This is a genomic window from Vibrio sp. 10N.286.51.B11, from assembly GCF_041469245.1.
Classification (GTDB): domain Bacteria; phylum Pseudomonadota; class Gammaproteobacteria; order Enterobacterales; family Vibrionaceae; genus Vibrio; species Vibrio crassostreae_C.
Window position 1 is genome coordinate 453,814 of record NZ_JBFRKI010000007.1, and the last position, 57,671, is coordinate 511,484.

Consider the following 57,671-nt stretch of genomic DNA (forward strand, 5'->3'; position numbering starts at 1 on the left):
AATTAACGGCTAGCTCTCATCCTTATTCGGCGGTTCTTGCTAGGCTAAAGACGTCGCTACTATTAAGGTTGAGCTGTGAATCAATACGCTGTTATCTGTTTGGACAATAATCCGGTTAGCATTGAAAGAATACGTTCGGAGCTGGCTCCGTTGGCTTCTGTATTCGATATTTATACTGCCGAGAACATAGAAGACGCACATCACGCATTAGAAGATATTCATGATCACAACCAAACCGTTGCCTTGGTGATCACTCATCATCATTCTGAATTTAATGGCGTGCAATTCCTGATTGAACTTCAACAGCTGCCCCATAGTAATACCGCAAGAACGATATTAGTCAGCGCTTCGTCAGACATTCAATCCATTTTAACCGCTGTGAATGAAGGTAGGCTCAACCACTGTTTAACCAAACCGGTTCAAGATCAGGTTCTGTTCAAATCAGCGCAAAAAGAGCTGACCTCTTTTGTTATCCAATACGACTCAGAAAACCTGCTCTCTTACAGCGATGCATTGGATCAACAACGCTTACTCAGAGCGCACATTGAGCAAAAGATTCACTCTTTCCAATCGGGTTTCATTCACGACTACCACCAGCTTTCTGATAATGCCCTTGCAGAACGTGTCGTCAGTGCCTTACAAGATGTGTTTTCAAAAGATGACAAAACTAAGGCCATTCGTGACTATTCCCCCGAGCATCTACTCACTGTGGAAGGCGAAGACAATCGCTTTTTATGGCTGATCATTGAGGGTGAAGCAGCTCTTTATAAGAAAGATGAACTTGGGCAACAGCGGGAAGTGGTACGTCACTCCAAAGGGAACATTGTTGGCGGGATGTCATTTGTAACAGGCGAGCCTTCGTTTTCTACGGCGATCACCCTAACGCAGACTCGCGTTATCAAACTGGATAAAGATAGCTTTGCTCAGGTGATGCATTCAAACAATACCCTGCTGCCTTTATTTACCAATCTATTGCTCCGTCATTTTAATCGACGTTTGCAACGCAGCATCACCAATAAGATCAAACTGCAGCAGACACTAGAATCATTAGAGTCTGCACATCAACAACTGATCGAGAAAGAGAAAATGGCGATGCTCGGGCAGCTAGTCGCGGGAGTCGCACATGAGCTGAATAACCCGATTGCTGCCATATTAAGAAGCATCGAAACTCTGTCAGACCATCTCGACCAAATATTGGCAAACCTATCCGTTCCAGAGTCCAATAAAGGGACTGACGTACTGGCACATTCAAAGTTAGCTAAGCCACTATCAACAGCCCAAGAAAGACAGCTCGTAAAGCATCTTACGTCGACGATTAATGACCGTGCTTTAGCAAAAAAAGCCGTGAGACTAAACCTAAGCCAAGACTCTACGGTTCTAAACACATTAAAGGCGTCCCCTGTCGCAGGCAAAGAGCTGCTCAATGACTTAGAGCATTACCATTATGTTGGAAACTCTATCCGCTCAATTCAAGTGTGCAGCAAGCGTATTGCCGATATGGTCAAAAGCTTAAAAAGCTATGCTAGAGAAGATGAAGAAGTTCGCCACTACACAGATATCCACGAAGGGCTTGAAGATACCTTAGTGATCTTCGAAAACAGGCTTAAACACCACCAACTCGAAAAGCATTACGATACCGACTTACCGCCTTTATTGTGCCAGTCGCTCTCGCTGCAACAAGTGTGGACCAACCTTATCTCCAATGCGCTCGATGCCCTATCTGAACGAGGAAAAGTGACCATCACCACTTCTCAACAGACAAAAGGCGACGACGCGTTTCTTGTGGTGCAAATCTCCGATACTGGCCACGGCATTGCCAAAGAAGACATCAACACCATTTTCAACCCAAATTTCACGACTAAAAAAGAAGGCAACTTTGGTTTAGGGATTGGGTTATCCATTTCTCAACAAATCGTTTCGGCTCATCAAGGGTTTATTTTGGTGGAGTCAGAGGTAGGCAGCCATACAAACATGCAAGTGTGGCTTCCATTCAAACAAGAAGGAGCACCTCATGAATAAGTACCTAATTTTATGTGTCGATGATGAACCTGAAGTTCTCAATAGTGTCCTTCAGGACTTGGCGATATTTGAAGAGAACTTTCTGGTTGAAGGTGCAGAGTCGGTCGGTGAAGCCAAGCAAGTAATCAAAGAAATGGGACAAGATGGTATTAAGCTCGCGTTAATCTTGTGCGACCACATCATGCCAGAAAAGACCGGCATCGATTTTCTGATCGAACTCAATCAACACGACGCTACTAAACCAACACGTAAGCTGCTGCTCACAGGGCAAGCAGGGCTGGAAGATACCGTCACGGCCATTAACAACGCTGCACTTGATTTCTATATTTCAAAACCTTGGCAAGGCGATCAACTGAGAGACACGATTACTCAACAATTGACTGACTATGTCATTGCCAACGACAAGCAATTGCTAAACTGGACTTCCATCTTAGATACCGAGCGCATACTGACTTCAATGGCGGATAAACGCACCAGTTTTGGTGAATAGCACTGATTGGTTAATGGATACTGAGAATAGCGTCATCCGATATAAAAACCTTCCAAATGTATACAAATTTTGGATAATTCGCTCGTCTATTTTTCTCATTCGCCATAAACATGAGATCTCCGTTACATACTGATCCTTAATTTGCTTGTTTTTTAACTAAATGAGTAAGGTTTTACATTTTAAAGGATTACTTTTCCGTGAGTTAGATTAAACTGTCTCAATGTTTATGGTTTGCCGATTTGTCTCAAACCAAAGGAATTAACACTAATATAGGTTTACGGTCGTTATGCGCAAAATTCTACTTACTACCGCTATGCTATTGGCTTCTGGTCAAGCACTAGCTGTTGATGAACAACCACAGGTAATGAGCAACTTTAACTATGATTACTTTGAAGCACGTATCGGTGCTAGCCCAGTAACATTTGGTGGTGCGTTCAGTAAGTCCATTCACCCGAACGCTCACGCTATAGCACGTATCGATTCAGAATTTGAAAGCGATTACGACTCAGCTGTAGGTCTTGGTTTCCACGCTCCATTAAACAACTGGGCAGACCTAACAGGTGAAATGCTAGCTCGTATCGTTCAACCTGAGAACTCAAGCTCTACTGATATCGGTATGGAAATCAACATTGGTGTTCGCCAATGGCTTGGTCCACAACTAGAAGTTGGTGGTAAAGGTGGTTACGTTTCTATCGATGACAACGATGATTGGACAGGTTCTGTTTACGCGCGTTTCCACTCTACAGAGCTTTTCTCTCTAGGCGCTGAAGCTCGTATTAACGACTTCTACGGTGACCAACTTATGTTCACTGCTCGCTTCAAGTACTAATACTTAAAGCCAAGCTAGCTCTTAACGAGCACTTAGCCTTTTGATACTTAGTCTTTTAAGAAATCCGACTAAGACAGAAACAAAAAAACCGAGGACATTCCTCGGTTTTTTTTATTGACAGTAATCTTAAGCATATAAGGCAAACTTCTTTAGTGGCAGCTCTTCAGTAATTGCTGCTTGCGTGGCTCTTGTAATAGTTTCCAGTGAATACCATCAATTGCACCCGCAAATTTCCAAAGTAGTTTTAGGTCAACATCGTTTCCGTACGCTTCGCGAACCTTATTAAACACTTCAGGCGCGCCCAACTGCATAAACATTGAAACATCATCCACACCCGCCTTTTTAACCATGCGCTCTAACGTAAGCTGCATGTTTGGTAGATCTCTTAATCTACGGCTAGCTGATGACTTCTTGAAGCTACGCTGCTGAATTGAATTATCGATTGAAGTACGAATAATACTATCCAATTCAGGATGTTCACAGGTAAACAGATCCGTAATGTCGTAATAGTTTACGGTTGCTGTTGTCTGCTTCTTTACATGACGATACTTTTCACAATCAAGATCGGTCAGTTTTTTATCTAATGATTTTCCACCTCTAATGAATAAACAACCTTCACTCAATAAAGCGAACATAGCGTCATTTTGAAAGAGGCCAATACCTCCGAACATAGAACGTTTTTGATGTTCACCAAATTGATTCACGTAATTAATAAATGCTGTCTCGGTCATATCCGTTGATCCTTAATCAAATTACCCCGATTAGGTTGATCACCAGACAAGCAGCTTGTTATGCGAAAATTTTAAATCTATTTTGTTATTCTATAGGTGAATATTATGGTTTCGTTTTTCACCTTTAAATAAATCATACTTCGAAAAGAAAAATAAGTCTGGACTTAGTTCACATCAATCAATTGAGTATTCCGGTTTTTCATGATTGACTTCACAGTAAACTATCAAACCATGCTTGAATTTGGACACCTAGTGATACACCGGTTCAAATTATTAAAGGTTATGTAGACGGGTGAGTATTGCCTCGCAGCATCGTGGCTTGTAAAATGGCAGGACAGACCTGTTTTTACTTTTTATATGAATCATTTATCGTTTTTCTGGCTACCTCAAAATAAGACTCTTCTCTTAAAGGGTCTAGAATCAGAGTTTGCCCAACTTGTTGGACATTCTATCTCAGCGGGAAAAATAACACTTCCTCCTATCCCTAACGTTGTACTGAAGATTCAATCGCTTTGTACCCTTGAATCAACTGGGATTGCTGACGTTGCCGAATGCTTACTCGAAGACCCAGGCCTCGCGGCTATTGTCATTCGTGTGGCTAACTCTGTCGTCTTTAACCGACGTAATATTACTTGTGTTGATATTATGACGGCGGTGTCGCGCCTTGGCATATTAAGAGTACGTGACATCGTGACGGCTCAGGCTATTGAGCAACTCAAACACTCAGTCAACCTCAGTAAAGAATGTAATAAGGTATTGGTTCAGAGCGCTTCTGTATCAAAAGAGCTGGGCGCTACTATGGTGCTTGTTACCAACAGCTTCAAAGAGCTCTCCCCTACTGAATACCGTTACCTTGAGCATGAAAAATCGCTGCTTGTTGGATTACTGGCTGATATTGGTTTGTTCTGTTTGGTTAGCGAATACCACCTCTACCTCGAAAATGGCAATTACCTAGATCACGACATCGCTCTACAAATCTTCCAAGGCCAATGTTCTGCTACCAGTAAATTGGTGCTTAACCGTTGGGGCTTCGACAGCGACTTTATTGATGTGTGCAGCAATACCATCAATAACCACGAACAGCGTGAAGTCTCTTACTTAGATATCGCTCGAATCGCTAACCACCTGCTGATGTTCAGAAACAAGGATGAGAACATCGATGATCACGAAGTTGAACTTAACGTGACAGGTGCAGAGGTGCTTTATAAATTAAGCAACTTGAGCAAGCATGATTTTAATGCAAAGCTAAGCGACGTGATCAATACTAGCGGCTTCTAAGTCACTGTTAAATTACAAGTAAGTGTAATATGAAGTAAATGCAATGGGGAAAGCATGTTTACAGGGATGATCTTTATATTTGCGCCACTCGTCGTGGGGTATCTTTTTGCAATTTCGAACGCTCAGACATTAGAATTTATCAACCGCTCAACATCGCGGTTGATCTACGTGATTCTGGCGTTAATGGGACTAAGCTTAGCCGCCCTCGATAACCTAGGCAGTAACCTGCAGACAATCCTTCTATATACCGTCACTTTCTTTGTCTGCTTAAGCGTATGTAACCTAATGGCACTGCCCGCTATTGATAAGTTATTGCCACTCAAAACCGACAGTAGCAAGAAGAAGCTTCCCCTCTCTTCTATGGCGATGGAATCTGCAAAACTCATCTTAGTGGTAGGTTCAGGGCTAATCGCTGGCTTAGTGCTGCCTATTGGCCTTGATTGGGTTGATACCGCAAGCGAATGGATTCTGTTTGTTCTTCTATTCTTTATCGGCATTCAGCTGCGTAATAGCGGACTCACACTTCGTCAGATCTTACTCAACAAGCACGGTATGGTTATCGCAATCACCATTATCATCACCTCAATGTTAGGTGGTGTAATCGCGGCTTACATCCTAGATATCCCTCTGTTCAAAGCCTTGGCAATGTCTTCTGGATTTGGTTGGTACTCTCTGGCTGGTATCTTAATGGGTGACGCCTTTGGTCCTGTCTATGGTGGCGCTTCTTTCATGCTTGAGCTGTTAAGAGAGTTAGTTGCCTTGGTACTGATTCCAGTGCTAATTCGCAGCTACCCATGCACTTCCATTGGTTATGCTGGTGCGACTGCGATGGACTTCACCTTACCGGTCATTCAAACAACAGGCGGCGTTAGATGTGTGCCTATCGCTATCGTCAGTGGCTTTATCCTCAGTTTGCTTGTTCCGATATTGATGTTGTTCTTTGTATCTCTTGCTAACTAGATCGCAGGAATAGCGTTTGTTTTAGATTAGAATGCAACTCGAATACCAATGCCCAGACACCGATACAGTTACCGAAATAAAAAGACACTAAGTGTCATTGCTCAACAAATAACGATCACGGTAACCTGTAACGACAAAGTTATAAAAAGAATAAACTTACAAAAGGAACCACTATGAAACGCCTTTGCGTCGCATTACTGCTAGCTTCAACTTCTACTTTCTCTTTTGCAGCAGATTCAATGTCTGAGACAAACCAGTGCCAAGCAAAAAAATATGATGCGTACATCGACGCTTCTTTGAATTGGTATGCCGACCTTGCTGCATTAACCTCTGAGCAATATCCAGAGCTAACAGAAGTGAGTGAGTGGTTCCTAGAAGGTCGTAAGCACCACTTTGAGCTGAATCGTGCTGCGGTTAACTACTACCTTGTGAACGATTCAAGCAAAGTGGCAACAGAGCAGCCTGTAGAAGGCTGGTTGCAACTTGAGCAACACGACATTAAAACGCTATCAACACGTGATGATGAGCTTGGTAAAATCGCGAAAACAACGTTCGATGACCGCCAATCAACGCCTCACGCTCAAAACTACGAACTACGTTCTGCCTTTGCAGAGCTGCTTAGTCACCCTAAGCAAATCGACTCAGCGCTACAGCGTTACAACCAGTCGATCAGTAAACTTGAAGCGATTAAGTGTAAATAACCCCGCATTTAATATGCTTTTTTGAGAAGTTGGATTTCATAATTAAGACGGGACATTGTTCCCGTTTTCGTTTAGATTGTCCCGCTCGCGTCAATATTAGAAAAATAACTCGCTTGCTATGGTTACGGAACAAAAAACAGCAGATGTTAGCTTCGACAGTCTTCTACGTATCTTCACGGTACCTGAAGGCCCAGATTCAACACTCACTCAAATTGAAGACAAACTTTCACGAAACCTGAATCAATTCTTACGTGAACATATTGTGGCTGAAGAAAAGCCGTTGCGTGAAATTGAGAAAGATTTTTCAAATGCTCATATCCCAGAGCAGCCTGAGTTTGTTTCTGAACATACTGAGCATCTCCTCGATTCTCTTGTGTCTCATTCGGTTCACACGTCTTCGCCAAGTTTTATTGGCCACATGACCTCTGCGTTGCCGTACTTCCTGATGCCGCTTTCAAAAATCATGATTGCGTTGAATCAGAATCTAGTAAAAATCGAGACCTCAAAAGCGTTCACTCCCCTAGAACGTCAAGTTCTGGGCATGTTACATCGCCTGATTTATCAAGATAGTGACCAGTTTTATTCTCGTTGGATGCACAGCGCAAACCACTCTTTAGGTGCGTTTTGTTCTGGCGGTACCATCGCGAACATTACAGCGCTCTGGGTTGCACGTAACAACGCACTAAAAGCGCAAGGTTCGTTCAAAGGTGTAGAAAAAGAAGGCCTGTTTAAAGCCATGAAGCACTACGACTACGAAGGCCTTGCCATCTTAGTCTCTGAACGTGGCCACTACTCTCTGAAAAAAGCCGCGGATGTCCTTGGTATTGGTCAAGAAGGTCTAGTGTCTGTTAAAACAGATAACGACAACCGTATTTGTACTGATGATTTAAGACTCAAGATCGAGCAGCTCAAGCAGAACAAGATCAAACCTTTCGCCGTCATTGGTGTGGCTGGTACAACCGAAACCGGTAATATCGACCCGCTAAGAGACATTGCTGAGGTGTGTGCCGAATCCGATTGTCATTTCCACGTTGATGCAGCTTGGGGCGGTGCGACTCTGATGTCTAACAATCATCGTCACCTACTTGATGGTATTGAACTGGCGGATTCAGTCACGATTGATGCGCATAAACAGCTTTATATCCCTATGGGTGCGGGTATGGTTCTGTTTAAGAAGCCAGATGCGATGACTGCGATTGAACATCATGCTCAATACATTCTTCGTAAAGGCTCAAAAGATTTAGGCAGCCATACGTTAGAAGGTTCTCGTTCAGGTATGGCAATGCTGGTTTACGCCGCAATGCACATCATTAGCCGCCCAGGTTATGAACTGCTGATCGACCAAAGCATCAACAAAGCGCGCTACTTTGCCGACCTAATTAAAGATCAGAGCGACTTCGAGCTGGTTTCAGAACCTGAGCTTTGCCTACTGACTTATCGCTATGTCCCTGAGTCAGTCAAAGCGGCACTGCTTAAAGCTGAGCCTGAACATCGTGTCGAACTGAATGAGTTGCTCAATGAGCTGACTAAGTTTATTCAGAAGAAGCAGCGTGAAACAGGTAAGTCTTTCGTGTCACGTACACGCTTAAACCCTGAAGCATGGGTACATCAGCCAATCATCGTTTTCCGCGTGGTATTAGCAAACCCACTAACAGGCAATGACATTCTTTCGTCAGTGCTTGAAGAACAGCGTGAGATCTCTAAACTAGCACCAAACTTGATGGGCAAAATCAACAAACTGGTTACGCAAATCAACGCATAGTCATTCAATTTTAGTTGCATCAAATTGAAAATTTCTTTCTTTTTGATGTAACTAAGCTGTCAGTTCATACCCATTTTGCATTCTTTTTGCTCAAACTCTCTTCCAATTCTGTAGTTTTCTAAAATTTTGTTGAGGTTTGTCATATTCTTAAGCATTCATGCCCTGTTTTTGTATTAGTAAATAGTATGTTGGGTTTATACTGACTCTATGGTGCTAGTTAGCTTGATATCTATTTGACGCAGCAGTATTTACGAAACCGAATATACATCGGCTTTGTGTTTACTGATATTTGCTTCAGCCATACCCCCTGGTAAAAGATATTAACTAGCAAGTTGTTCTCTATACCCTTGTGAACACTATGAATACATTAGAAAAAATACAAAAAAACCTGGAAAATTTCAGCAAGTCTGAGCGCAAGGTAGCCGAAGTAATTATGGCTTCCCCTCAAACTGCAATTCATTCTAGCATTGCTACCTTAGCTAAAATGGCTGACGTGAGTGAGCCTACAGTTAACCGCTTCTGTCGTCGATTAGACACAAAGGGCTTCCCTGACTTCAAACTTCACCTAGCTCAAAGCTTGGCAAACGGTACACCTTACGTGAACCGTAATGTTGAAGAAGATGATGGTCCAGATGCTTATACGCATAAGATTTTCGAATCAACTATGGCTTGTCTAGACGTTGCTAAAAACAGTCTAGACGCGATGCAAGTAAACCGTGCTGTTGACTTGCTGACTCAAGCAAAACGCATTTCGTTCTTCGGATTGGGTGCCTCTTCTGCTGTCGCCAAAGATGCTCAAAACAAGTTTATTCGTTTTAATATCCCAATCACATGTTTCGAAGACATCGTGATGCAACGAATGAGCTGCATTAACTGCAGTGATAACGACGTTATTGTTCTTATCTCTCATACTGGCCGCACTAAAAGCCAAGTTGAGATTGCAAACTTAGCGCGTGAAAACGGTGCGACAGTTATTGCTATCACAGCAAAAGATTCTCCACTGGATAAAGCGAGCTCGTTGTCTATTTCTCTGGATGTTCCAGAAGACACTGACGTTTACATGCCAATGGCAAGTCGCGTTGTTCAGATGACGGTTATCGATGTGCTAGCGACAGGCTTTACGCTACGTCGTGGTTCTGGTTTCAGAGAGAACCTAAAGCGCGTCAAAGAGTCACTTCGTGATTCACGTTACGAGAAGTACTCTCAGTTCTAATCTGCTTAGTCATGAACTGAAAACAGATGACCAGAGAACAAGTTGAATTAAAAAAACGGAGCCTAGAGCTCCGTTTTTATTTGTCTGTATAAAATGACTTATACAACGAACAAGTTTAAGACCGTTAGATAGTCCAACTATTGCCCTTCTCAACCACGCTGTTTTCGGACGCATAAGAATTGATAATGGTAAAGCTCGACTCGACAGCTGGCTCTTGCCCAATTTGATTCATTGAAGCTCCCTCATGATGCCCTTCTCTACAACTGCACTTCTCGCATACTTGCTTCAAAATATGCACGAGCCTCTCTTGGTTAAGCGGCAAAGGGTTTCCTTTAATCGCCACTGATTTGAGCGCGTCGGCAGACACCTCATCAAACTGGGCTTCACAGACACCAAATTCCAACAAGTTGGGTAACTTAAGCGTATCAAGCACTTCCGATAACCAAGAAATTGCCTCCTCTTCTATTGCTTCTACGTTACCTGTTACTATCTGAGCGATTCGCTGATAACGCGCTAGGATGTCGCTTCTTTGCTGCTCTTTTGCAACGGCTATGTTCTCCAACATCACAAACGGCGCTAAACGCGCGGTAATCACACTATGAGGCGCAGAAATCTTACCTCCTAGTGCGGAGGCTAAACCATGGGCTGCGCCAAGCTTGGCATTAGTTATCGCCATACCACCGAGCATAGAAGCGAAAGCAAGATCAGAACGCGCTTGAGGCTCATCATAAACACACGCTTTAACCACAGAACCACTCAACTTACGCAGCCCTTCTTCACAAATCATATCGGTTAACGGATTCGGTTCACCACACACGTAGGCTTCCATTAGATGAGTAAAGGCATCCATCGCACCTCGCCCAGATAGATATAGATTGGTTCCATGAGTTAGGGTTGGGTCGACAATCGCAACGTCGGCCAGCATGTCTGGGCTTCTCAGGCTGATTTTCACTTGGTCTTGGCCTGATTTCAGCACCGCGTTTTTAGTGACCTCGGCGCCGGTACTCGCTGTGGTTGGAATTGCGATAAACGGAAGTGGTTTGGTTTTAAGAGGAACATTACGCCCGACCACTTCAACATAGTCATATAAATTGCCTTGATTAGGTAAAACCGCAGCCAACGCTTTGCCCATATCGATGGCGCTACCGCCCCCCATGGCGACAACCATATCTGGCTTAAATCGACGAGCAGAAATAGCCGCCTCTTCAACCATTTTGATATTAGGTTCACCGGAAACGGCAATGTGCTGATAACGCATACTCTGCGCATCAAGATAGTCAGTAACAATTGAAGTGCGCTCTAATGTATTGCCTGTAACCAATAGCACGCTGTAGCCATATTGATTAAAGAGAGACAATGAAGCGGAAAGTGCTCCATCACCAAAGATGATCTTTGTAGATGTCATAAATTGAAACATGGTGCCTCCTGCGCCTATGACCGAACAAAACTGCGAACTCTTGGTTATTGGAATTTAGCCTTTATATAGTGCATCAGTATTAAGATGCCTCGTTCTGTATGCGCTTTTTTTGACGAGGTGCAACTTGTCGCATTAAAGATGGATTAATGTCGTATTCTTAGGGGTAATTCACACTCTTAAATTAAGGGTAATCAATCTGAATACCCATCAGAAATCAGCATGGATCCTTTTTGTGACCATTATTTGCTCTGATAGACAAAACCTATTGTATTAAGAGGTAATTCCATCTTTATTTCCCCATGGCATTGAGGCATAGTTGGTTTTATGAAATTTTGAGTGGCATTCACTAAAGAATAGTTAACATAATCGAGTTAACGAGCCTCATCCCGTATTTAGGAGAAATTAAATGTTTGTAGTTATTTTTGGTCGCCCTGCTTGCCCATTCTGTGTTCGTGCAAAAGAGCATGCTGAAACTCTTAAAGCTAAACGCGATGACTTCAACTACCGTTACGTTGACATCCACGCTGAAGGTATCAGCAAAGCTGATCTAGAGAAGACTGTTGGTAAACCTGTCGATACAGTTCCACAAATCTTCATCGACCAAGACCACATCGGCGGCTGCACAGAATTTGAAGCATACGCAAAAGAAAACCTAGGTCTTTTCGACTAAGCTAGGATTTCTCAAACGAGAATCAGGGCTAAAGCCTTAAACAGCTGACCCATTTAGGCGTTAGACTGTACGATTTATAGAAAGCCCGCTCACTGTAGCGGGCTTTTTTATGACCAGTTTTCATACGGAATAAGAATAAGGTCAAAATCAAGTAAATTAACAAAATATTGCTTATAATTTATTTATATTTAGATACAATTCACCTCTCAAACTTACCCTGTGTTCCACGCCAATTATTGAGCGACCACCGTGAATATCGACGTTGTTTTTCTGTTAGAACAAAACCCCATTCTCCTCATCTTTGTTGTTTTATCGATTGGATTAGCCATTGGTAAAATTCGTTTCGGTAGCCTCCAACTTGGTAATTCAATCGGTGTTTTGATTACTTCCCTTATCATGGGACATCTTGGCTTTTCTTTTAACGCAGATGCGCTCACCATTGGTTTCATGCTGTTCATCTACTGTGTTGGCATTGAAGCTGGACCAAACTTCTTCGGTATCTTCTTTAGAGACGGTAAGCACTACCTCATTCTGAGCCTTGTGGTACTTTCTACCGCAATTGCCCTAACCTATTTCAGTAGTCATTACCTTGGCCTAGGCTTTGGTTTATCTGCAGGCATGATGGCAGGTGCCTTAACAGCAACGCCGATATTGGTAGGTGCTCAAGATGCTCTGAATTCTGGGCTTGCAGAATTACCAAGAAACATGGACTTGAGCCTGATTATCGAAAACCTTTCAGTCGGTTACGCGATGGCTTACTTGGTTGGCTTAATCAGTATGATTATGTTTGCTCGCTTGATTCCAAAACTTCAAAAAGTGAACCTACACGACTCGGCAGAGCAAATCGCCCAAGAACGTGGGTTAGGCGCTTCAGGTCAGCGTAAGGTTTACTTGCCCATTATTCGTGCTTATCGAGTGGGACCAGAGCTCATCTCTTGGACTGACGGTAAGAATCTGCGTGAACTGGGCATCTATCGCCAAACAGGCTGTTACATCGAGCGTATTCGACGTAATGGTATTCTTGCCCATCCAGATGGTGATGCAATTCTGCAAGAAGGCGATGAGATCGCATTGGTTGGTTTCCCAGATAGCCACGCTCGTCTAGACCCAAGCTTCCGTAACGGTAAAGAAGTTTTCGACCGTAACCTTCTCGATCTGCGTATCGTGGAAGAAGAGATCGTCGTTAAGAGTGACAGTATCGCAGGTAAGCGCCTATCAGACTTAAACCTGTCTGAATACGGCTGTTTCCTTAACCGCGTAGTACGTGCTCAGATTGAAATGCCGATGGACTTAAACATCGTGCTTTCTAAAGGTGACGTCCTACAGGTGAGTGGTGAAAAGAGTCGAGTGCACGGCCTAGCTGAGAAAATTGGTTTCATCTCAATCCACAGCCAAATGGCGGATTTGATGGCCTTCTGTAGCTTCTTCATTTTGGGTATTTTGTTTGGTTTGATCACCATGACATTCGGTCAGGTATCGTTTGGGCTAGGTAACGCGGTTGGCCTGCTTCTATCGGGCATCATGCTTGGTTTCCTACGAGCGAACCACCCTACTTTCGGTTATGTGCCTCAAGGTGCTCTGAACATGGTCAAAGACCTCGGTTTGATGTTCTTTATGGTCGGTATCGGCTTGAGCGCCGGTGGTAAGATATTTGAGCACTTAACCCAAGTTGGCCCACAGGTAATAGGTATTGCCCTAGTAGTGAGTGTGCTGCCAGTATTCTTCGCTTACTTGGTTGGCGCTTACGTATTGAAGATGAACCGAGCTTTGTTGTTCGGTGCAATCATTGGCGCGCGAACTTGCGCTCCAGCGATGGACATCGTAAATGACCACGCTCGCTCAACGATTCCGGCTCTGGGTTATGCGGGTACTTATGCGATAGCCAATATATTGATGACCTTAGCAGGTACTTTCATCATCATAATTAGCTAGCATCTGCTGCATTAAAAGCAGCCAAGCTTAGATATTTCGAATGCACTAATTCACTTTGGGTTAGTGCATTTTTTATAACCTGTTTTAAGCGGTTCAAGCCTTCTTCCCCACTCCTGCTCTTAACTCTCTTCATCCCTTATTTCTACTCTTGTCCCCCTTCGAATCGCGGTAGCCGTATCCGCTCTTAAATCTCTTCGCATCCCGCCACTCGAATCCCATATCTGCTCTTAATCTCTTGAACCAAATAGCAGACAAAAAAATAGGCGCTCAATGAGCGCCTATTTCGTTTAGATTCGATAACTTGAATTAGATGTCAGCTACATCAAATTCAACAGCTGGGTTAACGTCAGCTTCGTAATCAACACCTTCAACACCGAAACCAAATAGCTTCAAGAACTCTTCTTTGTACTCTACGTAGTCAGTCAGTTCTTTTAGGTTCTCAGTTGTGATTTGAGGCCATAGGTTACGACAGTGATCTTGAATGTCTTCGCGAAGCTCAAGGTCATCTAGACGTAGACGGTTCACTTCATCCACTTCTGGCGCGCTGCCGTCTTCTTTGTATAGACGTTGGCTGAACATACGGAAGATCTGTTCCATACAACCTTCGTGAATACCTTCTTCACGCATCTTCTTGAACACCATAGCGATGTAAAGAGGCATTACAGGGATTGCAGAACTTGCTTGAGTCACTACAGACTTAAGAACAGCAACGTTTGCAGTACCGCCAGTTTGGCCTAGCTTCTCGTTCAGCGCTGTCGCTGCACGGTCTAGATCCATCTTAGCTTTACCTAGTGCGCCATCCCAGTAGATTGGCCACGTTAGTTCAGTACCGATGTAGCTGTAAGCAACCGTCTTACAACCGTCCGCTAGAACACCAGCTTCAGAAAGAGCATTGATCCAAAGTTCCCAATCTTCACCGCCCATTACAGTAACAGTGTCTTTGATCTCTTCTTCAGTTGCAGGCTCTACGCTTGCTTCGATGATTGTGTCTTTGTTCGTATCAACCGCAGTTGACGTGTACGTTTCACCGATAGGCTTTAGAGATGAACGAATTACTTCGCCAGTCTCTGGCATTTTACGCACTGGAGACGCCAGTGAGTATACAACCATATCGATTTGGCCTAGATCTTCTTTGATCAGGTCAATTGTTTTCTGTTTCGCCTCGTTAGAGAAAGCATCGCCGTTCAGGCTTTTTGAATATAGGCCTTCTTCTTTAGCAAACTTGTCGAACGCTGCTGAGTTGTAGAAACCAGCTGTGCCAGGCTTTTTCTCAGTACCGGCTTTCTCAAAGAAAACACCGATAGTTGAAGCGCCGCCACCAAATGCAGCCGCAATACGTGAAGACAAGCCGTAGCCACTTGAAGAGCCAACAACTAGTACACGTTTAGGTGCGTTTGCGATTGGGCCTTGAGCTTTTGTGTAAGCAATTTGTTCTTTTACATTAGCTTCACAACCGACTGGATGTGTTGTAGTACAGATGAATCCGCGAATTCGAGGTTTGATGATCATATTCAACTTCCTTAAAAAATCAGGTTAAGGATAAAAGTTTCGTACGCAAATGGCATCTAATTTCTGTAAAAATGTGGCGAAAATGCAAGTGGTTGGAGCACTCAGTGAATATTTGCTGACTAAGTCACCATTTGTTAACGCCTCTATTGCAACTTCTACGACAAAAACAAAAAAAGGCACCTAATAAGGTGCCTTTTGTCATTTCTTTATCTAAGCAACGCTATTTAGCTTAGGTTTTAACTCTTTTCGCGTCAAAGTTTCACTGTAATCATGACTGAAGTGGTCAACTTGAATCGCTGCGTAGCGAAGTTTGTCTGCTGCAATGATTTGGTCAACTTCGTCTTGAGTAAGAACATCTGCCGCCAGTGCTTGAGCAAGTTTATCTTGCAATAGACCTTTACGAGCCACTTTGCCCTCTTTCACTGCTTTGAAGATCTTACGTTCGAGAGGCTTGATGCTGTACATCGCATTGAACGCATTCTCCATTAGGCCAACACTATCCTCTTCTTCTTTGCCTATGTAGCAAAGGTGAGTTAGACGTTCACGGTGTGCACCCGGAGTCATCAAGCTTTCTGCCAGTTGTACCGTTAGATTATCACTTGGTTTTTCAAAGTGGTTACCGACAGGGAAAACTAGACCTTTAAGTACTTTACCTACCATCTTGTTCGGGAAGTTTCTGTACGCTTCTTGTAGCGATTTAGCCGCGTTATGGAAACAGTGTTGAACCGCGTAGTGTACGTAGTCTAGGTCAGCTTGTTGACGACCTTCATCTTCATACTTCTTAAGCGCTGCAGACGCCATGTATAGGTAACTTAGACCATCACCTAGACGTGCAGAGATAAGCTCTTTACGTTTCAGTTCGCCACCTAGTGTAAGCATTGCGAAATCCGCACTCACTGCAAGCGCACGGCTCAAGCGAGTTAAGTCTTGGTAGTAAGGCTTCGTTGGACCGCTCATATCCGCTTTAATGAACTTAGAGCCTGTCAATGCCGCACCGAACGCACCAAACGTGTTCTTAGTTGCGTGAGAGATATGCTTGAACAACAAGTTATCGAAATCCTTCGCACCTTGCTTCTCATCTGGGTTTGCTGCCGCTTCCATTTCGCTTAGCACGTATGGGTGACAACGTGTCGCACCTTGACCGAAGATCATCAGGTTGCGAGTTAAGATGTTCGCACCTTCTACTGTGATAGCAACTGGAATACCTAGGTAAGGCGCAGCTAAGTAGTTCATTGGACCATCTTGAATTGCACGACCAGAGTGGATATCCATTGAATCATTCAGGATAGTACGCGCCATTTCTGTCATGTGATATTTCGCGATAGCCGTAACGATACCCGGCTTCTCTTTCATATCGAGTGAAGTAGTTGTTAGTGTACGAGTCGCTTCTAGTAGATACGTTAAGCCACCAATACGACCTAAACTCTCTGCAACTCCTTCAAACTTACCAATCGACATACCGAACTGCTTACGAACATAAGCGTATGCGCCGGTCGTTTTCGCCGTTAGGTGGCCCATCGCCGTGCCAAGTGCGGGTAATGAGATACCACGACCTGCAGACAGACATTCCACCAGCATACGCCAGCCTTTACCTGCGTAATCGGCACCACCGATTAACCATTCCATAGGAATAAATACATCGTGACCGCGTGTTGGACCATTCATAAACGCAAGACCAAGTGGGTCATGACGCTCACCAATCACAACACCTTCGTGGTCAGCCGGGATTAGCGCACAAGTGATGCCAATGTCTTCTTTGTCACCCAGTAGCTTTTCTGGATCGTGCAGTTTGAAAGCCAGACCAAGTACCGTCGCCACTGGTGCTAGTGTAATGTAGCGTTTGTTCCAGTTAAGCTTGATACCTAGCGTCTCTTTACCTTCGTGCATGCCCATGCACACAGTACCGACATCAGGGATACCACCCGCATCAGAACCCGCTTCTGGGCCTGTTAGTGCGAAACATGGGATATCTGTACCGTCAGCAAGACGAGGTAGCCAGTAGTCTTTTTGGTCTTGAGTGCCGTAGTGAGACAGCAGCTCACCAGGACCAAGAGAGTTTGGAACCATTACTGAAACCGCAGTACTGATACTGCGAGTCGCAATCTTAGTTACGATAGTTGAGTTAGCGTGTGCTGAGAATTCACGACCGCCATACTCTTTCGCAATAATTAGCGAAAAGAAACGCTCTTTGCGTAAGAAGTTCCACACCTCTTCAGGAAGGTCTCGATCTTCTTTTACAATTTGGTGGTCATCAAGCATAGCGAGCAAGGTTTCAAGCTCATTATCCATGAACGATTGCTCTTCTGCTGTCAGCTGAGGTTTTGGGTATTGATGCAGCTTAGTGAAATCTGGTTTACCAGAAAACAGCTCTCCGTCCCACCACACGCTACCCGCTTCCATCGCTTCTTTCTCGGTGCTAGATAGTGGTGGTAGTACTTTTTTAAAGAGTTTAAAAGCTGGGTCACTTACCCATTTTTGTCTTAGAGAGCTCATAGTTCAGATCCTTTTGTTCACTATATTGGTTGTGAATGTTTCGCTTTTTATTGTTTTATTCTTCTGCTGACATGCCAGCGGCTAAATATGGAATAAGAATATCGACCACTGCCTTAGCATCTATCTTTCTGTCATAGTCATTCTCTGCAATTTCTACCAGAGCCTGACTTGATGCCATGGTGAATACACAAGTCCCTAGGGTGAAGTGTAATCGCCAAAATAACTGTTCTTGAGTGAGGTTCGGATTCGCCTTCATTACTGACGTTGTAAACAAAGAAAGTACTTCGCTATAACGGGTAGTAATGAACCAACGCAAGTGTCCTTGCACATCTGTATAGCCTCTGCCGATAAGTAACATGAACCGGCTTGTACCATTTGGCCTAACATCATTAAGTGCTCTTAGTGGCTGTCTCAGAGACTCAAACACGTCACTCATAGAATACGTTTCGTTCAAGTTTAAGTTCACTAATGCATCTTGCAGTGCTGGCATAAATGCTTCTAAGTAACGATTGAGTACCGCACGAACCAGAGTCTTCTTATCGCCAAAGTGATAGTTCACTGAAGCTAAGTTGACATTCGCTTTACTCGTAATCGTGCGTAAAGAGGTGTCATTAAAACCGTGCTCAGCAAATAAGCCTTCAGCCACATCTAAGATTTTGTCTTTGGTTGTACTTCTTGGTGCCATTTCAATCACTCGTATTAAACAACTGTTTGAAATATACGCTTAGTACATTTATTTAACAAGCAAGCAACATCACATTTTCACAAATTGGTCGTACCAGTTAATAAAACTCAGCACTAACCGATTGAATCGCTGTGTGTTTACAAAAAAAGAAAAAAATAATGAATTTTCTTGGAACTGAAATGGAAATGGTGGGTCATAAATTATATAGAAAACAGCGTATTTAGAAGTTTAACAGGCCGTCAAACTTGTTCTTCTCACTGCTTTCTTAATTACTGCATTTTCCTTATTAACTCCTATACTTGTATCCGCCCAAACCACGTTGGTTTGGGCTTTTTTTTGCCTATGATTCAGGTAATTTTTCTTCGGCTACTCCTGAGCGCAAAAAGCCCCCGAAACCGAGAGCTTTCATTACGTCAAGCTATGGAGCATTCCACGATGCCTATTAAGCTGCATCGTTTTTAATAAGCTCTCCCAATATTGCGAGATCATTACCAAGGTCAACTGAAGCACCCATTTCCGTAGTGATCCCTTCTATCACGATTGTTTGAACGTCGTCTCCACCATTGATTGGAATAGACAAAGCGATGTCTTCGCCATCGACCGACACTTCGATCATATCAAGAAGCTCGGCCATTTGAGTTTCGTCTTGTGGATCTTCAATCAGATCATTTAGGTCGATCAAATCACCAGAGCCATTGGTATAAAGCTCAAAGTCTTTAATGATGTCTGTACCATTATCGAGTGCAGAGTCTAACCAGGTGAAAATATTGTCATCGCTATCACCAATAAGCAGATCATTCCCAGAGCCCGCAAATAAAGGCTCGTTACTCGCAGCACTAGTCACGTTATATTGTTGTGGTTCTTCAATATCAACCGTCACCGTTTCGACTGTACTTTCAGCGCCATTTGAATCTACTGCGACATAGTCAAATTGAGGGTCATCGGTTACAGCTTCATTACCTTGTACGTAACGCAACTCCCAATTACCACCGGAAGATGAAAGCTCCATACCAACAATCGGATTACTTGGTGACGAGTAGCTGAACTCGTACAAGATCTGTTGGTTGCCTGTATCGCCTTCATCTTTTTGGTATTGCTCGCTAGCTGTTGTCCCGTCAGCAAAGGTATAAATCACTTCAATATGTACACTGCTATTCGTATTGAACTCTCCGCCCAACCCATCTAATCCAAAATGAACAACATCAAGTGGGTTGTTGGTAAAGTCGATGATCAAGGTCTCCTGCATGTTCATACCTTTACCATCAGTATCACCAATCCCATAACCAACATGAGGCTGTTCACCTTGATACTGCTGTAGGGGTTTGTCGTTATTGTCGTCAATCGATAGCGTAATGGTATTTCCGTTAGCTAAGGTAATTAGCCTTTCGGTTGGTGATACCGCGACACCCCAATTATAGAAACCATCAACGAGATCTGGCATATCGTCTGGATCGCCACTAAAGCCCATTTCAAACATTTCTCCAGGCCCGGCAACGAAGCTGATATTGTTCGGAACAAACAACTCACCGTTATCAACATCAGACTGTACAATTTCTCTCGTGACGCCATTTTCGTCGGTATACAAGAGGCTGCCGTTGGTTGGCAAACTTTCGATTCGAATATTAAGTGGAATGTCGTCATGGTCATCTTCTATATCTGAGATGTAATCAGGCATGCCGCCATCTTCAGAATCGAAGAGAATAGGTATAATCGCGTCCTCATCATTAACGACCGTAAAGCTGGTCGCTTCAGGTGCGTCATTGACACCATTGATTGTTATCTCGATAACATGCTCTACACCATCGATCGCGGTTACCACATATCTTTCAATAACCGTGTCATCATCATTCAAGTATTGAACCGCATCGTTATCAACGACATAACTCCATGCGCCCTCTGGAGTAATCGTTAACATACCCAAAGCAAGTGCATAAGTAGACCCAATAGGGGTAAACACACCATTAGGTTTAAAGGCGGGCATGTCACTCGTGTCGACATCAGTAATCGTTAAAGTACCTGACGCTGAAAGTTCGTTAGTATCAGGATCGACATTAACATCTTCCGTCACCTCACCCAGGTCAGAATCACCTTCACCAACGGTAATCTCAGATGGATCATCGGCACCATTGATGGTGATGGTCACTTCGCTTGTGGTTCCGTCAATCGCAGTAACCGTGTAAACCTCAGTAACGAACTCATCGTCATCAAGATATTGCACATCATCGTTATCTACAACGTACGTCCATTCGCCATCATCGGTTATGGTCAACATACCTAACGCGGTCTCATTGGTTGAGCCTTCTGGATTAAACGTTCCGTTGGGTTCAAAAGCAGCGACATCGTTAGCATCAACATCAGTAATCGTCAGTGTTCCCGTCGCCATCAAGTCGTTGCTTTCTGGATCGACATCGACATCTTCCGTCACCTCACCCATATCAGAGTCACCTTCACCAACGGTAATCTCGGATGGATCATCGGCACCGTTGATGGTTATGGTTACTTCACTTGTGGTTCCGTCAATAGCAGTAACCGTGTAAACCTCAGTGACGACCTCATCGTCGTCAAGGTATTGCACATCATCGTTGTCCACGACGTAAGTCCATGCTCCATCATCGGTTATGGTCAACATACCCAACGCGGTATCATTGGTCGAACCTTCCGGATTAAACGTTCCGTTGGGTTCAAAAGCAGCGACATCATTGGCATCAACATCAGTGATCGTCAATGTTCCTGTCGCCATCAAGTCATTGCTTTCAGGATCGACATCGACATCTTCCGTCACTTCACCCATGTCAGAATCACCTTCACCAACAGTAATCTCTGACGGATCATCGGCACCGTTGATGGTGATGGTCACTTCACTTGTGGTTCCGTCAATCGCAGTAACTGTATAAACCTCGGTAACGAACTCATCGTCATCAAGATATTGCACTTCATCGTTATCTACAACGTACGTCCATTCACCATCGTCGGTAATGGTCAACATACCCAACGCGGTATCATTGGTTGAGCCTTCTGGATTAAACACACCGTTTGGTTGAAAAGCAGCGACGTCGTTATCGTCAACATCGGTGATCGTTAGTGTCCCAGAAGTAATTAAGTTGTTGCTCTCTTGGTCAACATTAACATCCTCAGTCACTTCACCAGTGTCTGAATCACCTTCACCTACGGTTATATCAGATGGGTCATCGGCACCGTTAATAGTGATGATCACCTCACTCGTAGTACCGTCACTTGCTGTCACAGTATAAACTTCAGTAACGAACTCATCGTCATCCAAGTACTGAACGTCATCGTTGTTAACTACGTAAGTCCAAGCACCATCAGGGTCGATGCTCAATACACCTAGCTGTGATTCGTTTGTTGAACCTACGAGGTTAAACTCACCGTCAGCTGAAAAAGTAGGAGTGTCGCTGTCTACATCTGTAATCACAATCTGACCGGATGTCACTAATTGATTGGTGATTTCATCTACATCAATGTCCTCAGTCACACTGCCCGAGTCATCAGTAGCCACAGCTACATCATCAGTACCAATTATCGTTACTGTAATGACTTGTTCGCCTCCATCGGAGGTTTGTACTGTCGTCGAGTCTTGAATTTGCTCACCATCCGCAAGCTCATCATAAGGACTGTTGGCCACGAAGGTCCAAGTACCATCTTCGTTTACAACAAAAGTACCGAGATCATTATCCCCAGCGACCTCTTTAACAATAAAGGTAACGTCTGGGTCTTCACTCGTTAAAGCGCCCCCAGTTTCAATAGGTTCATCCTGCTCAAACTCAATAACATTAGTTTCACCTGAAATAAGCGCAAAGGCGATAATATCAAAAAGAGCAAGACTTTGAGTTTCCGACAGACCTTGAGACTCAAACCCGTCAGTTTCAAAATTTGTGGCAGCTTGAGTTTCAGCCCCAGTACGTTCAATCCTACCGCTGTTGGTCAAACTAGAACCTTCCTCACCAGCGGCAGTATCAAACTCATCTCCTAGTTCCGTTGGATCAAATCCCTCTTCAATAGCACGCTGAACTTGAGCGATCGCGTCATCAGTATCTAGCAGATTTTGTTGGCCCTGGTTATCTACAAAACGTGCAGAAACACTTGGTAAACTCTCTTCACTAGTATCAAAACTGATAATTACGTCGCTAGCGGCTGGTTGTTCGCCCGGAGACAAACGTCTAACCTGGCCTTGAGCGTCGAGCACTACACTCCCGCTAGCAAGACCTAGTATATTTAGGTTGATATTTCCCATATCCATATTCCCACTTCTGCCCAGAACACGCCAAACGCGGATTCAATCCCACTCTGCGCTGTGGCTATTTCCTACAATAAATTTAGTAGTGGTACTATTGATAATCAACTCACTAAAGTAGTTCAGATAAAGCACTTTGAAAATTAGTCAATAGCAATAGCGACTTACATTCAAAAAAAAAACCAACAAACTTAGCAATTTCTAGCAGATGTCCTAAGCTTCGTTTAATACCCTTCTCAATTAAGTAGTTAAACGCTAGTTGGGAGGAGGCGGGAGCTTTTAAAAGTAGAAGGAGACCTACTTTGAGACTGTTTAAATTACCCATCATCTGTTGCTTAGCTATTGCAACCCCACTCTCTGCTCAGACTTTAGAACAGGCTGTTGCCATTACCTTGGCGACGAATCCTGAGATAAAAAGTATTTTTAATGAGTTTGTGAGTGTACAAAAACGAAACGATGCCGCAGGTGGTGCTTATAGGCCGAGTATCGACCTTGATGCTGGTATTGGTTACGAAGGCATAAACCCTGCACCAAATAACGGCCCCGATACGGATCTAACACGAAAGGAAGCGACGATTTCCCTCACTCAATTGCTGTGGGATGGTTCCGCGACGCTGAACGACATTGATCGTACCGCCGCAGAAGCAGAGTCGGTACGTTTGCAATTGATCGCGGATGCCGAAGACAAAGCGCTGGAGGTAACACAAATCTATCTAGATGCAGTGAAAGCCACTGAAGTGCTGGCACTGTCAGAAAGTAATCTTTCAATACACAAGAAAATCTATAAAGACATAAAGAAACGAGCGAATTCAGGCATAGGTTCGACAGCTGATGTATCGCAGGTAGAAGCTAGGATTGCGAAGGCTCATGGTAATTTGTTGGCCGCACAGAATAATTTGATCGATACCCACACCCAGTTTAGACGAGTGGTGGGTCAAGAACCCCTAGGCTTAATTTACCCAAGAGCCGATATTTCTAAAATTCCTTTGTCGTTAACTGACGCCATTGTTGATGCATTAGACCAACACCCAGTGATCAAAGTTGCAAACGCAGATGTCGATTCAGCCCACTTCCAATACAAACAATCAAAGGGCGTGAACTACCCTACCTTCTCCATCGAGGCTTCTCAGTCGTGGCGTGATGATGCAGGTGGCGATGAAGGCTCAAGTCAAGAGACCCTCGCGATGCTACGCATGCGATATAACCTCTACAACGGTGGTACCGATAGTGCTAATTCAGAAGCTGCAGCTTACCAACTCAATAAAGCAAAAGATCTAAGAGACCGTGCTTATCGACAAGTTGAAGAAGGCCTTCGCCTCTCTTGGAGTGCATTGGATCTGACGTTGCAACAAAAGAACTTCTTGTCTGATCACGTGGATTCGGCGTCAGAAACCGTTATCGCTTATGAGAAACAATATCGAATCGGTAAACGTACGCTACTGGATCTGCTTAACACTGAAAACGAATTGTTTGAAGCCCGCAAAGATTACTTAGATGCGCATTACTCTGAACAGTACGCTAAATACCGTGTAATGAACGCGACAGGCTCTCTATTGAACGCTCTACTGGTCGACATTCCAGACGAGTGGACAACGGCAGTGGAGTATTAATGATGAAAATACCTTACTTATTACTTCCCGTGTTAACGATGACTTTATTTGCCTGTTCAAACCAGCAGGAAGAGGCTTATATCGAGACACCTGAAGCAGAACAGATTGCAGACCTGCAAGACGATGATAGAGATGGTGTGGTGAACGCTCGTGATATCTGTCCAGGTACGCCTGAGACATCACAAGTCGACAATGATGGTTGTGGAGAAACGATTCTTGCGGAAGAAGTCAGACAACTAAAAATACTCTTTGCTCATGACTCATTTGAAGTGAGCCCGATCTTCTCAGACCAGATCAGCACGATGGCAGAGTTTCTTGAAACCTACAAAAGTGCCTCGATTGAAATACAAGGCTATGCGAGTAAAGTGGGTTCTAACGAGTACAACTTAGACCTATCAAAAAAACGAGCAAACAATGTTCAAGACGAGTTACTGTCGAATGGTATCGAACCAGAGCGAGTGCGAATTATCGGCTATGGTGAAGAGCGCCTAGAAAGCGATGGCGACGACCCTACTTCACACGCATTGAACCGTAAGGTAACAGCGACGGTGGTAGGGTTAAGTGAACAAATCGTAGAGGAATGGACCATATTTACCACGCTTGAAAAATAGCGTGACATTGTCACTGTGGATCTAGATGTGACATAGAGCGAGTGTCGAACAACAGCAGCTTAGTTATAAGATCAATAAAGCCGTGATAGGGTTGCCCATCACGGCTTTTTTGTTCTTTGTCGTCACATAAGTCGAGGGAGACTCTGTGACTCTTCTTGCTACTCAGAAGTTGACTTGTTACTCAGTGAGTAGGCTCCCTATTAAGCGAGCCGACTACCGATTATAGTTTTACTTCTTGATGCTTAGTTTTCGGTAGAGAAATACTTAGCAGGAAGTAACCTAAGATAGCTGCAGTCGTTGAGCCCATAAGGATACCTAATCGAGCAAGCGTATCAAAATCTGCGTTCGTTGGACCAAATGCCAGTGACGAGATAAAAATTGACATCGTAAAGCCAATACCACACAACACAGATACCGCGAAGATGTTCATGAAGTTCACACCTTCAGGAAGCTTAGCTACGCCGGTTTTCACAGCACCCCAGCTGAATAGGAAGATACCCAGTGGCTTACCAATCAATAGACCCATAGCAATACCAAGCGGTAGCATACCTGTAAGGTTTGAAATTGAGATGCCTTCTAGTGAGATACCTGCGTTTGCAAAAGCAAAGACTGGCAAGATTGCAAAAGCGACGTATGGGTGCAGAGCATGTTCTAGATGCTTCAGCGGAGAATGTTCACCTTTATTGCCTTTCAGTGGGATAGCAAAACCAATCACTACACCAGCCAGCGTTGCATGAACACCAGACTTCAATACTGCAAACCACAGAATTGCACCAACAATGAGATACACACTCAGCTTAGTTACATGCTTGTTGTTTAGCATGAACAGCACACCAGTTGCGATGAAACCAACCGTTAACGCAAGCGTTGATAGGTCGCCTGAGTAGAACAGTGCAATGATAACAACAACGCCAAGGTCATCGATAATTGCTAAAGCCAATAGGAACACCTTCAAGCTAACCGGTACACGGTTACCAAGAAGCGCCATGATACCTAATGCGAATGCAATATCAGTTGCCGCTGGGATAGCCCAACCTTGAAGCGCTTCTGGGTTACTTGAGTTAAATAGCACGTAAATAAGTGCAGGAGCTAGCATACCACCCACAGCTGCGATAGCTGGGAAGATTGCTGTCTCTTTAGACTTTAATGCGCCTTCTAAAAGTTCGCGCTTAACTTCTAAGCCGATTAGAAGGAAGAAGACAGCCATTAAGCCATCGTTAATCCAGTGAGACACAGACATACCAAGAACGTAACTGTGAAGTACACCTTGGTACATTTCGTTCAGTGGTGAGTTTGCTACAAACATTGCGATCGCCGCAGCGATGACTAGTATGATGCCGCCAGCAGATTCCATTTTAAAGAAGTCACGGATGACGTCGGTCATGATTTCGCCCTTATATTTATTATTTAAATAAACGAATAACAAAGAATAACCACGAGTTTATATCCAAGTTTAATTGATAGATAATCACTTCTTCGGATGTTTAACTTCGGTTTTTCCTACAAATACTAAACAATACGTCGTATATTCCATAATGTTGTTATGCACCATGAATTAAGTATAGATGAGATCATCGAACCTGTATGCACAATTCATTGGGGGACGCTAAAAGGCGCAGGCATAAAAAAAGGCTATCAAATTATAGCCTTAGGTGTTTTTTAGTAGCCAGTTAACTGCATAAAGCCTGTCGCTTCATGGCTCCCGCTCGCCTTAATCGGCCCTTCCCAATATGGTATGACAAATGGAAGCCACATATCCCTGCGTATAATACGCGTTGTGAGGTTGATATCGTGCTTAGGGACGTTAATGATCCACTGCAAAGGCATCCGTCTTCCATTCATCAACGTTGTATTTTGCAATGGTTGAATGGAAATGTCGGATTCCGCTAATTGGTAAACTTTGCCTGAGCGCGTTGCTAATGTCCCGAATATGTAAGGCAACTGTTGGTTATGACGATAGCGGTTAATGCTCAGCGCTGTGCCGTCATCGAGGTTAAATACAAACCAATCCCAACCTTGTTGGCCCACTCCAAGTAAGCCACTGCCCCACTCTTTATGTACCCACGCAGTTCCTTCCACTTCCTTGGTAACGCCGTCTAGGTTCAACACACCGCTCAACGATAAAAATGGAGCGCTGAAGTTATAAGACGCGACAGGTAATAAGTCGTGCTTTTTCTGATAACCGTTATCGCCGTTGAGCACATAGGGCCCTTTTGCAATGGTGTCGAGTTCTAGTCCAAACGTATCAGTTTGCACTTGAAGGCGCCCGGGGAATGGGGTGTTGCCGAGTGCACGCCAGTTCCAGTTATCAATCCAAAGTCTGAATGGACGATTAGTCATTCCCGCTTGGCCAATACCGCCACGAGCCATGCGCTGTTCTTTCCATACTTTGGACTTAGAAGAGGCCACCACATTTGAGATATAGACTTGAGGGCTTTGCCACCCCGGTGTTTCACGTTCGTCCGTTGCGATACGAAAAAAACTCCACTGAACCGAATAGTCTTTACCATCATCACCTTTCAAAGATGCAAAGTAATGCCACCACTCGTGCTGAAACTCTGGGTGGAACTTAAAATCTTGTGGTAGCGAAACATTACGGTCTGGCAAAACAGGTTCGAACACATTGAAGTGTTCATTAACCAATATTGAGTTAACTTCATTCACGCCCTTTTCACCAGGATCGATGAAATAGGAGTAATAACCCCAAACACTTAAAAAGATGCCGAAGAAACTGATTAATAGCAGAGAAGACAGAATTCGTTGTCTTAACTTAGTTGAAGTATTCCGTAAAAACATACTAAAGCGCATCCCTCAGTGACTTCATCGGAGTGTTCCGAATCATTCTCATCACTGGTAAAGCACCAGCTAGCATCAATGCTGCCATGGCCCATGCAAATGTCTGCAAATAGTCCCAAGGAATCACTTGTAACTCGAGTGACCACCCAAAAGACTGCTTTATCACGATATCAACAATTAGGCTCGCTAACGCTAATCCGAGCGGAATCGCAATTAAGGAGGAAATAAGCCCAAACACAAACAACTGCAAACTACCTGTCAGGATCAGCTCTTTCGCCGAGACACCCAAACAGCGCTGCAAGGAAATATGCCTTTGGCGAGACACTTCTCCCGCAACCGTCGCAAAGAAAATACCGAAGACGGCGATAACCAAGGTGATGTTACCTAATGTATCTGCAATCGCGAACGTCCTATCGAACACCCGCATTGCTTGACTGTGAATATTGTTGTTATCGAAAACGCGCTCGGAGCCAAGCCTGAATACGCTTTCTAATCGGCTGCGAAGCCCTAATGAATTCACATCGTCTTTGAGTATTACCCCAAGGCCGACATTACCCCGCCCTGCAAACCCATACAGCCAGTTTCGATGCGACATCATGACTTGATGGTAAGGGTTACCATAATCGTAATAAACACCGACAACCTGCCAACCAGAGCCGAGACTGTCATAGAGGTCAATGTAGTCGCCAGGGCGAATCCCCAGCTTGAGAGACATCGATTCACTGATCAACACACCTTTAGAGTGATGTAAGTGATACCAGTAATTCGGAATACCTAATTTGATCGTCAGCGCTTCTAGCTCACCTTCAGAAGGCCCCGTACTGACCACCTGAATACTACCAACTGGAGACGCCACATCTTTCTCCCAACGCCACCAAACCGAATCCACTTCAGGTTGGTCGGATAACCAATTACTCATACGAGCAGCGGCATTGTTGGTTGGGTAGATATACAGATCGGCAGCCAAACGCTGTGTTAGCCATTTATCAGTGGTATCTCTAAAGCTACCGACCATGGTTTCTACACCAATATTGGCTGTTAAGGCCAACATAAACGCCATCGTCGCCACGCCACGGTAACTCATACTGGAAGCAGCATCAGCAAAGAACCAGCGAGCGCGAACCCAACGCAAAGAATAAGAGAGGCTGTTAAATAACTTCCACATCAAAAACGGGGTAAATAGCGCCACACTGATCAGCATTAGCGCGATAATCGCAAAACCCGTTTCTTGAGTCTGAGGGGCTTGATACACAGCAACAGCAGCAACCAAGAAGCCACAGCCAATCAACGCTTGCCAAGTGAACTCGGTACCCGCAAAACGCATCAAAGACAAACGAGAAGACAGACGAATCGGTTGAGACTTAAGTAAACGAACCAGTGGCCACGCACACGCTAAGAAAGCACCAATCAATGCCATCAGTAAGCTGTAACCACTCCAACGCCAATTCCAGTCAATCGTTAAGCCAACGTTGGCGTCGTATAAGTCGCCTAAGCTTGAAGATACCGCTGGTAACAATTGGTTGGCTAACATGACACCGAATACATTACCGCAGATCCAGCTCAGTACGACCAATATCAGCAATTCTAAGCACAGCGCTTTAGCCAATTGCCAGCCCGATACACCTGTTTGTCTTAAGATTCCGACTAACGGTTGGCGCTGAATAAATGACAACGACATCGCCTGATAGAAAATGAATAGGCCAACCACAAACGACAGCATACCCATCGCTTTTAGGTTTAAGTGGAACGCACTGGTCAGCGACTCAAGCTCTGCCTTAGAGCTACGAGAGATCGTCAAACCATTAGGTAACATATTTTTAAGACGTTCAAACTTCTCAGTGGGCATGTCTGAACAAGCAATCACTGAAAGCCCAGCACTGCGTTTAAGCATTCGGAGCAAGGAGATATCCGCAATCAACCTTGTACCATTAATCATATTATTTTGATCAACAACCACAGGACCAAGTTCAGAACCATCCATCAAAGGGATGTAATCACCGTTGTGCCATTCCATGTGTTCAGCAAGATCATCACTGACAAGGATTGGATATGGTGGCTTCATGAGGTTCAAAGCGGTGAGATCTTTTAACGCTATACCAGGTTGTAGCTGAAGCATAGAAACAGGATCTATACCGACAACCATGAAGTTTGCGCCATTTTCATCAGTGATACGATGGTGATCAAGAGGAGAACACTGTTGAAAACCTTCACGGCGAAGTTGGATATAAAAGCCTTGCGGGATTTTATTGGCGTTGTGTTTTGGTCGAATACGGTAAGGAAGAGGATTCGAAAAGAGTTTTTCGCCATGCGCATAGCTTTGCTTGGCGTGTTGGTTGATAGCAGTAACACCAACCAAAAGTGATACGCCGAGGGTTAAACCAAGCCATACCAAAATAATCTGCAGTGGGTAACGTCGATAGTGACCGAGTAGTGCCTTAACTACGGGCCATAACATGCAGTTGCCCTCCTTGCAGACGGATCCTACCATCCATATGCAGAGCTACTTTTTCACTGTGTGTTACCAACAGCAACGTACATTCTAATTGACGAGCCAAAGAGGTCAGCAAACGCATTACCGCTTCTGCATTACGCTCATCTAAACTACCGGTCGGCTCATCGGCCAGCAATATTTTTGGTTCCATATACAGCGCACGCGCAATGGCCGCACGTTGTTGTTGGCCACCAGACGCTTCTTCAGGGTAACGGCCAAGTAAAGGCATAAGATCTAAAGCAGAGAGAATCTGTCTCCAGAGACCTTTGTCTTCAGGTAAGCCTTTTAACTGGCGGCAAAAACGGATGTTATCGGCAATATTTAACGTTGGCAGTAAGTTGAATTGCTGAAAAATATGGCCAATGTTGTTTCTGCGATAAGCGGTGCGGTCACGCTCGGTTGAGTCGTGCATATTGAAGTGAGGAAAAGCGATTTCACCTGAGTCCGCTAGGTCTAAGCCCGCGATAAGATTCAGTAAAGTACTTTTACCTGAACCGCTTTCTCCCATTAATGCCAGCTGGTCACCTTGGTTTAATGTTAATTCAGCACCTTGCAAAACAGGGTGAAACTCCCCCCCATCGACATAGCCTTTACATAGGTCTGACAGCTTTAACATTAAACAGCTCGCATTAGTTAGAATTTGGAAGGAGAATCTACACTAATTCCCTGTTAGGAGGAAGTATTTTGAAAGATAGATCACACGCCAACGATAAAGTGATGCGATTGGTGCGCCCTACTTCAACTTCCTATCAAGTTTTTAATCCATTTTCTTGTTTTCATGCGATAGAGCGACCCGCCCCACTTGAGGACTTCTTCCGTTAGGAAAAGCAGATATACCCACTCAGGTGGAAACTTAAAATAGATAGCCGCGATGGCTGCCAATGGGATACCGATCACCCACTGAGCAATCAAATCTTGATAGAGGCAGAACTTCACATCACCACCCGCTCTCAACACCCCAACGATCACAGTCAATGGCACCGAGCGAATGACAATACCCACACAGAGGATCAGAATGAACTTCTCTGAGAGGGCTCTGGTTTCTTCCGTCAGTGCGCTAAAGGCATTAAGTATTGGCGTTTGAACGAAATAGAGAAAAACGGCTACAACAATACTAGTTAAGAAACACAAAATTGTTAAGCCAAGCGCTTGATAGTAAACCGCTTCATTGTTTTTCGCACCAAGTTGATTACCCACCAAAACAGCTGCCGCATTCGAAAGGCCAATCAATAAACTCAATGAGATAGATTCAACCGGCGTCATGACCGATAGCGCAGCCAGACCTTGAACGCCCGATTGCCCCATGATCGCGTGGTAAGCAAACAAACCACCCGCCCATGCTAAGAAGTTAAACGTGGTCGGCAGAGACAGCTTCAAGAAGCGAACCACCTTATCAATCGAAGCTGCCGCTTTAATATCGCAAAACTTAAATGCTAATAAATGCTTAGAGAAATAGAGATAACCAAACAAAGTCGCGACTTCAATCGCGCCACTCAGTACCGTCGCAATCGCCGCACCTTTGATTCCAAGCGCAGGAAAGCCTAAGTTACCGAAGATCAGCACCCAGTTTAAGAACACGTTAGACAGGATGCCGATACCGCTGAAAAATGTACTTAGCCCGGGTTTGTGCATCGCTCTCAAACCCACAGCCATACTGCTGACACACGATACCGCTAGCATGCTAAATGACGTAATTACGATGTATTCAACGCCTAAGTTGATGACCTCTTGAGAGTCGGTCGTCACGCCCATGATTTGTGCAGGAAATGAAACGAAAAACGCGATAGTCAGTAAAGCAAACAGTGTCGACACCAGCCACGTCAGCGCAGTGCTTTCTCTCACACCTTGTCTGTTACCCGCGCCCCAATATTGAGCAGTAAGAAGAGCACCGCCCGTGGTAACACCCACCAGCATAATGGTCGTCACGAACATCGCTCGGCTCGCCACCCCCACAGCTGCGATGTCTGCTTCGCCAAGTTGGCCCAACATCAATACATCCACCAAGCCTCGGCTTGAAAACATAATGCTCTGCAAGGTGATGGGCAGTGCAATCGCAATAAGCCTGCGAACAAAATCACCTCGTGTGTGATGAATAATTGAAGAGAGCAACATAGAGAGATACCTAAACGGAACGTATTGATGAATAAAGATAAATATCGCGCTATTATATCAATGTTCGGTTTTTAACCACAGATATAAATGGAGTAACAATGAAGAAAGTACTGGTTTTAGGCGCTTCTGGATATGTTGGTTCGCAACTCCTCCCTCTCCTGCTTGAGCAAGGCTATCAAGTCACGGCAGCAGCAAGGCATATCGACTATTTAAAGGCACGGACCGAGCCTCACGAAAGCTTATCGCTTGAGTATCTTGATCTGGCCGATCAAGCTGCGACACAAGCCTTAGTCCCCGACTTTGATCTTATCTTCTTTCTCGTCCATGGCATGGCGGAAGGCCACGACTTTATCGATTATGAGCTGAACTTAGCCCGTAACTTTGTTTCTGCTCTTGGGCCAAAGAATCAACACGTCATCTACCTGAGTTCTTTACAGCCTCAGACTGGTGATTCAGAGCACCTTCAAGCGAGAAAGAAAACCGGCGAATTGCTTCGTAAAGGGCCTGTACCCGTTACCGAACTTCAAGCTGGCGTGATCATTGGCCCAGGATCTGCGGCATTCGAGATCATGCGAGATTTCGTGTACAACTTGCCGATTATGATTGCGCCAAAATGGGTTGACTCTAAAGCCAACCCGATTGCTTTGCAGAACCTGAACCACTATTTACTAAAACTCGCACAAGACACGCCTAGCGAAAGCCAAACCTTTGAGGTTGGCGGGCCGGATATTGTCTCTTACCGAAACCAATTTGCTCATATTGCTAAAACCGCCGATCGTCCACTCAAACTATGGGCGACATCGCTACTGACACCAAAGATTGCTTCATATTGGTTAGGTGTGGTGACTTCTGTACCGTCTAACATAGGTAGAGCACTACTTGCAGGCTTAAAGCACGACTTCATCGCCAGTTCGACCATCATTAGAGAAAAGTACCCTCAGAAGCTTATCTCGTTCGAAAATATGGTTGAACAAGCCATTCACGCTGAAGGAAACTTTGTCAAAAGCAATGTATGGGGCTTTGATAAAACCGCATTCAAACGCTGGCAAGCTGGGTATGGCTATTACCCGAAGAAAACAGGCGCAAGTATCACCTCAAGCGCTTCATTGGAATCGCTTTGGCATGTTGCTCAGCAAATCGGAAGCCCGAAGCAAGGTTACTTCTTTGCTAACACTTTATGGCGCACACGCGAATGGTTGGATGTTCTTTTCGGTGGCGGTGTACCGGTTCGACAAATGCCAGAAGGGCCCAACCTAAAAGTCGGTGACAAAATCGATTCATGGAAGGTCATTCGCTGTGAAGAGAATCAGTTTTTATCTCTGCTTTTCGGTATGAAAGGCCCCGGTTTAGGGCGACTCGAGATTACCGTCTCTGACCACGGTGACTCTCGCGAGCTGAACATTTCAGCGTGGTGGCACCCTAAAGGTTTTCTAGGGTTACTGTATTGGTTTGCTATGATGCCAGCCCACCTGTTTATTTTTAAAGGCATGGTGAAGGCAATTGAGAAGCAGGCTAAAGAACAGGATTAAAAGCAGATGCGAGATTCGGGTAACGGGATGCGAAAAGACTTAACAGCAAATTAGCGACACGCGCTATGAGAGACAAAAAAGAGCGGATAATTCCGCTCTTCGTATCTCTCATCTCGAATCCGCTATTAGCCAATAACGCTAATTGGGATCTCAGCCAGTTGGTTGCCTTGGTTAGCAGGGTAAACGATGTATTCACCGTGATACTTCACCGCAGACTTATAGTCCGTTACTTTGTGAAGCATGAAGCCCGCTTCCATCGCCGCTTGGATGAACTCAGCATGGTTGCCACGAACAAACCAGTTCATTGGCTTAACCATCAACTCCCCGTCGAAAGAGTCGTCACACTGTTTACCGCATAAAGCAAAAGAGTGCTCGCCATCGGTGAAGAATTGAATCTTGCCGCCAGTCGTTAGCTCGTCTTCACTCGATACGCTCCAACCCATCTCGTACATTTTGTCCATGAACGCTTCAACATCACTGTCTTTTAGCGTTTTAGGCTCTTCGCCTTCAGGGAAAAAACGTCCGTAAAACGCAGAAATACGTTTAAAGTTAAAAGTTAAATCAGAGTTGTTGCCTTTTGAGCGACCCTGTTTCTGCCAGCGAACTAAGTCAGGCACAATCACGCGATCATAAGCTTGAGATTTAATCGCTTTTGTTACCCAACGAACAAGATAAAGGTTGTTCGCTATAGGCGCGTCGATCGCTTTGCCAGACTTATGCAGAGCATATAGCTCGCCCAGCGCATCGTTCACTAACTTCTGAATTTCAATATAGTATTTTGACATTATGCCTTCTTTCCTAATGTCCAATATAGTAATGCTGACAGTATTGCACATGCTGCCATCACCATAGCCATTGGCCCTGCAGTGTCACTTGGTAGCATTGCAACAATTGCTCCCACCACAGAACCAGTACCAAATCTTAATGTGCCCGCAAGCGAAGATGCTGTGCCTGCCATATTCGGGTATCCGCTTAAAAGTAGCGCCATTGAGTTACTACCAATGGTAGACAGTGTGCCGATAAACAGCATCACGAATGGCACAATACCCCACAAACCGATATCTAACATCCAACCGACTAACAGACCTAAGCCCGCAAACAGTTGAATGGTTAAACCGACTCTGAGCATAGCGTGAGAGCCCACTTTCTTCACGATTCGACCGTTGATGCTCGTCATCAAGATCATAGCAACAATATTCAAGCCGAACAGGTAGCCAAACAGATCAGGGCGAACGCCATAGATATCGATGTAAACGAATGAACCTGCCGTTAAGAACGCAAACATCCCTGAAAATGAGAATGCACCAGAGAAAATCAGGCCCATCGCCGTTGGGTTCTTACACAGTCGAGCATAGTTACGAATCGTTGTTTTAAAGCGCAATGGTTGTCGGTTTTCTGCAGGAAGCGTTTCTGGGATCTTCATCGATACCGCCAGAATCACGATCACCGCAAAAATAGCCAGAACCCAGAAAATTGAACGCCAACCGAACCACAACGCTAAGTAACCGCCAATCATCGGAGCAACCAATGGCGCAACTGTCATCACCAAAGTAACGAAAGACATGGTTCTTGCGAAATCTTCACGATCGAACATATCTCTTACCACCGCTTGGATGATAACGGCCGCCGCAGCACCAGCAAAACCTTGAGCGGTACGGATGTAAGTCAGCGCTTCAATGCCATGAGTTGTCGCACTCACCATAGAAGCGATAGCAAACAAGAACACACCAATAAGCAGTACAGGCTTGCGACCATAGCTATCCGCCAACGGGCCATGCAGCAACTGCCCCAGCGCGAAACCTGCGGTATAGGCTGTTAGCGTGATTTGTACCTCACCCGCCGTCACACCAAGATCTTTAGCAATGGTCGGCATCGCTGGCAGATACATATCAATGGCTAGCGGAGTAAGTGCACCAATCGCACCTAGAATCAAAAACAGCACTAAGCCTAATTGAGGTGTTTCTAGTTGGGAGCTTTGGCTCTGTGAGGTCGATGTTTGCATGGTTCTCCGAATGTTCAACTGATAGAGCTAGGGACTAGCGTGAGTACGCGAGTCAAAGATTGGCTGAGACTTTCCTAGTACCAGTCAACATCATCAGCCGACGCTATCCATGGTCGGCTTTACAACGAAAGGGCTATTTCCAGCAAAAGTGGTCTCTTGTTAAGAACAATTTCTTGTTAAGAGCAACTTCTAGCTAAGGACTACTTCCAGATTGAATCGACTTCTTCTTGCGTTAGGTAACGGTATTCACCTAACTCTAAAGATTCGTCCATCTCAATTTCGCCAATACGTTCACGGTGTAGTGCTTCTACCTTGTTACCAAGAGCAGCAAACATACGTTTAACTTGGTGGTATTTGCCTTCGTGAATCGTTAGCAGCACTTCACGCTCTGCACGAACTTCTAGGTGTGCAGGAAGTGTTAGGCCATCTTCGCTCTTAAGCTGGATGCCCTCTTTGAATTTTTCAACGTAATCGTCTTCAACAGGTTCAACCAACCACACACGGTACGTCTTCTCGCACTTGTGCTTTGGCGAAGTGATACGGTGAGACCACTTACCATCGTCTGTAATCAACACAAGACCTGTTGTATCAATATCTAGACGACCAGCAAAGTGCAGCTTGTCCATTTTGATTTCATCAAGTAATTCAAACGCGATACGATTTGCGCCATCTTCATGCGAACAAACAAAGCCTTCTGGCTTATAAAGCATGATGTAACGTGGGCCGTGAACATTCAGTTCATTGCCTTGCCATTCCACAACGCACTCTTCAGTTACCTTGAGTGAGCCGCTTTTTTGAATGACATCATTTACTGTCACTGCCTTGGATTTTAATAAGTGTGTTGCTTCTCTTCGAGTGACGCCTAATGCATCGCACAGAAATTTATCTAAACGCATGAATACCTCAACTAATCTAAGTCGGGTATTATAGTCACCTTTGCTCAATTAGTTGAGCTATTTCACACTATTTGTTTTCCTTCTTACAAGACGCGATATGTATACACTCCGCCCGTACCAAGCTGATTCTGTAAAATCAGTGATTCATTACTTCAGAAAACACCAAACTCCGGCAGTGCTCGTGCTTCCGACAGGTGCAGGAAAAAGCCTTGTGATTGCAGAGTTAGCAAGGCTTGCGAAAGGTCGAGTGTTGGTGCTTGCTCACGTAAAAGAGTTGGTTGAACAGAACCATGAAAAGTATGAAGGTTACGGGCTGAAAGGCTCGATTTTCTCTGCGGGTTTAGGACGCAAAGAGACCGACCAACAAGTCGTGTTTGCTTCGGTGCAATCTGTGGTGCGAAATCTCGATTCATTCTCTAACCAATTTTCGCTGTTGGTTATCGACGAATGCCACCGTGTTCCCGATGAAAAGACCAGTAGTTATCAGAAAGTCATCACTCACTTACGCGAGAATAATTCGGGCATCAAGGTGCTTGGATTAACAGCGACCCCATATCGTCTTGGGATGGGTTGGATTTATCAATACCACACTCGCGGTCAAGTGCGTTCAGATGAGCCACGTTTCTTCCGCGACTGTATCTTTGAGCTGCCGATTCGTTACCTGCTCGATGAAGGTTTCTTAACTCCTGCACGCATGATTGATGCACCCGTGTTGAGCTATGACTTTTCGCAATTAAAGCCCGTGAGCACTGGTCGCTACAAAGAAGCAGAACTCGACATGGTGATCGAGCAATCGAAACGAGCGACCCCACAGATTGTCGATCAGATTATTCACCTAGCCCAAGATAAACTAGGCATCATGGTATTCGCTGCGACCGTTCGACACGCGCAAGAGATCCTCGGCTTATTGCCAGAAGGTGAAGCTTCAATTGTGATTGGTGATACACCAACTCTCGAACGTGACCAAATTATCAGCGACTTCAAAGAACGTAAAATCAAGTTCTTGGTTAACGTATCGGTATTAACCACAGGTTTTGATGCGCCACACGTCGATTTAATCGCGATTTTGCGCCCGACAGAATCCATCAGTTTGTATCAACAAATCGTTGGCCGTGGCTTACGCCTATCTCCGGGTAAAAAAGAGTGTTTGGTGCTCGACTATGCGGGCAACAGTTACGACCTCTACCAACCTGAGGTTGGCGACCCTAAACCCGATTCAGACAGTGAAATCATCACCATCCCTTGCCCTGCGTGCGGCTTCAATAATAACTTTTGGGGCAAGCTAGACAGCAATGGCTTCTTGCTTGAGCACTTTGGGCGCAAATGCCAAGGCTACTTTACCGATGAAGACACGGGCGAGCGCGAGCACTGTAATTATCGCTTCCGAGCGAAATATTGCGGTGAATGTGGTGCTGATAATGACATTGCTGCGCGCATTTGTCATGAGTGCGATGCAACCTTAGTCGACCCAGACAAAAAGCTAAAAGAAGCACTGAACCTAAAAGATGCCTTGGTATTTGAATGCTTGGAAATGGACCTCAACGTGCTTAAAGACGAGAAAGGTAAATCACAACTTAAGGTCACCTATCGCGGAGAAAACCAAGCGCAAGTGCATGAGTTTTGGTCATTAACCAGCAAAAAGCAGAAGCAGAACTTCAAAGACCAGTTTGTTCGCCCTCACCTTGCAGACAGACATCGCCCTTTCGAAGAAGCCTCACCGACGAAAGTGGTTGCTCACCAACATAGATTCCGTCCACCTCAATTCGTGATTGCCCGTAAAGTCGGACGCTTTTGGAAAATGAGAGACAAGATATTCGAAGACGAACTACAGCAGCGTTAAGGTTAAGAATAAAAGTAAGTCTTACGTTCTTAACACTCGGCAATTAATCTTATGTATTAAAGCCTGCGCCATTTAAGCGTTAAGTTTTTCGGTATCAAATTCTCATTATTAATCAGGTTCACTTTCTGTTCAGAATTACTTTTTTATACTGAACGCTATCAACCTTCTCTAGGATTCGCTATGTTTAGTAAAGCTATGATTTCTTTGTTTTCTATAAGCTTAGGCTTATTTGTTTCTGCTGGTGCATGGGCTGACTCACACCATAATGGTCATGAATTAGTACAGGACGTTCACAAAGCAGGAACCAGCATCGAATTTGAAGAAGATCAAGACGAAGTCTACGAAGCCGTACGAGAAGGCTACATTCGCCCTTTCTCAGAAATGTATGCAGCGGTTGAAAACGATCTTCATGGCAGAATCATTAAAGTCGAACTAGAAGAAGATGACGACATTTGGGTGTATGAACTAAAAATCAATTACCAAAACAACATCATCAAAGTCGAATACAACGCTGAGACGTTAGAAATGCTTATGATTAAAGGCCGCAACTTTAAAGACGCAATTAAACACGGCGACTAGTTACGTACGACGAAGAGCTAAGCACGACGAACAGTCATTAGAAGAAATTAGAAGAACAATTATGAAAATTTTAGTCGTTGAAGATGAGCCTCGTTTGGGCCAACAAATTATTGAAACACTTGAGGGGGCCGACTGGGTTCCAGAGCTCTCTCAAGATGGTATCGACGCACTCTACCGTGCAACGTCAGAAGAATGGGACGCGATTGTCCTCGATTTAGGTTTACCTAAGCTTGACGGCCTAACGGTATTAAAAGGCATTCGAGACGAAAACATCAACACGCCAGTGATTATCTTAAGTGCTCGTGACACGCTAACTCAACGTGTTGAGGGCTTGAACGCCGGTGCTGATGACTACCTAACTAAGCCATTTGAGATGGTCGAGCTGATTGCCCGTATCCGAGCTCAACTGCGCCGAGCATCAGGCAGTGCTGCTCCGATACTTCAAATCGGTGATCTAAGCCTAGACACACGCAGTTCTAAAGTGTTGTGGCAAGGTCAAGCAGTTAGCCTCACGGCGCTGGAATATAAAGTTGTCGCGTACTTCATGCATAACCAAAACAAGGTTATCTCGCGCACTGAGTTGGTTGAGCATATCTACAAGCAAGACTTCGACCGAGACTCAAACACGGTTGAAGTGTTCATCGGTCGTATTCGTAAGAAAATCGCACCAAAGATCATCAAAACCGTTCGTGGCCTTGGCTACCAACTGAATGCTGAATAGCTCAGTCGTCAATCACGCCAAGAGCAACCATTAATTAAGTGGACAGCCTGTTCTGATCATCGCAATACGATAAGTTACGATGAGCAAAGGCAGGTTGGAAATGCATGAATCTAAAGAAACGAACACTTAAAAACATCAGTTTAAAAAGCCGCTTGCTCCTTGCTGCGGCTTTTTGGCTAGGTGCGATGATATTAGCGGCTGGTGTCGGGATTCCGAAACTGGTTAACGACTACCTCGTCGATGACATGAAGCAGCAGCTTGGCTTAACCATGGATGAGTTAACCGCCAATATCGAAACCAATGACAGTGGTAACCTGATCATGGCAGAGCGTCTGTCTGATCCTAGGTTCAACCAGCCCTACAGTGGTATTTATTGGCGCGCCGCTACCCAAGAGCAGATCATTCGATCTCGCTCGCTATGGGATAAAGACCTCACCATCAAGCGTTCACCGATTCACACATCAGTCAAAGGGCCAGAGAAAGAAAAGCTGATTTACATCGAGCAAGATATCTACCTGCCTGAACTGAGCGACCCTGTCACGATCACCATTGGTATTGATGAAGATCCATTAGAATCCACACTGACCGAGCTTACTGGTCAAGTCTGGTTGATCCTAATGTTGCTGTTTGTTGGCGTGCTGATGTTGATCGGTATTCAAGTCAGTTGGTCGTTATTACCGCTCAGCAAGATGCAACGCGAACTGGTAATGCTAAGAAACGGCGAGCAACAAGGGTTAAGCGATAACTACCCGAAAGAGGTTTCTCCATTAGTCTCTGACCTCAATGCCCTGCTCTTTCACTATCAAGAGTTATTAGAACGAGCTCGTAACCACGCGGGTAACTTATCTCATGCGTTGAAAACACCGCTTTCAGTTCTAAAAAATGAGATAGAGCGACTTCCAGAGGATGACAAGGCACTGCTGCAACAGCCCATTCATCAGATTCAAAGCCAAATTGATTATCACCTTGGCCGCGCTCGTATGGCAGGTGCAATGAACATTCTTTCGGTGAAGTCTTCACCTTGTGAGCGTGTTGAAGCTATCTCAATGGCGTTTGATAAAGTCTACGCAGCCAACGAAGTCACCATAATTAACGAGCTAGACTCTGAGATTGAAGTGGCGGTAGAAAAAACCGACCTTGATGAAATGGTCGGCAACCTACTCGAGAACAGTTACAAGTGGGCTGGCAGCATTATTCGCGTCCATGCAAATGAACTCGACGATGGCAACATAGAGTTGGTGATTGAAGATGATGGCCAAGGCATTCCTGAAGAGAAGCTTGAGCAAGTGACCAAACGTGGCGTCCGACTTGATGAAACCACACCAGGAACAGGCTTAGGGCTTAATATCGTAAATGAAATGGCACACAGTTACCGAGGCAGCCTAACGCTCAGCAAGAGCTCAATGGGCGGCTTAAAAGCTTCTCTGGTGCTTAAAGTAAGTAAAGGCTGAACAAGCTAAGTAAAAGTTAAACACAATAAGCCCTAACGTAATGCTAGGGCTTAATTCTATCGACCTTATATACAACTCTATATATCGTTCACAGCAACATCCAAAGTTTGTGAATTATCACTAAGGGTCGTTGCTCCAATCGTTAATACCCGGCCATCAGTGTAATAGTCATGATCGTCATTGATCACTTCCACCGTTGCTAATGGGTACTTGTCTAACTCGATGTCTGGTAGTAACGTTCGTATCTGATTAGCAAGCCGATCTCGCTCTTCATCAACATTAGGGTCAATGTTATGAAGCACGGTCACAATGCCTGAGTAAGGCGTGACTTTAAGGCCATCATCATAGCTAATTGCGCCTAACCACTGAGGCTGGTTAGTTTTAATATCAACACCTGCACGCCACCAACGAATATGGCTGCGCTTCATCAGGTTACCCGGCAATTGAAAAGCCATATCTTGCGGCTTGTCTCGCCAATATAAATCAGACACTGGCGGCGTTTTTTCTCTAAGCAATGCGAGATAACCAACCCATTCAATCTCATTTCGAGAGAAGGTTTGATTCTCTATCCAGCCTAATTGCTTCATTAAGTCTCTTGGGGTTGCTCCAACATAAATTACGTTGATCGCTTGCGCCGAGTAGAACGAAGATTTACCGGGGAACGCTTTATAGGTAACCGAGTTCCAGTCGACTTTGTTTATTTGAGCCGTCTCTGGTTGATTCTGAAAGTCATCCGCTTTCCAGAAAAAGTGAGCGTAGTTCGCAAACAATACCCACGCCAACAACAGCGCACTAGACTTAAGTACTAAGCATCGCCACTTCATTCGGTAACCGATAATGGTGAAGACTAATACCGCGAACACACCAACGATCAAGCTATTATGCTCCGAGATAAATATCTTAAGGCTATTAAGCCACGGGAAGTTTTCAACGCCGTGCGCCAGTAACATGCCCCAAGCAATGAACTGCCCTCCACCAAGGGCCAAACCGATAAACGCCAACACACTAAAATTACGCCACGGTACACGATGCGAGCCAGCTATAAATGGCACAACCCAAGCGATAGGCCCTAATAAACGAGCAAAAAGAATGATGTATGTGCCTTTGCGAGCAACCAGATAGCGGCAGCGCGCAATTAATCTTTTGGTTTTAGGGCGAAACTTAATGAGCCTTCGTTGCACCTTAACACCGTATTTATAACCAATGAAATAACTGAGTTGATCACCAAGCAAACCACCTAGCATCACCAAAACCAACGCCATCCATGCACCTGAATACAGTTGAAAGCCCGCTGCGATAAAGAACGGCTCTCCCGGTACAAATAGGTTTGGGCCAATGAGAGCATCACCCAATGCTCCCAGAAACAACCCTAGTCCATCAAACATAACAACCTCAACGCTTACTGTTCTTTGTAGTGACCAAACTTGTAGTTCATCTCGTTATTACGCATTTCTCCTTTAAAGAAGCGTCTTACATTGGCTTTAAGATAAGTAGAGCCTGTCTTCACAACGCCATCTTGGTCTAAGCGACGTGGGTCAAAACCAAAAGTCATATTTAGGAATCTAAATCGCCATGTTTTGCTCGCACGTTTTACGTAGTCACAATCTTCACACAAGACGATCTCTTCATCAAAACCGCCGATCTCATCATGCGCCCGTTTAGTCGAGAAAATACATGCGCCAATCGCCGTCGGGAAAAAGAACTGAGTAGTAAACAAGCCTGCGTTAAATAGCCCGTAACCAAACTTGTGTACAAGCGGCAAACCTTTCGAGCTCATGTACACACCCGCCACTTCAAGCTTCTTCTCTTCTAGTTCATAAAGCGCTTTCGCAAGGAAGTTTCGAGGCAAGCTCACGTCAGCATCTAAGAAAAGGATTCGGTTGTATTGCGCCAATGAAGCACCCGTGTTTCGGCCAAGGCTCACACCACGGTTTTCCATGTGATGCACCGTTAATTTTGGCAACGCGTTTTCATAAGCTTGCGCCACTTCTCTGGTGTTATCTTCACTGTTCGAGTCGACAACAATCACTTCAAACTCTTGGTGGGTTTGCACGCTCAACTCTTCCATTAAGCGGCTAATGCGTTTCTCTTCGTTTAGCGTAATTACGACAATGCTTACCGGTTTCATATTTTCACCTATTCATTCTGCTGTTTAATTAACACTAAGATTAACGAACTAAGACTTAACCAAGTCTTAGGCAAACATTCATTTTCCGTTCATTAACTTGATGATTTAGCAGTGATATAAATAGATAAGGATTGCGATGTAAAAGGGAGTAAAATGCGCTAAACAAGCGTTAGCGAACGTTTTATCTCCAAACGAACCCATTATCGAAGGAAATTCACTTTGAGATGGGCTTCTAACTTGCTCATATTGGAATGTGATGTTAGTATCCGCGCTCGCTTAAGCATGAACTTTTATGTTTAAGCATTACCACACACTCAAGGTCGCATTGAGGTGTGAAGTTAATTTTTACTAATTTGAGAGTAAAACTATGAAATTTGAAGCAGTAGTACGTACTGAACTAGGTAAAGGTGCGAGCCGCCGCCTACGTCACGCTGGTAAATTCCCAGCTGTAATCTACGGTGGCGAAGCTGAAGCTGTAGCTATCGAACTTGTTCACGCTGACGTGATCAACCAAATGGACAAGCCTGAATTCTACGAAGCAATCACTCTACTGATTGACGGCGCAGAAGTTAAGGTTAAGCCACAAGACGTTCAACGTCACGCGTTCAAGCCAAAAGTTGAGCACATGGACTTCATCCGCATCTAATTCCCTACCAAGGAATAAGATTGGATTAATCCAGCCTTCTGCATAGAAAAGATAATCGATCTTACCAGTCGAGAAATCTAGAAATTCGAAACCCCGATGCTACCAACATCGGGGTTTCACCGTTTTTGAGCCCTCAAAAACGTCGTAAATCTCGCGCAATACACTGAAAAGAATCAACCTTCCCCTTCCCCACTTTATCCCAATCTTGCTTGGGTGGATTAAGGGTGGACGAAAGGTGGACTTATACAGTAGTTTTTCTAACAGTAAGACTAGACCGCTTTTTCGCTAGGTTCAACACACGAATCAAACAAAAAACAAAACCGACTAGCATCTAGAATATTACTTATATGGCTTTGTACGCACTTCTAAACGAATAGAGCAATCAAGAATAAGAACTACTCCTTTGGCATAACTCGCTAGCGCTGAGAGCCGCCTACTTACATTCATGTATATTGGATTGGGCTTTACCACCACGTAATACACTCCAGGCTAATCAAACAACACTGAAAGGCGATCAAGAAAACACTTCTAGCCTTTCGTTCATTCTTAACACCATCTTCCAACCTAATCACTGCAACTCTCCATAAGAAACCCGAACTCCTATCCTGCAAATAACCGACTAATCCAGTATTGAGAGATTAAAAAATTCAAAGGCATTCACATAGCCCAACACTCACTTTTCAAAACACGACACTCTACTTCCCTGGCTCAAATCACGAATTCGGAATCCGAATAACAACTCGAACACACATACAAAACCATAAATATTAAAGCATTTGGGGCCAAGAATTTGTGATGGTGGGGCTCTGGTCGCATCACAAGCATAAACTCCCGCAACCCCCACCCTCATGCACTCTAGGTGACACTTTCAGTTCACCTAGAGCGCACGAATTTAAAGGGCTAGCGAGAGGTTTTATTGACCAAGTAATGTTGACACTTTTTTGGAAGAAATCTCAATCCAGATTCTAGTGCTAATTCTTAAAAATCAACGGCATTTTGAAGGAGAAAAAAACGAGTAACTCTACGATTTTCAATACAACTCGTATAATAAACTCGTAAAAGTGAGGTTGCCGAAGCAAAATTGTAGCGGATATCCGAATTCGCGAATAAAAAGGAGTAATATTGAGATGGTTGCAGCTATGAAAAAGAAGCGGCCTGATTAGCTAACTTTCCTTAGGCTCTTCTTTCTAGAATACTCGTAATGTCTTTTTTGAGTTCCTCTGAAAGGCGTTCAAATTGTTCTGGTGCAACCAAGCCTTCCTCACACATTTGCATGAGCTGAATAAATGCACGGCTTCGAGAGTGGCCATCAAAAATCAACTTCATTTGCTTTTGAGATTCTTTGGAATACTGACACATAAAGTTGAACCTTTCCCCTACAGGTTCTGACTCATCAGTAATCGTTTTGATGGCTTCATCTAGCTGTCGAGTACAAAACACTTTCGCTGCTTCACTCTTTATTTCACAAAAGGTTTTCCAATCAGACTCTTTGATATTCATACCAACCTCCATAAAGTGTTACTTTTTAGGGTAGAACATTACGGCACATATAGGACGGGAGTGACACTACTACCCAAAGTAAACCAAATCGCTGTAGGGACGAAATCTAATTTTGAACCGAAAGGGCAACTACAGAATCCCTCTTGAACGCCTTGTTGAACGAAGCCGCTACGCGGCAGAGTAAAACGAGTGCAAACCATACTCTTGTAACACCATCACCCTGATGGTCGTTCACAGGAGTAACCCCATGAAACCCGATGACTTAAAACGCTACAACACCCTTTATGAACAACACCTTACCAACCTAAAGCTGCAAGGTAAACGACCCGCGACCATTGATGCCTATTCCCGTGCGGTTCGTCGGATCACCGCTCATTTCGACCGAGCCCCTGATACATTAACGACCTCTGACCTCAAACAGTTCTTCGCGTCTCTTATTCAAACCCACTCGTGGAGCACCATAAAACTCGATCGTAATGGCTTGCAGTTTTTCTATCGCTACACGCTCGATAAACAGTGGGAGTGGCTCAATATCGTCAAGCCGCCACAAGTAAAACGACTGCCCGACATACTGACACCACAGCAAGTCAGCTCGCTGATTACTCACACTCGACAAGCACGTTATCAGGTGTTTTTTCTTACTCTGTACAGCATGGGGTTACGACTCAGTGAGGGATTAAATCTTACGGTTCATGATATCGACAGCCAAACAATGCGCGTTCACATACGGGAAGGAAAAGGCGGAAAAGACCGAATGGTGCCGCTTCCGCAGCGAACGCTTAAGGCACTCCGCACGCACTGGCTTACCCATAAGCATCCTTGCTACTTATTTCCTGGACTTGGTACATGTCACGACACCCCCATGGATCGTGGCGGAATTCAAAAGACGATGAAACTTGTACTTAAAGAGTGTGGTATCAAAAAGCATGCGAGTCCTCATTCACTCAGACATTGCTTCGCAACGCACTTACTTGAGCAAGGAGTCGACCTGCGTTCACTGCAATCACTGCTCGGTCATGCAAGCCTCAACACCACGGCACGATACACCCGAATGACTCAGATAAAGCAGCGTGATGCGGCAATGGCCATCAACCAATTAACGGATGATCTAGACTTAACATGGAGCATAAAATGAGTACTTTCATTGAACTGCTTCGCCAGCATCATCGTGCGCTTAAGCATCACTATCATGCGCAGATAAATGGCGATATGCATCGAGCTATTGGGGCGATGCTCCGTTGCAAAACAGAGCAACAAGGACGCTCACAATGGTTCTGCAGTCACTGCCATCACGATGACCGATTGCCTCTTTCTTGTGGTCATCGCCATTGCCCTCAATGCCAACAACGCACCACTTCTGACTGGCTACAGCGTCAACAGCAAAAACGGTTACCTGTTCACTATTTCATGGTGACCTTCACTTTACCGTATCAATTGAGAGTGCTGGCAAGACATCAACCTAAAGCGATATATAACGGTATGTTTAAGGTGGCATCAGGGGTATTAAAGGATTTTGCCAACCGACAACGGCAAGGTGAACTTGGTTTTACCGCCGTGTTGCATACTCACAGCCGACAACGAAACTTGCACCCACATCTGCACATTATCGTGGCGGCAGGCCAATACGACGCGTCGAGGCAAACGTGGCACAAAGGCAACAAGCATTACCTCTTCAACGCGTTTGCTTTGGCCAAAGTATGGCGAGCAAGAATGCTAGAGGCCATTAATCAACACCCAACGTTGTGGTTGCCGAGTGGCATACCCAAACAATGGGTGGTCGATTGCAGACAAGTGGGATACGGTCAGGCTGCGTTGAGCTATTTGGCTCGCTATCTCTATCGTGGTGTGCTGCCTGATGAAGACATCATCAGTATCACAGATGATACTGTCACCTTCCGCTATAAAGAGAGCCAGACCAATGCATGGCGAACGCGCACCTTGCCCACTCTGAAGTTCTTACTGCTCATTTTGCAGCACGCGCTGCCCAAAGGGTTGCAGCGAGTACGAGATTACGGTTTTTTACGTGGTCAAGCACACGCCTTAAGAGCCCGCATTCAACTGTTGTTATTGAACTTGCTCTATATAATGCCGCCGCTAACCGCACCGATAAGAACCAAAGCAATACGAGTATGCCCTTGCTGTCAGCATCAGATGGCGTGTGTTGGAGTAAGTCGACCCATCTAGCCGAAAGGCATTGATAACAAGGAGAATGGCATTGACGAGAGCAGAGGAGATGTAACGACGAAAGAAACGAAAAATAGCTAACTGATTGATATGATTGCTATCGCAACCTTATCTTAGCTTCGCTCGCTTTGAGAAAAGCCTCAAAGAGATGTGCCCTTCAAGTTCAATCGTACAATTTACTTAATAAAGTGGCTTCGGGCTTGTTCAACACTCGGGATTTAGTGTTGGCTGCGCAACACCTTAATCCTTATTTGTTAGAACGGCGGTCAAACCACCTAAATTAACTTTATGCAGCCACCCTACCTCACAACGCCTGAATACAAAACGTAAAGAAACCGCTACTGAGATGAACTTAACAGTGCAAAGTTTAAGGCTGCAATCTGTGCGGACAGTTCCCTGCAATAGCACTCAACATTGCAGCCCTGCGAAACACTAAACAGAGCAATGCCGAAGCGGTAAAAAGCTGAAGCTTAAATAGTTTGATTTACAAAACCGAAGCTATCCTGCCGCTAGGGCAAAAGCATTTAAACTCGAATAAAATAGGTAAAGCGGCACACGCGAAAGGATAGATTTTTCAACCGCCTTCTAACGCCAAGCTAACGTGCCCGAAACCGTGGCATACACTTTTGCGAAGCAAAAATGCCACGCGTTAAGGGTCACTGTTGAGCGCCTTGTTATGAGCCTAGCTCAAGTACACACCAGACTGTCTTAATTGCTGCTTTAAATCTAACAGTTTGAACTGAGTAAAAATTAGCTGTGTAATAGTAATTGTACCCGTGAAGATTGATAGTACAGAGATTACCCAGTTCCATTCAACACCGACAAAAATATGCGGAGCGGCAAAGGCGAAAGCAAAAGAAAAGGCCGCGTTGATGGCTTGAATAAATTCGTTGCCGGATGCCTTATAGCTGTTGCTTGAACTATCATACGAGATTTTTACCTTAGAACCTGCGCGACGAAACTTGCAGTAAACTACGTCTTTTTGACCATCAAATGGAATATCGTTAAGTTCCAGGATATCCCTAACCTTATCTAACATTTGTCTTTCCTTGATGTATTGGCTCATAACAGCTATATTAGACAGAATAATTCTGCACTTAAATACAGAATTATTCTGTCTAGTATCTCAATGACGTAAACGATACCCCGTTTTTATGAAAACTAACAGTCACTTAAGCACTACAGCTCTCTGCCTACATCCCAAAATACAGAATTTTTCTATATAGCATGAATTGATGTGCCAAACTGAAACTCATGTATAGGTAGCCAGTTACAGTTTAATGAAAAAATCACCATTTCTATCGTATATACAAGAATACATGCTTGGACGGCACTATGCCCTTCGTACAACGGAGGCGTACATTTATTGGATTCACCAATACATTCTTTATCATGATAAAAAGCACCCAAAGAGCTTAACTTCCAGGCATGTAGAAGATTTCCTAACGCATCTGGTTGTTAACAAAAAGTCAGCGAGGAAAACGCAAAGTCTGGCTCTCAATGCATTAGTCTTTTTATACAAAGAAATTATTCAAGAACCCATAGAGCTTGATATGCAGTTTCGGCGCTCAGATAAATCACGAAAATTGCCAACAGTCATGACTCCAGAAGAGATTGGAAGGCTATTCAATCACTGTTCACCTAACTACAAATTACCTTATCAATTAATGTATGGTTCAGGGTTGCGTTTAATGGAGTGTCTACGCCTACGTATACAAGATATCGATTATGCATATAAATCTGTACGTGTATGGCAAGGGAAAGGAGGTAAAAACCGCATAGTGACAATAGCACCAGAGCTTTTCCCCGCTATCAAACAACAGCAACAGAAATCCGCGAGTTACTATCATCAAGACATGAATGACACAGTTTTTTCTGGTGTATACATACCTGAAGCTCTCGCTAGAAAATACCCAAGCGCAGAAAGGAGCCTAAATTGGCAATTCCTCTTTCCTTCCGGTCGTTTGTCGCTAGATTTACAAACAGGCGAGCTACGTAGACACCATATTCACCCAACAGCGCTTCAAAAACACATTAAGGTAGCAGGCCAAAAAGCCAACATTGAGAAAAACATCTCGTGTCATACTTTAAGGCACTCATTCGCTACGCACCTTCTTCAAAGCGGAGCAGATATCAGAACCGTTCAAGAACAACTTGGGCACACCGATTTGAAGACAACGCAAATCTATACTCACATCATTGATAGAGGCGCCAATGGCGTTGTTAGCCCACTATCAAGAATATTCGTGAAATAACGATAACTGAAATTCGGATTCCGAATTCTGAAATGACTTCATAATCACGAAACAGGGCACTATCACCTGCTCTTAGGGCTGAGGCCTCTAGTCACTCCAAAAGCTCAATAACAATTTATGTGTGTGCTTTTCTCTGCAGCAATGGCTGCGTATCACCTCTTATTGTTGCGCCACCATTACCTATTTACAACTTTCATGGCGCTCACAACGCCCTAACACGCACAATAACGGGATGCCTAACAAACACATTATTAAACAGCGGCTTGCAGGTTTCCTACTCTCTACTTCGAGCTTTCGAAAAGAGATATTTCACAATTTTCATCAATAACAGTGTTCGAAAAAGAACATAGGTCTCAAAAACATACACACCATCAATATGAATAAGACTGCATGGTAAACTGCTTTTATAAAAAAGCAGGAATAAAGAATGATTACTAAGGACAGAGATTCAAAAATCGACAACAGTCTTCAACAGAAAGCTGGCGCAAAAGTAGAGCAAGATGTCGCGTTTTACTTACGCAGAGAGTTTGGAGATGCAAATGACGTTTTCATTATTAATGACCTACGCATACAGTTTAAAAATGAAACTGCTCAGATCGATCACTTAGTCCTTTATAACAAAGGATTTATCATTATTGAGTCGAAATCGATTCGTGGTGAGGTTAAGGTCAACAATCAACTCGAATGGAGCCGAACCGTAAGAGGGAATTGGACTGGAATGCCCTCGCCTATCGAGCAAGCTAAGTTACAAACCAAACTATTGAAAGCACTTTTAAATGACAACGCTAAGTCGTTACTAGACCGAATTGCATTTGTACAAGCGTACTTTGGTGGCCGCTGTTGGGATCAACTCTGTGCCGCGTCTAATGACGCTCTAATCGATCGAACTTCTATACCTAAAGATATATCGAAAAAGCTCATTAAAGCCGAATCTATTGGTAGCTGCGTTAAGAGTCTCATCAAAAAGCACCGCGTAGGTTCAATACTAAATCCGAATCCTACGTTTAATCGTGATGAACTGTACCGCCTAGTTCACTTTCTAAACGAACAACATGTGCCTACGTCTTCTCCAGCTCCCAAAGTACATATCGCAGAATTGAGCGAAACTGAAAAGGTAGACTTGATTCCAGCTCAAGAAACAATTGAAGAGGCCAAAGTTCCACAAATAAGGCATGGTTTTAATTGTAAGAAGTGTCAAAGCCCTCAGACCGAGCCGAGGTATGGAAAGTATGGGTATTACGTCTACTGCCCACAATGTAAGGTGAATACTGCAATGCGTATTAGTTGCCATTCTTGCCAATCTAATTCAGCTAAAGTCAGTAAGAAAAAGAACACGTACTCAATTGCATGCTCTTGTGGTGAAGGAACTCAAGTCGTATTTCCTTAATCTAATAATTCGGAATCCGAATTACAACGCAATTTAAAGCGATGCGGATTCAAATTCGGATTCCGAATTCCTCCAAAACTAAACAACTAACACAAATCACTTCTGACCACTTTTCGGCATAACCTCAACAGGTGGTACTTGGTGCCAAATAATGTCACTTGTACCTGTATAGATTTTTGTTGTTTTCGCGTTCGCATGTGCCATTCGCTCGGTAGCACTCTGCCCTTGCTGTTCAATCATTCGAGCAGCCAACCCTCGAATTTCATGATAGGTCGGCCTTAGCGATTTCTTTAGGTGACTATAAAGCCCTAAAGAGTCTCGAACCTTGCTGAACTCTTTACTTATATTGTGGTGATGTACTTGGTAAAGATGGTCCGTCTCTTTTGAAATACCACGTTGCTGCTGTTTGGGTTTACGGTGAACGATATAAGGGCAAATCAATCTCGATGTTTTAGAAAGGTCAACAATGTCTTTAATCGTCTGAGTGACAGGAATGGCGACGGTGGAAGCATCGGACTTTTTCACCTTTTCTCGATGAACATAAAGCATTCCATACACAGCATGCCCATCCACATACTCCACCTCTTTGTCAGGGTTCCAAAGAATCCCACAAACACCTTCACGTGGTTTGTATATACGATAACGAAGCCTATAGATCTCCCTCACAGCATGAGTTGTCTCAAGAGTTAGGCTCATTGCTACCTTCAGAAACAGTGGCGCAGCATCGTAGATCTTTTGATAGTTTTCGATATCTAGGTCGTGGCGGGCTTTTGTGTAATCTTCTCTGGTTAATCGACGCTGTTTTTTATTGAGTACAAAATTACTCTCAATAGCGCTCTCATCAGCAAGGTAGGAAAATACCTTTTTAAGGTTACTGATCTTATTGTTGAGCTGACGATTACTTAACTCTGAATAGTATTTCGAAAGGAACTCATTGATGTGCTGTAACTTGATCGATTTGGTTGGCAACCGCCCCATGAACTCATCAAGGCGGTAACAGTCCCTCTCCAAATTTCGATAAACGTCTTTGGAAAGCCGTTCTTCTTTCTTCACTCGAGACAACACTAATGGAAGCCACTCTTTTAAAGGCCGATTAAATTTGTCCTTTCGGCCTTTAGAGACAGCTTTGCGAAATGGGGTCATCTCAGAAAGGGAAAACGCGCTTCCTAGCTCAGGACGATATTGCAAGTTGTAAACATGCGCAGCTTGTATCGCTTCTTGCTCTACAGTCCCGATAGGAAATAGCTTCTTCACACCATCTACGGTCGTAAACCGAAATCGAGATTGACCCCTATGGCTCATTTTCACCAAGAATGGAGGGTAATGAGCCGTTTCTTTGCTTCTAGCTCTACCAACCATTTATGACTCCAAGAATCTTAGAAGTTCACTCACCCTGTCTGCAGGGTTCCCTATCTCGTCGTCAACACAGACTAAATATCGGCCCGTTGGCGTTCTAGTACCCTCAAGCTTGCCGTGTTTAATCCAGTTTATGATGGTGGTATTGCATATCCCTGAATCAGGGTAAAACTCATCAATAAATTGTCTAGGTCTGATTTTACGCGTCGCCATGTCGTTCTCCTTACCTTTCTCACTACATGAAAATTAAGATTTTTCATCTACTGGTAGAAAAACTATGCACGATTTTTTCAGTGACATTCTATTTGCGCAGCAATTAACGAAAAGGATTCCCGAAGCGTAAAACGATTCAACGAATCGATTTCAAGCCCACTTTAGGGTGGACTAATACAGTAGTACCAAGTTGCTAATCTATTGATTTTATTTGACTATTTCATTGGCCTTTTTAATCGTTTTTTAGGCCAATTAGAGCTTAACCACCAGCTATAAATACATGAAATTCATATAAATCAATATCATACAGCTAAGATTACTACCAACATCGGGGTTTCACCCTTTTTGAGCCCTCAAAAAACGTCCAAAACATCTTATCGAATCCAAACTAAAGATACCTACCCACGCGCTCTACTTCTTTCAAAGCAATACCATCGGCTGCTATACCAACAGGAGCTGAACCTAGTGAATACCACTTAACATCATCAGTCTCTTGAGCGGTGATATCTCCTTTCCAGTCACTCACGATAAAATAATGAATCAACTGAAGTTCCTTCGTAGGATGGTAAAGCGAACACAAGTATTGGTAATCAATCGGAACAACATTAAGCTCTTCATCAAGTTCACGAAACAGCGCCTGAACCTGGTTTTCACCGTGTTCAATATGGCCGCCAGGTATAGTGATTAAACCGGGATCGGTCTCCCTAGACTCACTACGCTTTTCTAGTAATACCTGCGATTCCTTCAGCATGATAAAAGAAACACACTCGTGGACATCCATCTAATTTTCCTAAAGCCGTTACAAAGGTAGTTAAGTTTGTTGTTCTAGCTTGTGTTAATGCTTAATTTACAACAAGCTTTTTACTCAGCCTTTCATACAATTCAAAAGCTTCTGTTTTAGATATCAAATTTCCGAGAGCGTATTGATGAGCTAGCTCAATATCGTCGCTTTGATTGGAGTAATAGCGCTTGGCGACTGCAGCGCACTGGCTCAGATTGGTGTACCAACTGCCGTCTTGCTCAGCCACAAAATAATACGCCGCTCGCACTAACTTTTTACCAATTACCTTAACGATATCCGCATCAGTCATTGTTTTGAAACTCGAGGGCATTTGCTTAAGAAAAGTCGATAAATCGCCATTAAGAGCTTGGGCTATTTCATTGCTGGGCTTATATCGTGGAAACTTTATAGATAGATCATTCCCCCAAATACAACAGCAACAATGCTTGAGCCAAAACTGCCAATGGAATTCTTCGTTGGGTTGCAGAACATCCCGCAGGAAGCCAGGATCGATATCAAGCTTGGTCACTTGCGGATAGGTTTGGGGTATGGTGTCTGAAAGTAGGTTAAAGACTTCCTTTTCTCTCTGACCAACAGGCGTAGCGAGTACGATAGAAACATCCAAATCAGATCGACCAACAATGGCCGTTCCTCTAGGCACGCTTCCATACAAGTAGATACCATCAACTTGACCTGGAAGTTCTCTTAGCAGCGAATCAACGACTGCTGACACCACTTCTTGAAATTCAGGCGCAATGTTCTTTGGCGAATAAAGATTTTGAATGAACCCGTCTCGATCGAGTCCTCTCGTTTGCTCTTGCACCTTGGGTTCCTATTTTAATCGTTATAATTAATCACACCGGATTCTGATGATGATTTGAGGAGTGCCAGTGGTTAAAGTAACATTAACTCTCGCTTAGTTTTATCGTCCAATTTTTCAATCGCGTAGCGAAAAGCAACTCTTGGTATTGCGGCATGCTTAGCGTTTAAATAACCAATAACCTGTTGAGGTTCCTTTTTACTGAGGACTTTAAGCATCCAACCATATCCTTTCTGCACGAGGTCATGTCCATCTTCTATCAATAGGTCTGCTACACAAAGCGGAGCCAACGCTGAGTATCGATTCTGATTGATCGGATAAATTAATATGACAGCAGCGGCTCTACGTACAGCAAAATTCGAATGTTCGCCCCATTTGGTTGTGAGTTCGAACAACTCATTGTATTGAGACAGTAACTCACCAAACGCATGAGTGCAGAAGTCATCACAATCATTCCAGTCAGTGACATACTCCATTAACCAATGCTCAAAGATTGGAAACGTTTCTTTCGAATATTGTTTTCTTACTCTAAATGCCCAGTCGTAAGCAATAACACCTAACGCCCAATCCCTTTCTTCAAGCAATTGAGTACACAGGGACAAAACATTAGAGATATCTTTATTTTTGATGGTTTTAAAAACGAGCGCCGATATAGATCGAACCTGCCCTGTTTTAACACTAGCCTCTGGATAACCAACGTCTGAAAGATGAAGCTTTACCGTTTCAACGATATTCATTAATTGCAAAACCTTCATAGAACTAAAATTAATATCAAAGTGAGATACACAGTACTTAAACCATACGCATGGGATTTATAAAATATAAGTTACCTTAATCACAACATTCATTATTGAGCATTTAAATTACCACTAAAACAAGGACATTCCCTTTGGTAATAGTAACTTATAATGCATACTAGCGACCTTAAAAAGAGGTGCTAAATGAAAAAGAACGGTTTTACACTTATTGAGCTTGTTGTCGTTATTGTGATCCTTGGAATACTCGCCGTCACTGCCGCTCCAAGGTTCCTCAACGTAAGTACCGATTCTCATATTGCAGTCGTTAAAGGTACTGGTGCTTCTTTTAAAACAGGGGTCGATCTTGCCTATTCAAAAAATTTAACCTCAAACGGTGGTGGTGCTTCCACGAATGTCCCTATCTATGATGACTCCGCGACCGGCCAGCTTGACTTCAATGAATGGGGATATCCAGCCCAGCAATGGCACTTACCTGAAGAATCTCCAAGATTAGATAACGCTGAAGATTGCATTTCGGTATGGGGCGCACTGCTCCTCGATCCACCTAGTATTTCAAGTTTCAATTCACCAGAAGAAACCGACTACATTGCTGAATATATACAGACGGATCAGTGTATCTATCATTATCGAGTCGTACCGGGAATTTCCATTGACTACAACTCAATGAATGGTGACGTCACTGTAGACGATGAGCCAGATAACTAAGCGCTAAATGTTGGTCTTTCAGAGTACTTGGGAATTTACGGTTTCTCTCAATAAAAGTGCCACACATTAAGAATCAACAGCACACATTTAAGACTGGCTTATTTTGGCGTAAACGAGCGTGCTGTCCATATCTCCTGATGGCAAACGTCGATCATTGGCTAAGCGATCTTCAAGTTGATAGCCACATCGTTTGGCCACGGCCTGACTTTTAAGATTCGAGCCTGCCATCCTAATTTCGACTCTTTTCGCACCTTTTTGAGTGAATGCATATTCTTCGATAATTCGGACAGCTTCACTCACGTAACCCAAGCCCGTTTTTGATGTTTGCAACCAGTAGCCGATTTCAAAGTAAGGGACAGTATCGTCTCTGATCATAAAGCCAATAGCCCCGATAGAGGAAGAGCTAACGCAGCAATACCCTTCCCCCAATAGTCGGAGTTATAAATGACTACTCCGACTTCAAGCCAACGTGTCTCTTCACACTCCCAATAACAACTGACGGTTCCTACAGGCACATCGTCTACAACCACCAACTGTAAGTCGGATCCATTGAGTAACCGTTGAAACGAACGGCTTTCAAACTCTTCTAGTGATGGCGGTGAGTATGGAAAATAAGGGCCGTTAAACTTCGTCCACTCATCGTTTGAGATAACCAAGGAATAAATGGCTGCCAATTCGCTTGGCATGGCGGGCCTAATACTTACCTGCATTTTCTCTCCTTGGTTTGGTGCTTAGGTATGGTTCTTGGTCTAAGTTCTAGAGGGATTAGTCGCGACCACAGCAGTCATTAATCTCATAATAACCATTAATAATAAAGTAACTAAATCGGATGACTACCAATCTAGCAGCTAGGCAATCATGGGGTTAAATAAGCTTGTGCGAACTCTCTAAGCACTCTCGCATTATTGTGGTATTTGCTATCCCCGCACTTTGTGCCATCTACTCTGATGTCCGGGCTGGAATATGCAGGTATAACATCTCGCTCATAAGACATCACTGTGCCTCTGTCAGCACAAATTGTACCGAATGAATATTGAGGAGCTCTTGGATACGTTCCAGAAATGTAACTTTCTATACTATCAAAATCTTTCAATAACGTTTTATAGTCATGATTAGCACCACTTAAATGGCCAATTTCATGCTCCATTAAGTAATCAGGGCAGTTTATCGCTAAAGAAAAAAAGTAGGATACCGAAGAAGACATACCACAATAATCAGACTCAAAGCTAAAATTATAATTAGAAAATACTATCCCAGTAAAAATGGGGACGCCGTCTTCTGTTGTTTCTGGAATCGGTTCTTCCATCGAGAGTTTTAATAACCTCTCTGCTGCGCCCAAATCTTGAAACCAAAGGCTGT

46 protein-coding genes and 3 pseudogenes (1 of these 49 running past the window's edge) are annotated in these 57,671 nt (G+C 44.1%); 23 read left to right on the forward strand and 26 right to left on the reverse strand.

The window, feature by feature from the left end; genetic code table 11:
* The first annotated feature begins 75 nt into the window (after nt 1-75).
* The 3 genes from AB4154_RS04660 to AB4154_RS04670 all read left to right on the forward strand — a co-directional run bounded on the left by AB4154_RS04660 (nt 76) and on the right by AB4154_RS04670 (nt 3,338).
* Nucleotides 76-2,019: an ATP-binding protein gene (locus tag AB4154_RS04660; RefSeq protein ID WP_017060404.1), complete on the forward strand. Its 1,944-nt coding sequence runs from the start codon at nt 76-78 to the stop codon at nt 2,017-2,019.
* Nucleotides 2,012-2,509, forward strand: coding sequence for a response regulator (locus AB4154_RS04665; RefSeq protein WP_017068761.1), 498 nt, complete (start codon nt 2,012-2,014; stop codon nt 2,507-2,509). The genes AB4154_RS04660 and AB4154_RS04665 overlap by 8 nt, the downstream gene beginning before the upstream one ends.
* 286 nt (nt 2,510-2,795) lie before the next feature.
* The gene (locus tag AB4154_RS04670) at nt 2,796-3,338 is read left to right on the forward strand and encodes a hypothetical protein (RefSeq protein WP_017065409.1); all 543 of its coding nucleotides are present in this window, start codon (nt 2,796-2,798) and stop codon (nt 3,336-3,338) included.
* Nucleotides 3,339-3,487: 149 nt separating this feature from the next.
* Here AB4154_RS04670 and AB4154_RS04675 read toward each other — a convergent pair whose 3' ends face one another.
* On the reverse strand, nt 3,488-4,069 hold the full coding sequence (locus AB4154_RS04675; RefSeq protein WP_017060401.1) for a TfoX/Sxy family DNA transformation protein: 582 nt from the start codon (nt 4,067-4,069) through the stop codon (nt 3,488-3,490).
* 357 nt (nt 4,070-4,426) lie between these two features.
* Here AB4154_RS04675 and AB4154_RS04680 point away from each other — a divergent pair, with 357 nt between their 5' ends.
* From AB4154_RS04680 to AB4154_RS04700, 5 genes are all read left to right on the forward strand, one after another.
* Nucleotides 4,427-5,347: an HDOD domain-containing protein gene (locus AB4154_RS04680; RefSeq protein WP_017066065.1), complete on the forward strand. Its 921-nt coding sequence runs from the start codon at nt 4,427-4,429 to the stop codon at nt 5,345-5,347.
* Nucleotides 5,348-5,401: 54 nt separating this feature from the next.
* Nucleotides 5,402-6,307: a lysine exporter LysO family protein gene (locus AB4154_RS04685; protein ID WP_017071961.1), complete on the forward strand. Its 906-nt coding sequence runs from the start codon at nt 5,402-5,404 to the stop codon at nt 6,305-6,307.
* Between the two features lie 173 nt (nt 6,308-6,480).
* On the forward strand, nt 6,481-7,008 hold the full coding sequence (locus AB4154_RS04690) for a hypothetical protein (protein ID WP_017065407.1): 528 nt from the start codon (nt 6,481-6,483) through the stop codon (nt 7,006-7,008).
* A gap of 118 nt (nt 7,009-7,126) precedes the next feature.
* Nucleotides 7,127-8,770, forward strand: a complete 1,644-nt coding sequence (panP, locus tag AB4154_RS04695; protein WP_017060397.1) for a pyridoxal-dependent aspartate 1-decarboxylase PanP — start codon at nt 7,127-7,129, stop codon at nt 8,768-8,770.
* 358 nt (nt 8,771-9,128) lie between these two features.
* Nucleotides 9,129-9,983, forward strand: a complete 855-nt coding sequence (locus AB4154_RS04700; protein ID WP_004734686.1) for a MurR/RpiR family transcriptional regulator — start codon at nt 9,129-9,131, stop codon at nt 9,981-9,983.
* A 124-nt stretch (nt 9,984-10,107) separates the two neighbouring features.
* Here AB4154_RS04700 and AB4154_RS04705 read toward each other — a convergent pair whose 3' ends face one another.
* The gene (locus AB4154_RS04705; protein WP_017060396.1) at nt 10,108-11,400 is read right to left on the reverse strand and encodes an iron-containing alcohol dehydrogenase; all 1,293 of its coding nucleotides are present in this window, start codon (nt 11,398-11,400) and stop codon (nt 10,108-10,110) included.
* A 406-nt stretch (nt 11,401-11,806) separates the two neighbouring features.
* Here AB4154_RS04705 and AB4154_RS04710 point away from each other — a divergent pair, with 406 nt between their 5' ends.
* Together AB4154_RS04710 and AB4154_RS04715 are read left to right on the forward strand one after the other, a co-directional pair.
* Entirely contained in the window at nt 11,807-12,070 is a 264-nt protein-coding gene (locus AB4154_RS04710; RefSeq protein WP_009847069.1) for a GrxA family glutaredoxin, read from the forward strand.
* Between the two features lie 249 nt (nt 12,071-12,319).
* Nucleotides 12,320-14,002 (forward strand): aspartate:alanine antiporter, encoded by a 1,683-nt coding sequence (locus AB4154_RS04715; RefSeq protein WP_017060395.1) that lies wholly within the window; start codon nt 12,320-12,322, stop codon nt 14,000-14,002.
* 306 nt (nt 14,003-14,308) lie between these two features.
* Here the strand turns inward: AB4154_RS04715 and fabV are convergent, their stop codons facing one another.
* The 4 genes from fabV to AB4154_RS04735 form a co-directional block, all read right to left on the reverse strand.
* The gene (gene fabV, locus AB4154_RS04720) at nt 14,309-15,511 is read right to left on the reverse strand and encodes an enoyl-ACP reductase FabV (RefSeq protein ID WP_017065406.1); all 1,203 of its coding nucleotides are present in this window, start codon (nt 15,509-15,511) and stop codon (nt 14,309-14,311) included.
* Nucleotides 15,512-15,721: 210 nt separating this feature from the next.
* A complete protein-coding gene (locus AB4154_RS04725) occupies nt 15,722-18,004 on the reverse strand; it encodes an acyl-CoA dehydrogenase (RefSeq protein ID WP_017071963.1) in 2,283 nt (760 codons plus the stop codon).
* 55 nt (nt 18,005-18,059) lie between these two features.
* On the reverse strand, nt 18,060-18,689 hold the full coding sequence (locus AB4154_RS04730) for a TetR/AcrR family transcriptional regulator (protein WP_017065403.1): 630 nt from the start codon (nt 18,687-18,689) through the stop codon (nt 18,060-18,062).
* 442 nt (nt 18,690-19,131) lie between these two features.
* A complete protein-coding gene (locus tag AB4154_RS04735; RefSeq protein ID WP_372122354.1) occupies nt 19,132-22,941 on the reverse strand; it encodes a VCBS domain-containing protein in 3,810 nt (1,269 codons plus the stop codon).
* A gap of 302 nt (nt 22,942-23,243) precedes the next feature.
* Here AB4154_RS04735 and AB4154_RS04740 point away from each other — a divergent pair, with 302 nt between their 5' ends.
* Nucleotides 23,244-24,551 carry a TolC family outer membrane protein gene (locus AB4154_RS04740; RefSeq protein WP_372122355.1) on the forward strand — a complete coding sequence of 436 codons (1,308 nt, stop codon included), beginning with the start codon at nt 23,244-23,246 and terminating at the stop codon, nt 24,549-24,551.
* Nucleotides 24,551-25,162, forward strand: a complete 612-nt coding sequence (locus AB4154_RS04745; RefSeq protein ID WP_372122357.1) for an OmpA family protein — start codon at nt 24,551-24,553, stop codon at nt 25,160-25,162. Before AB4154_RS04740 ends, AB4154_RS04745 begins: the two co-directional genes overlap by 1 nt.
* Nucleotides 25,163-25,382: 220 nt before the next feature.
* Here AB4154_RS04745 and nhaA read toward each other — a convergent pair whose 3' ends face one another.
* The 5 genes from nhaA to AB4154_RS04770 form a co-directional block, all read right to left on the reverse strand.
* Nucleotides 25,383-26,546 (reverse strand): Na+/H+ antiporter NhaA, encoded by a 1,164-nt coding sequence (gene nhaA, locus AB4154_RS04750; protein ID WP_372122359.1) that lies wholly within the window; start codon nt 26,544-26,546, stop codon nt 25,383-25,385.
* 275 nt (nt 26,547-26,821) lie between these two features.
* Nucleotides 26,822-27,970: a lipocalin-like domain-containing protein gene (locus AB4154_RS04755; RefSeq protein WP_372122361.1), complete on the reverse strand. Its 1,149-nt coding sequence runs from the start codon at nt 27,968-27,970 to the stop codon at nt 26,822-26,824.
* Nucleotides 27,960-30,413, reverse strand: a complete 2,454-nt coding sequence (locus AB4154_RS04760) for an ABC transporter permease (RefSeq protein ID WP_372122363.1) — start codon at nt 30,411-30,413, stop codon at nt 27,960-27,962. Before AB4154_RS04760 ends, AB4154_RS04755 begins: the two co-directional genes overlap by 11 nt.
* The gene (locus tag AB4154_RS04765) at nt 30,394-31,065 is read right to left on the reverse strand and encodes an ABC transporter ATP-binding protein (RefSeq protein ID WP_017060385.1); all 672 of its coding nucleotides are present in this window, start codon (nt 31,063-31,065) and stop codon (nt 30,394-30,396) included. The genes AB4154_RS04760 and AB4154_RS04765 overlap by 20 nt, the downstream gene beginning before the upstream one ends.
* Before the next feature lie 122 nt (nt 31,066-31,187).
* The gene (locus AB4154_RS04770) at nt 31,188-32,561 is read right to left on the reverse strand and encodes an MATE family efflux transporter (protein WP_017060384.1); all 1,374 of its coding nucleotides are present in this window, start codon (nt 32,559-32,561) and stop codon (nt 31,188-31,190) included.
* A 98-nt stretch (nt 32,562-32,659) separates the two neighbouring features.
* Here AB4154_RS04770 and AB4154_RS04775 point away from each other — a divergent pair, with 98 nt between their 5' ends.
* Nucleotides 32,660-34,090, forward strand: coding sequence for a DUF2867 domain-containing protein (locus AB4154_RS04775; RefSeq protein WP_017065397.1), 1,431 nt, complete (start codon nt 32,660-32,662; stop codon nt 34,088-34,090).
* Between the two features lie 125 nt (nt 34,091-34,215).
* On the opposite strand, the gene AB4154_RS04780 is transcribed toward AB4154_RS04775, so the two are convergent.
* From AB4154_RS04780 to rsuA, 3 genes are all read right to left on the reverse strand, one after another.
* Nucleotides 34,216-34,875, reverse strand: a complete 660-nt coding sequence (locus AB4154_RS04780; RefSeq protein ID WP_136974834.1) for a DUF2913 family protein — start codon at nt 34,873-34,875, stop codon at nt 34,216-34,218.
* Nucleotides 34,875-36,092 (reverse strand): Bcr/CflA family multidrug efflux MFS transporter, encoded by a 1,218-nt coding sequence (locus AB4154_RS04785; protein WP_136974835.1) that lies wholly within the window; start codon nt 36,090-36,092, stop codon nt 34,875-34,877. The genes AB4154_RS04780 and AB4154_RS04785 overlap by 1 nt, the downstream gene beginning before the upstream one ends.
* A gap of 200 nt (nt 36,093-36,292) precedes the next feature.
* Nucleotides 36,293-36,988 carry a 16S rRNA pseudouridine(516) synthase RsuA gene (gene rsuA, locus AB4154_RS04790; RefSeq protein ID WP_017060380.1) on the reverse strand — a complete coding sequence of 232 codons (696 nt, stop codon included), beginning with the start codon at nt 36,986-36,988 and terminating at the stop codon, nt 36,293-36,295.
* A 97-nt stretch (nt 36,989-37,085) separates the two neighbouring features.
* Between rsuA and AB4154_RS04795 the strand changes: the two genes are divergently transcribed.
* The 4 genes from AB4154_RS04795 (at nt 37,086) to AB4154_RS04810 (ending at nt 41,579) form a co-directional block, all read left to right on the forward strand.
* Nucleotides 37,086-38,828: a DEAD/DEAH box helicase gene (locus tag AB4154_RS04795; RefSeq protein ID WP_372122366.1), complete on the forward strand. Its 1,743-nt coding sequence runs from the start codon at nt 37,086-37,088 to the stop codon at nt 38,826-38,828.
* Nucleotides 38,829-39,008: 180 nt separating this feature from the next.
* Nucleotides 39,009-39,407, forward strand: coding sequence for a PepSY domain-containing protein (locus tag AB4154_RS04800; protein ID WP_017066076.1), 399 nt, complete (start codon nt 39,009-39,011; stop codon nt 39,405-39,407).
* Between the two features lie 61 nt (nt 39,408-39,468).
* On the forward strand, nt 39,469-40,128 hold the full coding sequence (locus AB4154_RS04805; RefSeq protein WP_017060377.1) for a response regulator transcription factor: 660 nt from the start codon (nt 39,469-39,471) through the stop codon (nt 40,126-40,128).
* 104 nt (nt 40,129-40,232) lie between these two features.
* Nucleotides 40,233-41,579 (forward strand): ATP-binding protein, encoded by a 1,347-nt coding sequence (locus AB4154_RS04810; RefSeq protein WP_017060376.1) that lies wholly within the window; start codon nt 40,233-40,235, stop codon nt 41,577-41,579.
* Nucleotides 41,580-41,656: 77 nt separating this feature from the next.
* Here the strand turns inward: AB4154_RS04810 and AB4154_RS04815 are convergent, their stop codons facing one another.
* Both AB4154_RS04815 and AB4154_RS04820 read right to left on the reverse strand, forming a co-directional pair.
* Nucleotides 41,657-42,964 (reverse strand): LssY C-terminal domain-containing protein, encoded by a 1,308-nt coding sequence (locus AB4154_RS04815; protein ID WP_017070602.1) that lies wholly within the window; start codon nt 42,962-42,964, stop codon nt 41,657-41,659.
* A gap of 14 nt (nt 42,965-42,978) precedes the next feature.
* Nucleotides 42,979-43,707: a glycosyltransferase gene (locus AB4154_RS04820; protein ID WP_017070601.1), complete on the reverse strand. Its 729-nt coding sequence runs from the start codon at nt 43,705-43,707 to the stop codon at nt 42,979-42,981.
* Nucleotides 43,708-44,074: 367 nt separating this feature from the next.
* Here AB4154_RS04820 and rplY point away from each other — a divergent pair, with 367 nt between their 5' ends.
* The gene (gene rplY, locus AB4154_RS04825) at nt 44,075-44,353 is read left to right on the forward strand and encodes a 50S ribosomal protein L25 (RefSeq protein WP_017060373.1); all 279 of its coding nucleotides are present in this window, start codon (nt 44,075-44,077) and stop codon (nt 44,351-44,353) included.
* 1,173 nt (nt 44,354-45,526) lie between these two features.
* Here rplY and AB4154_RS04830 read toward each other — a convergent pair.
* Nucleotides 45,527-45,853, reverse strand: coding sequence for a hypothetical protein (locus AB4154_RS04830; protein ID WP_372122368.1), 327 nt, complete (start codon nt 45,851-45,853; stop codon nt 45,527-45,529).
* A 247-nt stretch (nt 45,854-46,100) separates the two neighbouring features.
* Here AB4154_RS04830 and AB4154_RS04835 point away from each other — a divergent pair, with 247 nt between their 5' ends.
* Nucleotides 46,101-46,988 (forward strand): site-specific integrase, encoded by an 888-nt coding sequence (locus AB4154_RS04835; protein WP_017080449.1) that lies wholly within the window; start codon nt 46,101-46,103, stop codon nt 46,986-46,988.
* Entirely contained in the window at nt 46,985-48,037 is a 1,053-nt protein-coding gene (locus AB4154_RS04840) for a transposase (protein WP_102319867.1), read from the forward strand. The genes AB4154_RS04835 and AB4154_RS04840 overlap by 4 nt, the downstream gene beginning before the upstream one ends.
* Nucleotides 48,038-48,719: 682 nt before the next feature.
* Here AB4154_RS04840 and AB4154_RS04845 read toward each other — a convergent pair.
* Nucleotides 48,720-49,076, reverse strand: a complete 357-nt coding sequence (locus tag AB4154_RS04845; protein WP_017105536.1) for a hypothetical protein — start codon at nt 49,074-49,076, stop codon at nt 48,720-48,722.
* Nucleotides 49,077-49,317: 241 nt separating this feature from the next.
* Between AB4154_RS04845 and AB4154_RS04850 the strand changes: the two genes are divergently transcribed.
* Both AB4154_RS04850 and AB4154_RS04855 read left to right on the forward strand, forming a co-directional pair.
* Nucleotides 49,318-50,292, forward strand: coding sequence for an integron integrase (locus AB4154_RS04850; protein WP_372122370.1), 975 nt, complete (start codon nt 49,318-49,320; stop codon nt 50,290-50,292).
* Nucleotides 50,293-50,719: 427 nt separating this feature from the next.
* Nucleotides 50,720-51,679 carry a nuclease-related domain-containing protein gene (locus AB4154_RS04855; protein WP_368084585.1) on the forward strand — a complete coding sequence of 320 codons (960 nt, stop codon included), beginning with the start codon at nt 50,720-50,722 and terminating at the stop codon, nt 51,677-51,679.
* A 96-nt stretch (nt 51,680-51,775) separates the two neighbouring features.
* Here the strand turns inward: AB4154_RS04855 and AB4154_RS04860 are convergent, their stop codons facing one another.
* The 5 genes from AB4154_RS04860 to AB4154_RS04880 form a co-directional block, all read right to left on the reverse strand.
* Nucleotides 51,776-53,038 carry an integrase gene (locus tag AB4154_RS04860; protein WP_150878411.1) on the reverse strand — a complete coding sequence of 421 codons (1,263 nt, stop codon included), beginning with the start codon at nt 53,036-53,038 and terminating at the stop codon, nt 51,776-51,778.
* Nucleotides 53,039-53,248: a hypothetical protein gene (locus AB4154_RS04865; RefSeq protein WP_010434910.1), complete on the reverse strand. Its 210-nt coding sequence runs from the start codon at nt 53,246-53,248 to the stop codon at nt 53,039-53,041. It lies immediately after the preceding gene.
* Nucleotides 53,249-53,636: 388 nt separating this feature from the next.
* Nucleotides 53,637-54,029, reverse strand: coding sequence for an NUDIX hydrolase (locus tag AB4154_RS04870; protein ID WP_017060354.1), 393 nt, complete (start codon nt 54,027-54,029; stop codon nt 53,637-53,639).
* A gap of 61 nt (nt 54,030-54,090) precedes the next feature.
* A complete protein-coding gene (locus AB4154_RS04875) occupies nt 54,091-54,852 on the reverse strand; it encodes a nucleotidyltransferase domain-containing protein (protein WP_372122372.1) in 762 nt (253 codons plus the stop codon).
* A 71-nt stretch (nt 54,853-54,923) separates the two neighbouring features.
* Nucleotides 54,924-55,586: a DNA alkylation repair protein gene (locus AB4154_RS04880; protein WP_372122374.1), complete on the reverse strand. Its 663-nt coding sequence runs from the start codon at nt 55,584-55,586 to the stop codon at nt 54,924-54,926.
* Nucleotides 55,587-55,790: 204 nt separating this feature from the next.
* Here AB4154_RS04880 and AB4154_RS04885 point away from each other — a divergent pair, with 204 nt between their 5' ends.
* Nucleotides 55,791-56,312: a type II secretion system protein gene (locus tag AB4154_RS04885; protein WP_017065388.1), complete on the forward strand. Its 522-nt coding sequence runs from the start codon at nt 55,791-55,793 to the stop codon at nt 56,310-56,312.
* Nucleotides 56,313-56,399: 87 nt separating this feature from the next.
* Here AB4154_RS04885 and AB4154_RS04890 read toward each other — a convergent pair.
* From AB4154_RS04890 to AB4154_RS04900, 3 pseudogenes are all read right to left on the reverse strand, one after another.
* Nucleotides 56,400-56,705: pseudogene (locus AB4154_RS04890) on the reverse strand (GNAT family N-acetyltransferase); the annotation flags it as partial.
* A pseudogene (locus tag AB4154_RS04895) lies at nt 56,705-57,022 on the reverse strand (GNAT family N-acetyltransferase); the annotation flags it as partial. The pseudogenes AB4154_RS04890 and AB4154_RS04895, both read right to left, overlap by 1 nt.
* 146 nt (nt 57,023-57,168) lie before the next feature.
* A pseudogene (locus tag AB4154_RS04900) lies at nt 57,169-57,671 on the reverse strand (hypothetical protein); its annotated part runs 42 nt beyond the window's last position; the annotation flags it as partial.

Bases quoted from the DNA above. Each gene is read 5' to 3' on its own strand.
- AB4154_RS04665 (WP_017068761.1), top strand. From the start codon at position 2,012: ATGAATAAGTACCTAATTTTATGTGTCGATGATGAACCTGAAGTTCTC.
- AB4154_RS04670 (WP_017065409.1), top strand. From the start codon at position 2,796: ATGCGCAAAATTCTACTTACTACCGCTATGCTATTGGCTTCTGGTCAA.
- AB4154_RS04675 (WP_017060401.1), bottom strand. From the start codon at position 4,069: ATGACCGAGACAGCATTTATTAATTACGTGAATCAATTTGGTGAACAT.
- AB4154_RS04680 (WP_017066065.1), top strand. From the start codon at position 4,427: ATGAATCATTTATCGTTTTTCTGGCTACCTCAAAATAAGACTCTTCTC.
- AB4154_RS04685 (WP_017071961.1), top strand. From the start codon at position 5,402: ATGTTTACAGGGATGATCTTTATATTTGCGCCACTCGTCGTGGGGTAT.
- AB4154_RS04690 (WP_017065407.1), top strand. From the start codon at position 6,481: ATGAAACGCCTTTGCGTCGCATTACTGCTAGCTTCAACTTCTACTTTC.
- panP (WP_017060397.1), top strand. From the start codon at position 7,127: ATGGTTACGGAACAAAAAACAGCAGATGTTAGCTTCGACAGTCTTCTA.
- AB4154_RS04700 (WP_004734686.1), top strand. From the start codon at position 9,129: ATGAATACATTAGAAAAAATACAAAAAAACCTGGAAAATTTCAGCAAG.
- AB4154_RS04705 (WP_017060396.1), bottom strand. From the start codon at position 11,400: ATGTTTCAATTTATGACATCTACAAAGATCATCTTTGGTGATGGAGCA.
- AB4154_RS04710 (WP_009847069.1), top strand. From the start codon at position 11,807: ATGTTTGTAGTTATTTTTGGTCGCCCTGCTTGCCCATTCTGTGTTCGT.
- fabV (WP_017065406.1), bottom strand. From the start codon at position 15,511: ATGATCATCAAACCTCGAATTCGCGGATTCATCTGTACTACAACACAT.
- AB4154_RS04725 (WP_017071963.1), bottom strand. From the start codon at position 18,004: ATGAGCTCTCTAAGACAAAAATGGGTAAGTGACCCAGCTTTTAAACTC.
- AB4154_RS04730 (WP_017065403.1), bottom strand. From the start codon at position 18,689: ATGGCACCAAGAAGTACAACCAAAGACAAAATCTTAGATGTGGCTGAA.
- AB4154_RS04735 (WP_372122354.1), bottom strand. From the start codon at position 22,941: ATGGGAAATATCAACCTAAATATACTAGGTCTTGCTAGCGGGAGTGTA.
- AB4154_RS04745 (WP_372122357.1), top strand. From the start codon at position 24,551: ATGATGAAAATACCTTACTTATTACTTCCCGTGTTAACGATGACTTTA.
- nhaA (WP_372122359.1), bottom strand. From the start codon at position 26,546: ATGACCGACGTCATCCGTGACTTCTTTAAAATGGAATCTGCTGGCGGC.
- AB4154_RS04755 (WP_372122361.1), bottom strand. From the start codon at position 27,970: ATGCGCTTTAGTATGTTTTTACGGAATACTTCAACTAAGTTAAGACAA.
- AB4154_RS04760 (WP_372122363.1), bottom strand. From the start codon at position 30,413: ATGTTATGGCCCGTAGTTAAGGCACTACTCGGTCACTATCGACGTTAC.
- AB4154_RS04765 (WP_017060385.1), bottom strand. From the start codon at position 31,065: ATGTTAAAGCTGTCAGACCTATGTAAAGGCTATGTCGATGGGGGGGAG.
- AB4154_RS04770 (WP_017060384.1), bottom strand. From the start codon at position 32,561: ATGTTGCTCTCTTCAATTATTCATCACACACGAGGTGATTTTGTTCGC.
- AB4154_RS04775 (WP_017065397.1), top strand. From the start codon at position 32,660: ATGAAGAAAGTACTGGTTTTAGGCGCTTCTGGATATGTTGGTTCGCAA.
- AB4154_RS04780 (WP_136974834.1), bottom strand. From the start codon at position 34,875: ATGTCAAAATACTATATTGAAATTCAGAAGTTAGTGAACGATGCGCTG.
- AB4154_RS04785 (WP_136974835.1), bottom strand. From the start codon at position 36,092: ATGCAAACATCGACCTCACAGAGCCAAAGCTCCCAACTAGAAACACCT.
- rsuA (WP_017060380.1), bottom strand. From the start codon at position 36,988: ATGCGTTTAGATAAATTTCTGTGCGATGCATTAGGCGTCACTCGAAGA.
- AB4154_RS04795 (WP_372122366.1), top strand. From the start codon at position 37,086: ATGTATACACTCCGCCCGTACCAAGCTGATTCTGTAAAATCAGTGATT.
- AB4154_RS04800 (WP_017066076.1), top strand. From the start codon at position 39,009: ATGTTTAGTAAAGCTATGATTTCTTTGTTTTCTATAAGCTTAGGCTTA.
- AB4154_RS04805 (WP_017060377.1), top strand. From the start codon at position 39,469: ATGAAAATTTTAGTCGTTGAAGATGAGCCTCGTTTGGGCCAACAAATT.
- AB4154_RS04810 (WP_017060376.1), top strand. From the start codon at position 40,233: ATGAATCTAAAGAAACGAACACTTAAAAACATCAGTTTAAAAAGCCGC.
- AB4154_RS04815 (WP_017070602.1), bottom strand. From the start codon at position 42,964: ATGTTTGATGGACTAGGGTTGTTTCTGGGAGCATTGGGTGATGCTCTC.
- AB4154_RS04820 (WP_017070601.1), bottom strand. From the start codon at position 43,707: ATGAAACCGGTAAGCATTGTCGTAATTACGCTAAACGAAGAGAAACGC.
- rplY (WP_017060373.1), top strand. From the start codon at position 44,075: ATGAAATTTGAAGCAGTAGTACGTACTGAACTAGGTAAAGGTGCGAGC.
- AB4154_RS04830 (WP_372122368.1), bottom strand. From the start codon at position 45,853: ATGAATATCAAAGAGTCTGATTGGAAAACCTTTTGTGAAATAAAGAGT.
- AB4154_RS04835 (WP_017080449.1), top strand. From the start codon at position 46,101: ATGAAACCCGATGACTTAAAACGCTACAACACCCTTTATGAACAACAC.
- AB4154_RS04840 (WP_102319867.1), top strand. From the start codon at position 46,985: ATGAGTACTTTCATTGAACTGCTTCGCCAGCATCATCGTGCGCTTAAG.
- AB4154_RS04845 (WP_017105536.1), bottom strand. From the start codon at position 49,076: ATGTTAGATAAGGTTAGGGATATCCTGGAACTTAACGATATTCCATTT.
- AB4154_RS04850 (WP_372122370.1), top strand. From the start codon at position 49,318: ATGAAAAAATCACCATTTCTATCGTATATACAAGAATACATGCTTGGA.
- AB4154_RS04855 (WP_368084585.1), top strand. From the start codon at position 50,720: ATGATTACTAAGGACAGAGATTCAAAAATCGACAACAGTCTTCAACAG.
- AB4154_RS04860 (WP_150878411.1), bottom strand. From the start codon at position 53,038: ATGGTTGGTAGAGCTAGAAGCAAAGAAACGGCTCATTACCCTCCATTC.
- AB4154_RS04865 (WP_010434910.1), bottom strand. From the start codon at position 53,248: ATGGCGACGCGTAAAATCAGACCTAGACAATTTATTGATGAGTTTTAC.
- AB4154_RS04870 (WP_017060354.1), bottom strand. From the start codon at position 54,029: ATGGATGTCCACGAGTGTGTTTCTTTTATCATGCTGAAGGAATCGCAG.
- AB4154_RS04880 (WP_372122374.1), bottom strand. From the start codon at position 55,586: ATGAATATCGTTGAAACGGTAAAGCTTCATCTTTCAGACGTTGGTTAT.
- AB4154_RS04885 (WP_017065388.1), top strand. From the start codon at position 55,791: ATGAAAAAGAACGGTTTTACACTTATTGAGCTTGTTGTCGTTATTGTG.